This window comes from Vreelandella sp. EE27 (genome assembly GCF_968206495.1).
On record NZ_OZ309109.1, the window covers coordinates 2,368,044 to 2,425,714 of the forward strand.

At 55.9% G+C, this 57,671-nt stretch carries 39 protein-coding genes and 1 tRNA gene (1 of these 40 only partly in view); 12 read left to right on the plus strand and 28 right to left on the minus strand.

The window, feature by feature from the left end; all coding sequences use genetic code 11:
• Positions 1-229: 229 nt before the first annotated feature.
• The 4 genes from ACWHVV_RS11350 to ACWHVV_RS11365 form a co-directional block, all read right to left on the minus strand.
• On the minus strand, positions 230-439 hold the full coding sequence (locus tag ACWHVV_RS11350; RefSeq protein WP_447926335.1) for a hypothetical protein: 210 nt from the start codon (positions 437-439) through the stop codon (positions 230-232).
• A 56-nt stretch (positions 440-495) separates the two neighbouring features.
• A tRNA-Arg gene (locus ACWHVV_RS11355) sits at positions 496-572 on the minus strand.
• Positions 573-632: 60 nt separating this feature from the next.
• Positions 633-1,580 carry an AEC family transporter gene (locus ACWHVV_RS11360; protein ID WP_447926336.1) on the minus strand — a complete coding sequence of 316 codons (948 nt, stop codon included), beginning with the start codon at positions 1,578-1,580 and terminating at the stop codon, positions 633-635.
• A gap of 122 nt (positions 1,581-1,702) precedes the next feature.
• On the minus strand, positions 1,703-3,616 hold the full coding sequence (locus tag ACWHVV_RS11365; protein WP_447929142.1) for a sensor domain-containing diguanylate cyclase: 1,914 nt from the start codon (positions 3,614-3,616) through the stop codon (positions 1,703-1,705).
• A 462-nt stretch (positions 3,617-4,078) separates the two neighbouring features.
• Here ACWHVV_RS11365 and ACWHVV_RS11370 point away from each other — a divergent pair, with 462 nt between their 5' ends.
• From ACWHVV_RS11370 to ACWHVV_RS11415, 10 genes are all read left to right on the plus strand, one after another.
• The gene (locus ACWHVV_RS11370) at positions 4,079-6,157 is read left to right on the plus strand and encodes a capsular polysaccharide biosynthesis protein (protein WP_447926337.1); all 2,079 of its coding nucleotides are present in this window, start codon (positions 4,079-4,081) and stop codon (positions 6,155-6,157) included.
• 1 nt (position 6,158) lies between these two features.
• Positions 6,159-7,394: a capsule biosynthesis protein gene (locus tag ACWHVV_RS11375; protein ID WP_447926338.1), complete on the plus strand. Its 1,236-nt coding sequence runs from the start codon at positions 6,159-6,161 to the stop codon at positions 7,392-7,394.
• Entirely contained in the window at positions 7,391-8,218 is an 828-nt protein-coding gene (locus ACWHVV_RS11380; protein ID WP_447926339.1) for an SDR family NAD(P)-dependent oxidoreductase, read from the plus strand. The genes ACWHVV_RS11375 and ACWHVV_RS11380 overlap by 4 nt, the downstream gene beginning before the upstream one ends.
• Positions 8,215-9,822 carry an LTA synthase family protein gene (locus ACWHVV_RS11385; protein WP_447926340.1) on the plus strand — a complete coding sequence of 536 codons (1,608 nt, stop codon included), beginning with the start codon at positions 8,215-8,217 and terminating at the stop codon, positions 9,820-9,822. The genes ACWHVV_RS11380 and ACWHVV_RS11385 overlap by 4 nt, the downstream gene beginning before the upstream one ends.
• On the plus strand, positions 9,819-17,156 hold the full coding sequence (locus ACWHVV_RS11390; protein ID WP_447926341.1) for a type I polyketide synthase: 7,338 nt from the start codon (positions 9,819-9,821) through the stop codon (positions 17,154-17,156). The genes ACWHVV_RS11385 and ACWHVV_RS11390 overlap by 4 nt, the downstream gene beginning before the upstream one ends.
• Positions 17,153-18,481: an aminotransferase class I/II-fold pyridoxal phosphate-dependent enzyme gene (locus tag ACWHVV_RS11395; protein WP_447926342.1), complete on the plus strand. Its 1,329-nt coding sequence runs from the start codon at positions 17,153-17,155 to the stop codon at positions 18,479-18,481. Before ACWHVV_RS11390 ends, ACWHVV_RS11395 begins: the two co-directional genes overlap by 4 nt.
• Before the next feature lie 8 nt (positions 18,482-18,489).
• Positions 18,490-19,008: a transcription/translation regulatory transformer protein RfaH gene (rfaH, locus tag ACWHVV_RS11400; RefSeq protein WP_447926343.1), complete on the plus strand. Its 519-nt coding sequence runs from the start codon at positions 18,490-18,492 to the stop codon at positions 19,006-19,008.
• A 420-nt stretch (positions 19,009-19,428) separates the two neighbouring features.
• Entirely contained in the window at positions 19,429-20,379 is a 951-nt protein-coding gene (locus ACWHVV_RS11405; protein ID WP_447926344.1) for a Bug family tripartite tricarboxylate transporter substrate binding protein, read from the plus strand.
• Between the two features lie 28 nt (positions 20,380-20,407).
• Positions 20,408-20,905, plus strand: coding sequence for a tripartite tricarboxylate transporter TctB family protein (locus ACWHVV_RS11410; protein WP_447926345.1), 498 nt, complete (start codon positions 20,408-20,410; stop codon positions 20,903-20,905).
• Between the two features lie 12 nt (positions 20,906-20,917).
• On the plus strand, positions 20,918-22,453 hold the full coding sequence (locus tag ACWHVV_RS11415; RefSeq protein WP_447926346.1) for a tripartite tricarboxylate transporter permease: 1,536 nt from the start codon (positions 20,918-20,920) through the stop codon (positions 22,451-22,453).
• 142 nt (positions 22,454-22,595) lie between these two features.
• Here the strand turns inward: ACWHVV_RS11415 and ACWHVV_RS11420 are convergent, their stop codons facing one another.
• A complete protein-coding gene (locus tag ACWHVV_RS11420) occupies positions 22,596-23,636 on the minus strand; it encodes a phytanoyl-CoA dioxygenase family protein (protein WP_447926347.1) in 1,041 nt (346 codons plus the stop codon).
• Between the two features lie 195 nt (positions 23,637-23,831).
• Here ACWHVV_RS11420 and ACWHVV_RS11425 point away from each other — a divergent pair, with 195 nt between their 5' ends.
• Positions 23,832-25,439, plus strand: a complete 1,608-nt coding sequence (locus ACWHVV_RS11425) for a gamma-glutamyltransferase family protein (protein WP_447926348.1) — start codon at positions 23,832-23,834, stop codon at positions 25,437-25,439.
• Between the two features lie 442 nt (positions 25,440-25,881).
• Here the strand turns inward: ACWHVV_RS11425 and ACWHVV_RS11430 are convergent, their stop codons facing one another.
• The 8 genes from ACWHVV_RS11430 to ACWHVV_RS11465 all read right to left on the minus strand — a co-directional run bounded on the left by ACWHVV_RS11430 (position 25,882) and on the right by ACWHVV_RS11465 (position 36,500).
• On the minus strand, positions 25,882-26,736 hold the full coding sequence (locus tag ACWHVV_RS11430; RefSeq protein WP_447926349.1) for a UTP--glucose-1-phosphate uridylyltransferase: 855 nt from the start codon (positions 26,734-26,736) through the stop codon (positions 25,882-25,884).
• A gap of 44 nt (positions 26,737-26,780) precedes the next feature.
• The gene (gene pgi, locus ACWHVV_RS11435) at positions 26,781-28,454 is read right to left on the minus strand and encodes a glucose-6-phosphate isomerase (RefSeq protein ID WP_447926350.1); all 1,674 of its coding nucleotides are present in this window, start codon (positions 28,452-28,454) and stop codon (positions 26,781-26,783) included.
• A 327-nt stretch (positions 28,455-28,781) separates the two neighbouring features.
• Positions 28,782-30,407, minus strand: coding sequence for a phosphoglucomutase (alpha-D-glucose-1,6-bisphosphate-dependent) (pgm, locus tag ACWHVV_RS11440; RefSeq protein WP_447926351.1), 1,626 nt, complete (start codon positions 30,405-30,407; stop codon positions 28,782-28,784).
• A 438-nt stretch (positions 30,408-30,845) separates the two neighbouring features.
• Positions 30,846-31,886: a glycosyltransferase family 1 protein gene (locus tag ACWHVV_RS11445; protein WP_447926352.1), complete on the minus strand. Its 1,041-nt coding sequence runs from the start codon at positions 31,884-31,886 to the stop codon at positions 30,846-30,848.
• Positions 31,887-32,061: 175 nt separating this feature from the next.
• On the minus strand, positions 32,062-32,829 hold the full coding sequence (gene cysQ / locus ACWHVV_RS11450) for a 3'(2'),5'-bisphosphate nucleotidase CysQ (protein ID WP_447926353.1): 768 nt from the start codon (positions 32,827-32,829) through the stop codon (positions 32,062-32,064).
• Between the two features lie 84 nt (positions 32,830-32,913).
• Positions 32,914-34,818 carry a sulfate adenylyltransferase subunit CysN gene (gene cysN / locus ACWHVV_RS11455; RefSeq protein ID WP_447926354.1) on the minus strand — a complete coding sequence of 635 codons (1,905 nt, stop codon included), beginning with the start codon at positions 34,816-34,818 and terminating at the stop codon, positions 32,914-32,916.
• On the minus strand, positions 34,818-35,720 hold the full coding sequence (cysD, locus tag ACWHVV_RS11460) for a sulfate adenylyltransferase subunit CysD (protein ID WP_447929143.1): 903 nt from the start codon (positions 35,718-35,720) through the stop codon (positions 34,818-34,820). Before cysD ends, cysN begins: the two co-directional genes overlap by 1 nt.
• A gap of 39 nt (positions 35,721-35,759) precedes the next feature.
• On the minus strand, positions 35,760-36,500 hold the full coding sequence (locus ACWHVV_RS11465; RefSeq protein ID WP_447926355.1) for a helix-turn-helix domain-containing protein: 741 nt from the start codon (positions 36,498-36,500) through the stop codon (positions 35,760-35,762).
• A 167-nt stretch (positions 36,501-36,667) separates the two neighbouring features.
• On the opposite strand from ACWHVV_RS11465, the gene ACWHVV_RS11470 reads away from it, so the two are divergent.
• On the plus strand, positions 36,668-38,395 hold the full coding sequence (locus ACWHVV_RS11470) for an SLC13 family permease (protein WP_447926356.1): 1,728 nt from the start codon (positions 36,668-36,670) through the stop codon (positions 38,393-38,395).
• 104 nt (positions 38,396-38,499) lie between these two features.
• Here ACWHVV_RS11470 and ACWHVV_RS11475 read toward each other — a convergent pair whose 3' ends face one another.
• The 15 genes from ACWHVV_RS11475 to ACWHVV_RS11545 all read right to left on the minus strand — a co-directional run.
• Entirely contained in the window at positions 38,500-40,731 is a 2,232-nt protein-coding gene (locus ACWHVV_RS11475) for a glycosyltransferase family 2 protein (RefSeq protein ID WP_447926357.1), read from the minus strand.
• 87 nt (positions 40,732-40,818) lie between these two features.
• Positions 40,819-41,763 carry a sulfotransferase family 2 domain-containing protein gene (locus ACWHVV_RS11480; RefSeq protein ID WP_447926358.1) on the minus strand — a complete coding sequence of 315 codons (945 nt, stop codon included), beginning with the start codon at positions 41,761-41,763 and terminating at the stop codon, positions 40,819-40,821.
• Between the two features lie 71 nt (positions 41,764-41,834).
• On the minus strand, positions 41,835-42,491 hold the full coding sequence (locus ACWHVV_RS11485; protein WP_447926359.1) for an HAD family hydrolase: 657 nt from the start codon (positions 42,489-42,491) through the stop codon (positions 41,835-41,837).
• Positions 42,488-43,180 (minus strand): acylneuraminate cytidylyltransferase family protein, encoded by a 693-nt coding sequence (locus ACWHVV_RS11490; RefSeq protein WP_447926360.1) that lies wholly within the window; start codon positions 43,178-43,180, stop codon positions 42,488-42,490. The genes ACWHVV_RS11485 and ACWHVV_RS11490 overlap by 4 nt, the downstream gene beginning before the upstream one ends.
• On the minus strand, positions 43,177-44,781 hold the full coding sequence (locus ACWHVV_RS11495; protein ID WP_447926361.1) for an aldolase catalytic domain-containing protein: 1,605 nt from the start codon (positions 44,779-44,781) through the stop codon (positions 43,177-43,179). The genes ACWHVV_RS11490 and ACWHVV_RS11495 overlap by 4 nt, the downstream gene beginning before the upstream one ends.
• 21 nt (positions 44,782-44,802) lie before the next feature.
• A complete protein-coding gene (locus tag ACWHVV_RS11500; protein ID WP_447926362.1) occupies positions 44,803-46,104 on the minus strand; it encodes a hypothetical protein in 1,302 nt (433 codons plus the stop codon).
• Between the two features lie 59 nt (positions 46,105-46,163).
• Complete coding sequence (locus ACWHVV_RS11505; RefSeq protein WP_447926363.1) at positions 46,164-47,009, minus strand: sulfotransferase domain-containing protein; 846 nt, start codon at positions 47,007-47,009, stop codon at positions 46,164-46,166.
• A complete protein-coding gene (locus tag ACWHVV_RS11510) occupies positions 47,002-50,979 on the minus strand; it encodes a glycosyltransferase (protein WP_447926364.1) in 3,978 nt (1,325 codons plus the stop codon). Before ACWHVV_RS11510 ends, ACWHVV_RS11505 begins: the two co-directional genes overlap by 8 nt.
• A 74-nt stretch (positions 50,980-51,053) precedes the next feature.
• Positions 51,054-51,602 (minus strand): dTDP-4-dehydrorhamnose 3,5-epimerase, encoded by a 549-nt coding sequence (gene rfbC, locus ACWHVV_RS11515; RefSeq protein WP_447926365.1) that lies wholly within the window; start codon positions 51,600-51,602, stop codon positions 51,054-51,056.
• Positions 51,603-51,653: 51 nt separating this feature from the next.
• The gene (gene rfbA / locus ACWHVV_RS11520; protein ID WP_447926366.1) at positions 51,654-52,568 is read right to left on the minus strand and encodes a glucose-1-phosphate thymidylyltransferase RfbA; all 915 of its coding nucleotides are present in this window, start codon (positions 52,566-52,568) and stop codon (positions 51,654-51,656) included.
• 85 nt (positions 52,569-52,653) lie between these two features.
• Complete coding sequence (gene rfbD / locus ACWHVV_RS11525; protein WP_447926367.1) at positions 52,654-53,562, minus strand: dTDP-4-dehydrorhamnose reductase; 909 nt, start codon at positions 53,560-53,562, stop codon at positions 52,654-52,656.
• Positions 53,563-53,642: 80 nt separating this feature from the next.
• Positions 53,643-54,710, minus strand: coding sequence for a dTDP-glucose 4,6-dehydratase (rfbB, locus tag ACWHVV_RS11530; protein ID WP_447926368.1), 1,068 nt, complete (start codon positions 54,708-54,710; stop codon positions 53,643-53,645).
• Between the two features lie 16 nt (positions 54,711-54,726).
• A complete protein-coding gene (locus ACWHVV_RS11535) occupies positions 54,727-55,683 on the minus strand; it encodes an ABC transporter ATP-binding protein (RefSeq protein WP_447926369.1) in 957 nt (318 codons plus the stop codon).
• A 65-nt stretch (positions 55,684-55,748) separates the two neighbouring features.
• Entirely contained in the window at positions 55,749-56,918 is a 1,170-nt protein-coding gene (locus tag ACWHVV_RS11540) for a nucleotide sugar dehydrogenase (RefSeq protein ID WP_447926370.1), read from the minus strand.
• 92 nt (positions 56,919-57,010) lie between these two features.
• Positions 57,011-57,671, minus strand: partial view of an MBL fold metallo-hydrolase gene (locus ACWHVV_RS11545; RefSeq protein WP_447926371.1) — the 3' portion only. The gene runs 734 nt beyond the window's last position; the window shows 661 of its 1,395 coding nt (coding positions 735-1,395); its start codon lies off the right edge, out of view; the stop codon is at positions 57,011-57,013.

Below are 57,671 nucleotides of genomic sequence, written 5' to 3' on the forward strand. Positions count from 1 at the left end.
TGTGGCCGCGCTCAGTAGCTGCCCTTCTCTCACCAAGCTTTAACATACGAACGCCCCGCACAAAGGCGGGGCGTCGGTCACATACCAGCATCTTTCACCTATGCGGCTTTGAGATCGGGCACAGCTTCAAGCTCTTTCAAATGGCACTAAAAGCGAATGGATAATACGTACTCGGTTACTTCAGCTTGGCTGGCTAACGGCGTAGAACGCGCGTAATGGCCAAGCCTGCTTAACGCCGCATAAAAATCCGAATGCCCTTCACCACAGAAATAGCGACGCCTATGCCGCCAATAAGAAACGCGGTGTATGCAATAGCCTGGTTATCCAGGGCGGGATGGATTTCGCTGGGGTCAGAGGATGAAAGAATCATGATGCCCACGCCCACCAATAGAAACGACGGGCCGGCGAGGAGCTGTAATTTAAGGTCTTCTTTCGTCATGAGCGAACCCTTTTAGCGTCGGGGAAAGTACGACGGACGCCGTTGACGTAATGACGTGGCGTCCCTGGCAGGAGTCGAACCTGCGACCTGCCGCTTAGGAGGCGGCTGCTCTATCCTACTGAGCTACAGGGACTTTAAGGTATTGCGGGGCGCGTAGTATAGCGCGGCCGACCGTATAGGCCAACCGGTGGCATTAAATCCAGCCCAGCAGGCGCAGGGCGAAAATGCCCAGGGTAATCGTCAGGCTGGCCATTAACGTGGTCAGGGCGATGATGTTGGCAGCCAGGGTTACGTTGCCGTTCATGGCTTTGGCCATGACGAAGCTGGCTGCCGCCGTGGGGCTTGCGAAAAACAGGAACAAAAGGCCCAACTGCTCGCCGGTGAACCCGCAAAGCCAAGCGATGACGGTGGAGGCCGCAGGCAGCACCACCATTTTCATCACGCTGGAGCTAAGCGCCACCTGGCGGCCATCGCGCAGGCTGGCCGCAGAAAGCGTGGCGCCAATGCAAATCAGCGCCAACGGCAGCGTCAGCGAAGCAAAGTAGTTGCCGGAGGTCATCACCCAGTTGGGCAGCTCGACGGAAAGCGCGGTAAAGGGAATGGCCAGCACGACGCTCAGAATCAGCGGGTTGGTGGCGATGTTTTTGAGCATGGCCCGCCAGTTGGTGGTCGCGCCAGGCTGATACACCGACAGCACCCACACCGAGAGCACGTTATACAGCACGATGACCAGCCCCAGCAGCAGACTCCCTGCCGAAAGGCCGTAATTACCGTACATGCCGGCGGCCAGGGCCAGCCCCACGACCCCGCCGTTGCCCCGAAAGGCGCCCTGCACGTAAATGCCACGCTCGGCATGGGCCACCCGGTAGCGCGCCCACAGCCAGCTCACGAAGAACTGACCCACCGTGGCGAGTGCAAAAAACACCAGCAGGCGGATATCCAGCGCCACGCTTAGGTCCGCCTGGATCAGGCTAAGAAAAATCAGCGTTGGCAGGGTCGCACGAAAAACCAGCGCCGAGGCGGTCGAAACGAACGCCCGGTCGATCAACTTGAGCCGCTTCAAAACGATGCCAATAAACACCATGGCGAAGACCGGCAGGGTAATGTCTAACGTACGCGCGAAGAGCTCTAAAAGGTCCACAGGGCTGCTCTAATGAGTAAAGGATGTCTCATGGGTCTGGGTAACGGGTCATGAATAAAAAGTGACAGAAACAGTGAGAATAGTACCGCAACGCCCCGCCAACGGACACCGGCGTACCGGTGTCAGTCGAATAGCGCCATGGGGTCGAGCTGGTTAGGCAGTTTGACGACCACGGCGTTACGCCCCCGGCCCTTTGCCTCGTAGCTTGCGGCGTCCGAGCGCTCGAGCGAGCCCTCGACCGACGCGTCGTCCTCATCGAATTGGGTCACGCCCATGCTGAGCGTGACGTTATATATTTTGCCCCCGTGGGTCACCGAGACCTCGCTGACCGCCTGGCGCAACGACTCGGCAATGCGCCGCGCCTGGGTCAAGGTACAGCTGGGTAGCAGCACGGCGAATTCGTCGCCGCCCTGGCGCGCCACGTGGTCGCTGCGGCGCACTTCCCAAGCGATCACCTGGGCGACCCGGCGCAGCATTTCATCGCCCAGGGCGTGGCCGCCTTCGTCGTTGATCGGTTTGAAGTGATCGAGATCGAACAAGAGCAGCGCCGAGGGCGTGCTGGTTTTTTGGAAATCGGCGAACGCCTCTTCCAGGCGGCGTAGGAAACCGCGCCGGTTGAGCAGGCCCGTGAGGGGGTCGTGTTCGGCTTCCCAGCGCTGCAGGGCTTCCTGCTGGCGGCGCTCGGTAATGTCCTTGACCACCCCGACCAGGCCCAGCGAGTGCCCGCCCTGGGAAAGCATGACCACCCGGGCGTGAACATCCAGCCAGAGCATTTCATCATCGCTTTTGGTAAAGCGCAGCTGGCGCATGTAATCCTGGCCGGTTTTTAAGCTGTGCTGCCATAGATCGATCGCGCCCTGGCGGTCGTCCTGGTGAATCTGCTCGAGCCAGGTCTCCATGAGCATATCCGGGGGTATTCCCAGCATCGTCAAAAGCGCGGGGTTCATGTAGGTGATACGCCCATCGAAGTTGGCCACGAACATGCCCTGGGGGCTCGAGTTCAGTACCGAATCCAAAAACGCTTCGCGCTCGTGAAGATTGGTCATCAACTGCTGGCGCTCGTCTTCTACGCGATTGAAGGTCTGCGCGACCTGTTGAAGCTCCTGCATGCTGGTGGCAAGCGTCACGTGGGAGCGCCCACCCTGGCCGACTTCGTCGATTTGCGACTCGAGCTGGTTGAGCGGCGAGAGTATGCGCGCCAGCAGCCACCAAAGAAGGGGAAGCAGCAACAGCGCCAGCGCCACCCAAATCCACCATAGCCGGTAGATGAAATCCGACAAGGGGGTTTGTGCCTGGTCGACCGGCAAATAAAGCGCCACGATCCAATTGGCCGGCCACACCTGGGAGTAGGCCTGGTAAAGGTTGCGCCCGCTGAAAAGCGCGCCGGTCCCCTCGCCCCACCAACCATCCAGCGCCATATCGAGCCAGGGGTAGGCCTTGGGTGTATCGATGGCGGTATTCACCCGCTGCGCGTCGGGGTGATAAAGAACCTTGCCGGACGCCGTAAAAATGGCCGAGAAGCCGTCATCCCCAAGGCGGATTTTCGCCAGGCGGCCAAAAAGCCCACCGGCGTCCAGACTCACCACGCCGCCAATGAAGCCTTGAAACTGGCCATCGCGGTCTATTCGAGGCACCCCGATCAGCACCAGCGGCGTGTTGCTGGCGCGCCCCACGAAGGGCTCACTGACGTAGGGGCTTCGCGTGCCGCGCAGCATCCGAAAATGCTCCTGCTCGGCGGTTTCCAATCCCACTCGCCCCACGATACTGGGCCGGTCCGCAATCAGGGTGCCGGAGGCGTTACTGACGACGACCCCCTCGAACCAGGCGAGAAGCGAGTCGTTTTTACTGAGCTCGTACTGCACCCATTCGGCGTCGTTGGCGGTGCCGATCGCCTCGCTCAAACGCTGCAAGGCGTCGATGCGGTTTTCGACCTGCTGGGTGAGTTCATCGGATAGCATGTTGGCCTCGTAACGCAGGTGCGTCACGTTGGCGTCTTGCAACATGTTTTTACCCACCTGCCACGTTAGCCCCAGCATGATCGCGGCCACTATCAGTAGCGTAACGGAGAGCCCCAGCAGCAGCCGGCTTTTGAGAGAGCGAAATTGGGTCAGTCTTTTATGTAGGTGGGCTGGCAGCACCGATTGTACCTATTCGTCAATTTTTCTTTGAACGACAGTTGGCAGTAGAATGCTAGCCGCCACGAAGCCGCCGGGTACCGAAGAGTCTCGATCAGCAGCCGGATGCAGGTGATTTTGCAAATGGGTTGGCCTATCTTGCCAAGCCAGGCGGCGAGGCTAGTTTTAATTAATGGGTAAAGGCTCACATACTCTAGCCGCCATTTCCACCTTAATTAATTCTTGCTAACAAGTCATTCAAAATACGCCCTTATTCACGCGAGTGAAGAGGATTATTTTCGTACACTTTATGGCATTTGAAAGGTCGAACTGCGTAACATTCCGACCCGATGACGGCTTTCACCCCAGAACCTATGGCGTTACATGGCAAAACACACGGCAGGCTACACCTCGCAAGGGATTGGTAAAATCCCCCATCTTCACGCACTGCTGCCTGAATTTGATGCGCTGAGACGCCTTGGGCCGCTTTCCTGCCCGCCCAGCGCCGTCATCGGCTGGGGGCTCAAACCCACCAGCCTGCGCGCCCGGCGTTTTGCTGCCCGCCACGCGCTTCCCTACGTGTCACTGGAAGATGGTTTTATCCGGTCCCTGGGGCTGGGGGCGCATGGCTACCAGCCGCAAAGCCTGGTAGCCGACTATACCGGCATCTATTACGACGCCACGCGCCCAAGCGATCTCGAAAACCAGCTAAATGACGCCGTCTTCGAACACGCTGAGCTGGCACGCGCCAAACGCTGTATGGCCTTGCTCGAGCGCGGGCGGCTATCGAAGTACAACCACGCCCCGGATACGCCGCTTGAAGCCACGTTGGAAAGCACGGCGGGAGCCAACGTGCTGGTGGTGGACCAAACCGCCAACGACGCCTCCATTCATTACGGCCAGGCCTCGTCGACAAGCTTTACCCGAATGCTGGAGCACGCGCTAGAAGCGCACCCGCAAAGCACTATCTGGGTCAAGATTCATCCGGATGTCGTCGCCGGCACCAAACAGGGCCACCTGCTGGGCGCCGCCGACCACCCTCGTTGTCGGGTGATCAGCCAGGACCTCAACCCCTGGGCGCTTTTTGACCAGGTCGACACCGTGTACGTCGTCACCAGCCAGCTTGGTTTCGAAGCGCTGATCGCCGGCAAGACCGTCCACTGCTTCGGCCTGCCCTTCTACGCTGGCTGGGGGCTCACCCAGGACCAGCTCGCCTGCCCGCGCCGGGTAGCCAGGCGCACGCTTGCCGAGGTGTTCGCCGCCGCCTACCTGCGCTATAGCCGGTACGCCAACCCCTACACCGGCGAGCCCAGCAGCCTGGAAGCCACCATTGCGCTAATCCAGGATCAAAAACGCCAAAAGGAGCGCCTGCAAGGGCACTGGCAGGCCTTTGGCTTCTCGGTTTGGAAGCGCGGCTTTATCGGTGACTTTTTGGGCCCCGCCGCCACGGTCGATTTTCAAAAAACGCTGCCCGATGACCCACCGGCCCAAACACCAGGGCAAACAGCGCCGGCGCCAGCCACTCAAGCCCCAGAGGGTAGCGAGAAAACCCCACACCTGCTGGTATGGTCGAGCCGTATCGATGCAGCGTTCAAGGCGCGCCACCCGGCAAAGCTTGAGCGGCTATGGCGAATAGAAGACGGCTTCATACGCTCGGTGGGGCTGGGGGTGGATCTGGCCCGGCCGCTTTCGCTGGTCATCGACCGCCAGGGCATCTATTACGACCCCAGCCAGCCAAGCGATCTGGAAACGCTGCTCAACGACAGCGTATTTTCTGACGATGAGCTTAAACGCGCGGCCGCGCTTTGCACCCGGCTGGTCACGCTCAAACTCTCGAAATACAACGTTCAAGGGCAAACGGCGCTCGCGCTACCCGGTAACGTGCCCACGATTTTGGTACCGGGCCAGGTGGAAAGCGATGCCTCGATCGCCACAGGCTCGCCCCAGGTGAGCACCAACAGCGCGCTTTTAAAAGCGGTGCGCAGCGCGCATCCGGACGCGTTCATCCTCTACAAGGCGCACCCGGATGTATTGAGCGGTGCGCGAGTGGGGAAACTCGATAACCAGGCCGCAACCCTGTATGATCTCGACGCCAGCCATCTGGACATCTCGGCGCTGCTGGAGCGGGTAGAGGCGGTTCACACCATGAGTTCGCTCACCGGTTTCGAGGCGCTGCTCCGCGGTTGCCAGGTCAGCACCTACGGGCTGCCTTTCTATGCGGGCTGGGGGTTAACGTTGGACGCCATGCAGTGTACCCGGCGCACCCGCCACTTGAGCATGGATGAGCTCGTGGCCGGTACGCTGATACGCTACCCCACCTACGTCGACCCACGCACGCGCCAGCTGTGTAACGCGGAAACCGCCGTTACGCTGTTGGAACAGGCCCGCGCCAAAGCCCCCGCACTGAGTACCCGGCAGCGCCTTTACCGCTACTACCGTCATTTCTTTATTGGAAGCCATTGAGTTGATACAAAAGCGCGCATTCTTATTTCTGCAAGGCGTTTGCTCGCCCTTTTATCAGCGCTTGGCAAGCCAGCTAATCCGCGATGGGCACCGAGTGGTGAAGGTACACTTCAACGCCGGCGATATCGCCTACTGGAGCCGGTCGCTGGGCGAAACCCACCTTTTCCGCGGCAAGCTCGATGAACTGCCGGGCTTTCTGCAAATGCTTTGGCAGCGCTACGCGATCACCGACCAGTTGCTGTTCGGCGACCGCCGCCCCGTTCACCGTGCCGCCATCGACAACGCCCCGGCCGCGGGTATTCGCACCCACGTGCTGGAAGAGGGTTACTTTCGCCCTTTCTGGATCACCCTGGAGCGCGAAGGCGTCAACGGCCACTCGCTGCTGCCCCGGGACCCGAACTGGTTCTTTGAAACCGGCAAGGCGCTGCCAACGCCGCCAAAACCGGTGCGCTTTAGGTCCTCGTTCAAGATGCGCGCCCGCCACGATGTCGCCTACCACCTGGCCGGGCTTGCCAACCCGCTGGTGGCGCCGCACTACCGTAACCACGCAAGCATTACCGCGCCGAAAGAGTACGCCGGCTATATCAAGCGCTTTACGCTTTTAAAGCAGTGGAAAAAACGCGATAACGCACGCATCAAAGCGCTGATCGAAGGCAGCGAGCCGTTCTTTTTGCTGCCGCTACAGCTCGACACCGACGCCCAGATCCGCGACCACTCGCCCTACGCCAACATGGCCGAGGTAATGGATCACGTGCTGGGCTCGTTTGCCCAGCACGCCCCGGCCAACGCGCGTTTATGCATCAAAAACCACCCGCTGGATATGCGCCTGATTAGCCACGCCAAAACCGTCGAGCGTCTGGCGCGGTTTTACGGTTTACAGGGGCGCATCGTCTACCTGGAGTCCGGCGATTTGGAGGCGCTGCTCAAGCACGCCGCGGGTACGGTCACGGTCAACAGCACCGTGGGGATCGTGGCGCTTGAAAACGCCTGCCCCACCTTCGCGCTGAGCGACCCGATCTACAACCTGACCGGGCTTACCAGCGGCGGGCCGTTGGATGAGTTCTGGCAGGCGCCGGCAGCGCCCAATAGCGCGCTGTTCGGCTATTTTCGTGCCACCGTGATGCACACTACCCAGGTCAACGGCGGCTTTTACTGCCCCACCGGGATCGATTTAGCGGTCGGCAATACCGCCCGTATACTAGAGGCCAGCCCCTCGCCTTTGGAGAAGCTGCTTTGAGCGACACGCTACCGCCCACCCCCCCCGGCGATGACCAAAGCGCCGCGCCAGGCACGCAGTGCGTACTAATCACCGGCGCCACCGGTGCCATTGGCGGCGCACTGGCAAGGCTTTACGCCCGTGCAGGCTGTCACCTGGTGCTTCACGGCCGCAATAGCCAGGCGCTCGATGCACTGGCCCAGGAATGTGAGGCCGCCGGGGCTCGGGTGACGTGCTCGAGCGCCGATATCACCGACGAAAGCGCCCTGGCCGAGTGGCTACACGGCGTGTGCGCCGAGCAGGTACCCGATGTCATGATCGCCTGCGCGGGTAAAAACACCCACCCCCAGGGGCCGGGTGAGCTCGAAGCCTGGCAAGACGTTCAGGCGCTTTTGGATGTGAACCTGAAAACGCCGATCAGCATGACCCAGCACCTGGTGCCCGCCATGAAGGCGCGCCGCAAGGGCCAACTGGTGCTGATCAGCTCACTGGCCGGCTGGCACGGCCTACCGTCAACGCCCAGTTACAGCGCCAGCAAAGCGGGTGTCAAGGCCTACGGCGAGGGGCTTCGGGGCCTGCTCGCGCCGTTCAATATCGGGGTTACCGTGGTCATGCCAGGCTACGTTACCTCGCCCATGTGCAACGCCATGCCGGGGCCCAAGCCTTTTGAGTGGCCGCCGGAGCGCGCCGCGCGGGTCATCAAGCGCGGCATCGACGCCAACCGCGCCCGGGTCAGCTTTCCGTTTCCGCTCAATTTCGGCACCTGGTGGCTGGCCGTGCTGCCTGCCAGCGTTTCCCAGTGGCTCATCAAGCGCCTGGGGTTCGACCACCTGGAGGCGCCATGATGCAAAGCCTTAGCCAGGCACTCTGGGTGCCCTTCTTACTGGGCCTGGTCGCCAGCTACGTGATGGAAGCCTGCCTGCGCCCGCGCCCCGCGCCGTTTACCCGGCGTGGCCTTGGCGTTAACGCCGTGCATATCGGTAGCTGGTGCGTGCTCTTTGGGCTTTTCAGCCTGGTGTTTCAGCGCCCCTGGTTTGCGGTGGTGCTGGCGCTGTCGCTAACGCTGGTCGTGGTGCAGTCCAGCAACACCAAATCGCACACCCTGAAAGAGCCGTTCATCTGCCACGATTTCGAGTACTTCTGGGATGCAATCTTGCACCCGCGCCTCTACGTACCGTTTTTCGGCATTGGGCTGGCCATTGCGGCAAGCACGGCCGGGGCGCTGGCCATCGGCGCCTTTTTGTATTTCGAGCCAACGCTTTTAAGCCGCTGGAGCGCCGGCCCGGTACTCGTTCAGTTAGCGGCATTTTTGCTGGCCGGGGCCGCGCTGGTCGTAACGGGTTTGAGAACGTGCCCGCCGGTCACGTTTCAGCCCGCCGCGGATATGTGTCGCTTAGGGCTTTTCGCAAGCCTTTGGGCATACGGCGTGGCGCTTTTTCGCTCGAAAGCGCCGACCGCTGACGACGCCCCTTTCAATGCCAATGCGTATAAAGCCGCGCCAACGGCAAAGCCGGACGAGCCACACCCTCACGTAGTGCTGGTGCAAAGCGAATCGTTTTTCGACCCTCGGCCCTGGTGCGCCGATGTCGCCCCCCAGGCGCTAAGCCGCTTCGATGCCACCTGGGCCCAGTCGCTACAAAAAGGCACGTTGAGTGTGCCAGCCTGGGGGGCCAATACCGTGCGCACCGAGTGCGGCGTGCTGACCGGCCTGCCAGCCAGCGCCTGGGGGGCGCGCCAGTTCAACCCCTACCATACGCTGGCCCGCCAGGGGCTTCCAAGCCTTGCGTCGGCGTTCAAGGCCAGGGGCTACCGCACGGTGTGCGTTCATCCTTATCTTGGCTCTTTCTATAAGCGCGACCAGGTTTTTCCCAAATTTGGCTTCGACTCGTTCATCGATATCAACGATTTTGCCACTGAAGATAAATTCGGCCAGTACATGAGCGACCGCGCCGTTGCACGAAAGGTTGGACGTCTGCTTGAAGATGACGATAATAGGCCGCTCTTTGTATTCGTCATTACCATGGAAAATCATGGCCCGTTGCATTTGGAAGCGCCGGAGCAAACACGGATGAGCACGGTGCTGCCGGGTGCCAGCTGGCCCCCTGCCAGGCATTTGAGAGACCTGGCCGTCTACCTCAAGCATTTGGGTGAGGCAGACGCAATGCTCGAGCAGATAAAAGCAGCGCTGAGCGTGACCCAGCGCCCAGGGCTTTTGGGTTTTTACGGCGACCACGTGCCCATTTTGCCCGAGGCCTACGCACACTACGGCGCCCCTACGGGAGAGACGCCTTACATGATATGGTCAACGAAACGCCAGGACCACGTGGCCACCGACACCACCCACTTGAAAGCGCACGAATTGGGTGTCGCCTTGTATGAGCGGGCGTTTGGGCACGATAGACATAGCGAACAGATCAAGGCAGATCCAGAACCGCAGGAGCAAGAATGACTAAACGCGTTGCCATTATCGGCGCCGCCCATCGTTTCCCCGGCACCACCCCTGAAACGTTCTGGCAAAATCTGCAAGCCGAGAAAGACCTCGTCACCCAAGTGGCACCGGACCGGTGGAGCCACGATGCTTTCTGGCATCCGGACAAACGCCACCCCGGCACCAGCGTGTCTTTTGCCGCCGGTAGCCTTGGCGACATCAGCGGCTTCGACGCAGAGTTTTTTGGCATTTCCCCGCGGGAAGCCGCCAACATGGACCCGCAACAGCGCATGCTGTTAGAGCTTGCCTGGGAGACCATAGAAAACGCCGGCATGAAGCCTGCTGATCTGCGCGGCAGCGAATGCGGCGTGTTTCTGGGCGTGGCGAGTCTCGACTACTCCTACCGCTTGGCCGACGACATGGCGGCGATCGACGCCTCCACGGCGACCGGTAACACCTCGAGCATCGCCTCGAACCGGCTCTCCTACGTGTTCGATTTCCACGGCCCGAGCATGTCGCTGGACACCGCCTGCTCATCGTCCATGGTGGCCTTTCACCAGGCCTGCCAGTCGATTAGAAGCGGCGAGACCACCATGGCGCTGGCCGGCGGCATTAGCCTGCACCTGCACCCCTATGGGTTCATCATTTTCTCCAAGGCGAGCATGCTCTCGCCGACCGGCCGCTGCCAGGTGTTCGACGAAGCCGGCAACGGCTACGTGCGCTCGGAAGGCGCCGGGCTGTTTTTCCTAAAAGATTACGATTTGGCCGTCGCCGATGGCGACAATATTTTGGCCGTGGTCGCGGGTTCAGCGGTCAATACCGATGGCTATAAATCGGGCATTACGGTCCCCAACCCGGACGCGCAAGTTGCGCTCATGCGCCGCGCCTACGAACAGGCCGGCATTACGCCCGACGAAATCGACTACCTCGAAGCGCACGGCACCGGCACCTCGGTGGGCGATCCCATCGAAACCCGCGCCATTGGCGAGGCGCTGGGCCAGCACCGCCAAACGCCGCTGCCCATCGGCTCGGTAAAAAGCAACCTGGGCCACCTGGAAACCGCCTCGGGTGTGGCCGGGCTTGCCAAAGCGCTTTATAGCCTCAAATACCGGGAAGTGCCCGCGACGATCGGCATTCGCAAGCTCAACCCCAATATCAAATTCGACGAGTGGAATATCAGCGTCGTCACCAAGGCGCAGCCGCTCAAGGCCGAAGGCCGCCTGGTGATCGGCATCAACTCCTTCGGCTTTGGTGGCGCCAACGCCCACGTGATTTTGGAGAGCGCGCCGGAAAAGCAGGCGCCGCCCGCCCATACCGCAAACGTGGCCCTGCCCCTTCGCGTTAGCGGGCGCAGCGAAGACGCCCTGGCCGCCAACGCCGCGAATCTCGTCACCCATTTGGAGCAAAGCGAGCAAGGCTTTTACGATATTGCCCATACGCTTTTCCACCACCGCGAGCACCACCGCGTGGGCGCGCTATGCTTTGCCCAAACCACGGCTGAAGCCATCAGCGCGCTCAAGGAGCTGGCAGGCGGTGACACCAAACACGTCGTCAAACTCGATAAACTCGACGCCCCCCAGGGCCCGGTATTCGTGTATGACGGTAACGGCTGCCAATGGGAAACCATGGGCAAGAACCTGCTGGACGAACCCACGTTCAGTGCAGCCATTGACGAGGTCGATGCGCTGTTCGTAAAGCTGGGTGGCTTCTCCCTACGCAATGAACTGGCAGGCCTTAACGGTGAGGGCGAAAACGCCGGGGAAAACCGCCTGGATCGCACGGAAATCGCTCAGCCTGCGCTGTTCGCGCTGCAGGTAGCGCTCACCCAGTGGCTCAAGGCCCAGGGTGTGACGCCGGTGGCGGTGTTTGGCCACAGCGTGGGCGAAGTCGCCGCGGCCTGGGCGGCGGGCGCCTTGAGTCTGGAAGACGCGGTCAAAGTGATCTACTACCGCAGCCACTACCAGGGCATGACCCGGGGCCTGGGCGAAATGACCGCCGTGGCCACCAGCGCCGAGGACATTGCCGCCTGGCTTGAAATGCCGGCGTTCGACCGCGTCAGCCTGGCCGGGGTAAATAGCCCCAAGGGGATCACCCTGGCCGGCGATGCCGACCAGCTACAAGCGCTCGAAGCGCAGTTGGCGGGCCTGGATATCTTCGCCAAGCGCCTGCCGCTCGACTACGCCTTCCACAGCCCCGCCATGGACAGCATCCAGGCGGGGGTGATCGATGCGCTCAGCGACATCACGCCAAGCGAAACGTCGATCCCCTACTACTCGACCGTAACCGGCGCCCTCAGTGAGGGCAGTGCGCTTAACGCCCACTACTGGTGGCTCAATATTCGTGAGCCGGTGCTTTTCGAGCGCGCCGCAGCGTCGCTTATCGAACAAGGCTACAACGTCTTCGTCGAGGTCGGGGCGCACCCTATCCTGCGCCGCTACCTAAGCGAGACGCTTCGCCATCTCGACACCCAGGGGCTGGTGGCCGGTACCCTCGAGCGCCATAAAAATGGCTTCGAGGTTCTTACCAAAAGCCTGGGTCAGCTACTGCTGAGCGGCCTCGCCTTCGATACCCAGGGCTTTTTCCCGGTCGAAGGCCAGCGCGTCGACCTGCCCCGCTACGCCTGGCAGCGCACCCGTTACTGGGTGCCCGGCACCGGCGACGGCCAGGGGTTGCTGGCGCGTTACTACGAGCACCCGCTGCTGGGCTACCGGCTGGCCCAACAGGCCAACACCTGGGAGAGCCAGCTGGATACCCAGCGCACGCCCTGGCTTGCTGGCCACGTGGTCGGCGAAGGCGCGGTTTTCCCGGGCGCGGGCTTTATCGAACTGGCGCTGGCGGCCAACGCCTCGCAAAAAGAGACCGCGCTGCTGGATGTCGAAGAGCTCGAGATCCGCGCGCCGCTGCTGCTGGATGGCGCTAACGGGCGCACCGCGCGCCTGCATTTGGACCCGGACAGCGGCCAGATCGCCATTCACTCCCGCGAACCCGCCGCCGAGAGCGAATGGCAGCTCAACGCCGTGGCGCGCACCATGCGCGAAAGCCGCGGCTTTTTGCTGGACCGCACCGCCCCCGCGCTTCCCAAGCGCGCGCCGGACTACACGCTAGACGAACACCTCGCACTGGCCGACGCCATCGGGCTGCACTACGGCGAGGCGTTTCAGGCCATCAAGCGCGGCTGGCTGGATGACGATACAGTCATCGGCGAGATCGAGCTGGACGCCGACACCGACGCCCAGCGCGCCTCGCTACACCTGCACCCGGGCATTCTGGACAGCGCCTTCCAGATGTTCATCCCGCTGCTGGCAAGCCATCAAGGCTTTGCCGAAGGGCTCGCCTTCGTACCGGTGCGGGTCGGCCGTATTCAGGTCGACCTGGAAGCCGGTGCGCCGGTGCTCGCCCGGGCGGTCATGGGCAAGCGTGCGCCCCACTCGTTCACGGCGGATTTCGAGCTGTACGATGCCCGCGGCCGCGCGGTCGCCGTACTTAGCGAAACCCGCTTCAAGGCGATCCGCCTGAACCGCGCCCGCCATCACGAGCTAAGCTATATCGATGTCGCGCTCACCCCGGCCCCGCTGAACGCCTCGGCGCAGGCGCTTCCCGAGCAAGCACTGGCCACCCTGGCCGCGCTTGGCGAGCGTTACGGTGAGGCCACCGGCCAGCGCTACGCCGCCGAGATCGCCCCGCTGCTGGACAGCCTGAGCGAGGCGTTTGCCCAAACGCCAGAAGAGAGCAGCGATACCCCGCCGCCCGAGGCGATTTGGCAGCTACTGGTTCAGGACTACCCGGATTACTTCGCCCCGATTCATCTGGTCGGCCGGCGAGGCCTTCACCGCGAAGCACTGGCCAGCGGCCGGGAAGATGCGGCCTCGCTCAATATCACCCAGGAACAGCTTAGCGAGCTCAACCGGGTGCTGATCGGCGAAAGCGGCTGGAACGTTCTGGCCGAGAGCCTCGAGGCACTGGTGAGCGAAGCGCTGTCGAATCTACCCAATGGCCAGCGCCTGAACCTGCTGGAAGCGGGCCCCTGCGCGCCGGCACTTGGCCAGCGCCTGCTCGAGCCGCTGCTGTTAAACACGGCGGACAACGGCCGCTACGCCTACCGCGCGCTGACCACCACGGACACCGCCAAACACCAGGCGCTGCAGCTCCAGGAACGTTTCCCGCTGATCGACGTTGAGGCGCTTAGCGACAACGGCGCCGCCCTTACGCCAGCCCAGAAAGCCCAGTTCGCTTTCATCAGCGTGGATGTGACCAGCGCCGAGCGCACCCGCGCGCTGATCGAAGCGCTGCCCGAGCGGCTCGCCCCCGACGCCCAGCTGTTGGTCGTTGGCGTCAACCCCAGCCGCTGGCTGGATGACGTGCTGGCAACGCCTGGTTTGAACGCCGCGCCGGTCGAGCAAGCGCACCTGGTCGAGTGGCTGAGCACCCAGGGCTTCGAGCTCTCGCCGGCCATTGCCCTGGAAGAGGACGACGGCGGCGCCTACATGCTTCACGGCCGGGCGAGCGGCACGCCGGCGGCGGCAAGCCCCGTGGTCACGCGCCATATCATCGTGACGGACGCCGCCACTCGCCCCTTGGGCGAGCGCCTGCAGGAAACGCTACCGCCGGGCCAAACCTGGCTGGTCGAAAGCGGCGACGAACCTGCGCGCATTTTGCAAAGCGCAGGCGAAGGCCTGCTCGAACACGCCGCGAGTGCCCCGGGCCCGGTCAATATCGTCGACCTTCACGGCCTGGGCGCCACCACCACGCCCGGCCAAACCGCGCGCTGCACCCGCGCGCAGCAGTGGTCGCTGGCGCTGGAAGGCAGCGGCCTGGAAAGCCAGGGCTGCCCGCCCACGCTGTGGCTAGCAACTCACGGTTTCAACGCCCAGGGGCCGGCGGGCTCTTTCGACGCCGCGCTTTGGGGCTTTGGCCGCTCGCTTGCCAACGAAGCCGTGGGCCATGGGGTCACGCTGGTCGAACTACCCGACCCGCTAAGCGACGCAGCCCTGGCCACGCTTGCCCAGACGCTTGCCACGCCGGACGGCGAAAACGAGCTGGTGCTGCACGCCGACGGCGCGCGCTTCGCAACGCGCCTGCGCACCCAGCCCGCCCCCCACGCGCCAGGACCGGATACCGGCGCGCCGCACCAGGCAATGACGCTTGGCTTTGCGTTACCCGGCCAGTTGCGCCAGCTTCAGTGGCGCCCCCGGGCGCTACCGGCGCTGGGCGCCGATGACGTCGAAGTGCGCGTCAAGGCCACCGGGCTCAACTTCCGCGATGTGATGTACACCCTCGGCCTTTTATCCGATGAAGCGATCGAGAACGGCTTTGCCGGGCCAACGCTTGGCCTCGAGTTCTCTGGCGAGGTCATCGCGGTGGGCGACAACGTGCAAAACGTCGTCCCCGGCCAGGCCGTGGTCGGCTTTGGCCCGGCAAGCTTCAGCGACAAGCTGATTGCGGGCCAGCACGCCATCGCCCCGCTGCCCGAGGGGGTAAGCTTCGCCGCGGCGGCGACGATCCCCACCACCTTCTTTACCGTGTACTACGCGCTCAAGCATCTGGCGCGGTTGGAACCCGGTGAAAAAGTGCTGATTCACGGCGCCGCGGGCGGCGTGGGCATCGCCGCGCTGCAAATCGCCCAGTGGATGGGGGCAGAGATCTACGCCACCGTCGGCTCGGAAGAGAAGCGCGACTTCCTGCGTCTGATGAACGTCGAGCACCTTTACGATTCGCGCTCGCTCACCTTCGCCGAAGAGATTCTGCGCGACACCCAGGGGGAAGGCGTGGATATCGTGCTGAACTCGCTGGCCGGCGAAGCGATCAACCAGAACCTGCGCGCGCTGCGCCCGTTCGGCCGCTTTTTGGAACTGGGCAAGCGCGATTTCTACGAAAACACCCAGATCGGCCTGCGTCCGTTTCGTAACAACCTGAGCTACTTCGGCATCGACTCGGACCAGCTCATGAAGGTGCAGCCTGCTCTGACCCAGCGCTTGTTCACCGAGATGATGGCGCTATTCAACGATGGCACCCTGAGCCCGCTGCCGTTTACCGCCTTCACCCACAGCCAGGTGGTCGACGCCTTCCGCTACATGCAGCAGGCCCGCCAGATCGGTAAAGTGGTCGTCACCTATGACGCGCCCATCGCCGCCCCCGAGCGCAACACTCTGGGCCAGGACACGCTCAGCCTGCCCGCCGATGCCAGCTACCTGGTGACCGGTGGGCTTGGCGGCTTTGGCCTTAAAACCGCCCAGTGGCTGGTGAGTAAGGGCGCGCGCCAGTTGATTCTATTAAACCGCAGCGGCACCCGTACCGAGGCCGCTCGACAGGCGGTCGAGGAACTCGAGGCGCAAGGCGTCAAGGTGCTGGCCGCCGCCTGCGATATTACCGACCGCGCTGCGCTTGAAAACGTGCTCGAACGCGCCCGGGGCGAGCTTGCCCCGCTGCGCGGTATCGTTCACGCCGCCACGGTGATCGACGACGGCCTGATCCGCAACCTGGACGCCGCGCGCATCCAGAGCGTGCTGGCACCCAAGATCGAGGGCGCCCGCCACCTTGACGCGCTCACTCAAAACGACACGCTGGATTTCTTCATCCTCTATTCGTCGGCCACGACCCTGTTCGGCAACCCCGGCCAGGCCAACTACGTGGCGGCCAACCACTGGATGGAGGCGTTCGCCGAACACCGCCGCCAAAAAGGCCTGGCGGCGACCTGCGTACGCTGGGGCGCCATCGAAGACGTCGGCTTCCTTGCCCGCAATACCCGCACCCGCGACGCCCTACAAGAGCGCCTGGGCGGTTCGGCCCTGCGCTCGGCGGATGCACTCAACGTGCTGGAGCAGATGCTGATCACCCCCGGCGCAAGCCTGGGCGTGCTGGAGCTCGAGTGGGGGGCGCTAGCGCGCTTTCTGCCCACCGCCGCCGCGCCGCGCTTTGACGAGCTTGCCCGCCAAAGCGACGACGACACCAGCGCGGACAGCGACGACGATATCAGTGCGCTACTGGCGGATCTTTCCCCGGAAGAGCTTCAGCAAACGGTCACCGAGCTTTTACGCGCGGAACTTGCCAGCATTTTGCTGATCGAGGAGGAGAAGATCGACGTCGACCGCTCGGTGTACGACATGGGCTTCGACTCGCTGATGGGCGTGGAGCTGATGACCGCCATCGAGAACCGCCTGGGCGTGCAGGTGCCGGTGATGGTGCTTAGTGAAGCCTCGACGCTCAACAAGCTCGCGGGGGTGCTGATCAAAAAGCTCCACCACGGGGATGAGGATGTTGAAGAGTCGCCACAGGATGCGATAGCCTCTCTGGCCGCTCGCCACGGCGCCGACGATCTCAAGGCACCCGCGACACCCTCTGCTACCGAGACACCATGACCGCCAAGCGTTCCGATTTAAAACGACAGCTGCTGGAAAAGGCGCGCAGCCGCCCCAGCACCCGCGAGCCGGCTGCCAGCAGCGAGCCCGTGGCGCAAACGAAAGGCCAACCCGTGCCCGAGCGCTTTACGCGCTTCGAGGACCACCCGGGCGCCCAGCAGCTCACCATGATGCGCGACGCCGCCAGGCAGCTGGGCCTGGTGGACCCGTTCTTCAAGGTGCACGAAGGCCAGGCCGGCGCCACCAGCGTGATCGACGGGCGCGAGTGCATCAACTTCGCAAGTTATAACTACCTGGGCTATTCCGGCGATGCGCGGGTGATTCAAGCCGCCGCGGATGCCGCCGCTCATTACGGCACCTCGGTGTCGGCCAGCCGCGTGGTGTCCGGCGAGCGGCCCATCCATGGCGAGCTCGAAGCCGCCATTGCGCGCACCTACGCCGTGGAAGACGCGGTCGCCTTCGTTAGCGGCCACGCCACCAACGTCTCCACCCTCGGCTACCTGCTGGGGCCCAAGGATTTGGTGCTCCACGACGAGTACATCCACAATAGCTCGCTGGTGGGCGCCCAGCTCTCCGGCGCCAAGCGGATGTGGTTCAACCACAACGACCCGGAGGCTCTGGAAGCGCTGCTCGAACGCCAACGCGGGCAGTTCGAGCGTGTGATCGTGGTGATCGAAGGCCTTTACAGCATGGATGGCGACATCCCGGACCTGCCGCGCTTTATCGAGCTGAAAAAGCGTTATCAGGTCTGGCTGATGGTGGACGAAGCCCACTCGTTCGGCGTGATGGGCGACACCGGCCTTGGGCTTCGCGAGCACTTCGCGATCGACCCCACCGAGGTCGATATCTGGATGGGCACCATGAGCAAGACCCTTTCCGGGTGCGGCGGCTATATCGCAGGCTCCAAGGCACTGGTCGAAATGCTGCGCTACTTCGCGCCGGGCTTTCTTTACAGCGTGGGCATGCCTGCCCAGGTGGCCGCGCCGTCGATCAAGGTACTCGAGCTAATGGCCCAGGAGCCAGAGCGCGTCGCCAGGCTTCAGGAGAACGCCCGCTACTTCCTGACCCGCGCCCAGGCGCTGGGTATGGATACCGGCCACAGTATCGGCTCGGCGGTCGTGCCGATCATCGTAGGAAGCTCGCCCAAGGCGGCGATGCTTTCCCACGCGCTGTTCGAGCAGGCGATCAACGTTCAGCCGATTCTTTACCCGGCGGTACCGGAAAAAAGCGCCCGACTGCGGTTTTTCCTCTCCTGCGAGCACACCCAGGCGCAGATCGACCAAACCCTCGATGCGTTAGCTGCGCTGCTTGCGCAAAACGTTTGAACGACACCATGCAAAGCGAATCCAGAAGCGCCGAGAGCGCCCAGTGGTACGTGATTCAATGCAAGGGCGGCGAGTCGTTTCGCGCCGCCGAGCACCTGGCCAACCAAGCGTTCGAGGTGTTTCACCCGGTTTTGGAAATCAAGCGCAAGCGCCAGGGCAAGCTCGTCACGGTGACCGAGCCGCTCTTCCCTTACTACCTGTTCATCCGCCTGGATCAGATCGCCAGCAACTGGCGGCCGATCCGCTCGACCCGCGGCGTGCTCAAGCTCTTGACCTTCGGCAATACGCCGGTGGCCGTGCCGGACGCCCTGGTGCAAAGCCTGTATGCCCAGCCCCATCGCCTAGAAGGCAGCCACGTGACCTTTACGGCGGGTGAGAAAGTCACTATCTGCGACGGCCCGTTCAAACACCTGGAGGCGGTCTTCGAACACGCCAAGGGCGAAGAACGCGCCATCGTGCTGCTCAACGTGCTTCACCGCCCCCAGCATCTCGAGCTCGATGTCGCCAGCCTCGAGAAGTCTCGCTAACCCCCCTGCCAGCGCCCCCCGCCCGCCTGGCAGCCGTTATAGCCAAATCCTCTAACCCCCTAGCCATCTCGACTAGCCCCACTATTGACGCTCGTCAATGGATTCGCCTATAGTCAAAACCCATGGAAAATCGATTTTTCCATTGATAAACGATCAATAACTATCGAGCGGCTTACAGCGCAACCGGACCTTTCACCGTTACGATCTGGCGTAAAGCGCTCGTTCTCGGCTGTTTGACGCACCGGCGCTACACCCCTTTCGCGGTGGGCTTTTTTGCGCCCCGTAGATGGGGTTCGGGCCGGTACGATTCGTTTTCGACAGGTGAAGCTAGGCATTAGACACCCCGTTCGGCCACCGAGCGCAAGGGTATGTGCGTAGCGCCTTTCAAAGCTCCAACCGCTTTTTTGAAGGACGATCAACATGACGTTTAAAACGCTGCTCACCATGTCGGCTCTTTCCGCCGCGATGGTGCTTCCGAGCGCGGCCATGGCCGCGGATGACTACCCCGACCGCCCTGTCGAATTCATCGTGCCCTGGGGCCCGGGGGGCGCCAGCGACATGCTGATGCGCCTGGTCGGCCGCTACCTGGAGCAGGAACTCGAAACGCCGGTGCCCATCATCAACATGCCCGGCGCTAGCGGTACCGTGGGCCTGCGCGAGGCATCGCGCCGCGACCCGGACGGCTACACCATCAGCCAAATCCACGAAGGGCTATTGATCGCGCACCACTCCGGCGTGACCGACCAGAACTGGGACTCTTTCGAGCCCGTGGCCATGATGACCGCGGATAACTCGGTCATTTTGGTCAATGCGGACACCGGCTGGGAAACCCTGGACGACATGCTCGAAGACGTACAGCCCAACCCCGGCGAGTACCGCATGGGCGTGACGCTGGGTGGTATTCCACACCTGTGGGCGGTGCAGTTCGAAAACGCCACGGATACCCAGTTTGGCTATGTGGGCTACGAAGGCACCGGTGAGCGCCTGCGCGCGCTAGCGGGCGGCCATATCACCATGGCGATCGAGGATTATCAGTCGGCGGAGGCCTTCATCGAAAACGGCGATATGAACGCGCTGGCCGCGGCCACCGAGGATCGCCTGGACGAGCTTCCCGACACGCCCACGCTCAAAGAGCTCGGCCATGATCTCGAATTTTTGGTCACCCGGGGCGTAGTCGTACCCAAGGGCACGCCCGAGTCGATCATCGAAACGCTCGAAAACGCCCTCGAAGCCGTTGCCGAAAACGATGACTTCGTCTCGGAGCTTGCCAACGCCGGTGGCAGCGTGCGTTTCATGAACCGCGCCGACTATATCGACTACCTCGAGCGCAACGACCAGTTCATCGAAGAGAATGCGTCGCTGCTCGATTAAGCGCCGCCCCATTTGATAGGAAGCCATCATGGAGCGTAAGAACCCGGACGCCGCGCTGCTGCCCACGCTGCAGTTGGTGTCCTACGTAGTGCTCGCGGTGGCCGCACTTCTCATGGCCCTGAAGGCCGGCTCGCTGCCGGCCTCTCGTTGGGAGCCCATGAGTGCCGGCACCTTTCCGCAGCTTATTTTCGCCTCGATCGCCGCGCTTTGCACCGTCGCCTTCCTGGTCGAGATCATCAAACGCGGCGTTCCAAGGACCACGTTCAACGTGGCCTGGCAGCATCTGGTGGCGCTCAAGCGCGTGCTGGTCAATTTGGCGCTATTCATCGCCTACATGATCGCCATGCCGTTCGCGGGCTTTATGCTGGCCACGTTTGGCTACCTGCTGGCCGCCCAGCTTTACCTGGCGCCCAAACGCCCGCGCACCCTGGTGATCGTGGTGGGCGTGGCGCTGCTGTTTTCGCTGGGGCCTTATTACCTTTTCGCTGACGTATTCAGCATCTACCTCCCACGTGCGCGCTGGTAAACAGGTGACTTCATGACAGATGCGTTTCTCATTGCCTTGGGCGGCGTCACCGAGCCCTACACGCTGATGCTGATGGCGGTGGCCACCTTTGCGGGCATCATCGCCGCCGCGATACCGGGCTTTACTATCACCATGGCGATCGTCCTCACATTGCCGCTGACCTTTGCCATGCCGCCCATGCAGGGTATCGCGGTGATGCTCTCGGTTTACGTGGGCGGACTGAGTGGCGGGCTTTTTAGCGCGGCGCTGCTGGGCATTCCCGGTACGCCTTCGGCGGTGGCTACCACCTTCGATGCCTTCCCCATGGCCCGGCGCGGCCAGCCAGGCCGAGCGCTTTCGCTGGGGCTTTTCGCCTCGTTCATCGGCTCGCTGATTTCGATCGCAGTGCTCATGGTGGCCGCCCCGCCCCTGGCGCTGCTGGCCGTCAAACTCGGCCCCTGGGAGTACTTCGCGCTGATCGTCTTCGCGCTGACGATCATCGCAAGCCTGGTGGGCGAGTCGCTTCTGCGCGGGCTCATCGCAGGGCTGATCGGTATTGCCATCGCCACCGCCGGCCCGGACCCGATCATGTCGCGGGAGCGCTTTACCTTCGGGTACGAGCTGCTTACTGCGGGCATTCCGTTTTTGGTGGTCCTGATCGGCATGTACGCCATGAGCCAGCTGCTTTCCGAGCTCGAGCCCTCGCCCTCACACCAGGAAGGCGCCTCGGCCTCGCTGATCGGCGGCGACATGCGCCCCCACCTCTGGGAGGTGATGACCTCGACGCTGAAAAAGCCGGTCAACGTCATTCGCTCGTCGCTTCTGGGCGTGTTCATCGGCGCGGTGCCCGGGGCCGGCAGCTCGATCTCCAACCTGGTGGCCTACGACCAGGCCAAGCGCGCCTCCAAACACCCGGAGCGCTTCGGCCAGGGCGAACCCGAAGGCGTGGTGGCATCGGAATCCGGCAACTCCTCTACGGTAGGCGGCAGCCTCATTCCGCTGATCTCGCTGGGTATTCCCGGCTCCCCCGCGGATGCGGTGCTGATGGCGGCAATCATGGTGCACGGCATCAGCGTGGGCCCGCGCCTGATTCTCGATCACCCGGACCTGGTTTACAGCATGTTTTTGGCCATGGCGGTGGCCTCCGTTTTCATGCTGGTGATCGGCGTGGTGATGATGCGCGCCTTCATGCGCCTTCTCAACGTGCCCAAGTACATCGTGGTGCCGGTGGTGCTGGCCTGCTGCGCGATCGGTACTTACACGCTGAACAACCGGCTGTCGGATTTGTACCTGCTGGCCGCGATCGGCTCGATCGGTTACCTGCTGAAAAAGCTTCACTACCCGCTGGCGCCGCTGGTGCTGGGTGTGGTGCTGGGGCCGATTGCGGAAACCAACCTGCGCCGGGCCTTTCAAACCAGCGGCGACTGGACCCTGTTCTTCACCCGGCCCATCTCGGCGCTGTTGCTGGCGTTGGCGGTGGTATCGGTGATCTACAGTATCTATGGTTATATGCGCCAGCGCCGGCTGGCCGCGCAGCGCAGCCAACGCGAGGAAAGCGCCTCTCGGTAGTAGCCTCTGGTACACCTCGCTTTGTTGCAAAGCCTATCGAAAAAGGGCCTCGAAAAAGTCCATCGAATAAGCCCATCAAAAATGCCCGCTCTCGAGCGGGCATTTTCGGTTGGATGCTATGGCGGCGACGCTTGGCCGAATTCTACGGCGCCTTCGGGCGCTCCTCGATGATGCGGGTCTGCTCGATGCGGTGCCAGGAGGAAGGAACGCCGCGGGCGGCGGCTTTCTCGTCGTCGCGCACTCGCATACGCTGCAACACGCGGTACTGCAAACGGTTGATCGCGCCGATGCCGATGCCGGGTAGCGGTACAAAAGGGTTGGTACGGCTCATGCCCCAAAGCGCCAGGCGCGAGCTGCCCGGCGCGGCGTCACCCCGGGCGTGGATGCCGAAGGTGTTGGCGATCAGCAGCGTATTGGCTTTCACGCAGAAAGCCCGGGGCCCCTCTTTGCCCAGGCGAGCGGCATCTTCGGCACTGACCCGAAACGAGCCGCTGGCGGTGTAGTGATCCGCGTGGCGGCTGGCCTTCAAGCTCATGTCGTGCTCCCACTTCAAGCGGTCACGGTGCGGGCGGTTGGAGCCAGGTACGTAGATGAAGGGGCCGTTCGCCTCGCTGACCTCTTCCAGATAAAGCCAGAACTTCATGGTCGGCTGGAAGGTGTCGATATGCAGGTTTTTCTGCGGATCGCGGCTCACATCGGGGGCCGCCGGGTCGTTGAGCACGTTCTCGATGTGGCAGATCGGCAGGCGGGCGTGGCCGCTGCAGTAGCGAAACAGCCGCTTGAGCGACGCGTCGTCCAGCACCGCTTTCACTTCCGGTACCGCGTCGAGTACTTCCGGCGTGAGCAGGATACGGTGGGTGCGCGCATCGCCCTGGCAGCATTCGCGAATTTCGCCGTCGAAGCGGGCAATGGCCGCCACCAGCGCCTGGAAGTGCGCATCCGACAGATAGTTCTCCTTGAGCACGTAGCCGAACTCGTTGAACTGCTTGCGGTCCGCCTTGGGCACCCCGGGGGCGAACATGGCCATGCGTAGCCGCGAGATCCAATAGGCCAGCCGAACACGGCTCTTGTGGAGCCCCCAACGGTTGAGCCGATGGCTACCCAGTAACGGGTTGGCCTTGAAGGACTTGGCCCCGGTGAAGACCTCACCACCCCATACCAGATATCGCCCTAATGCTTTCATCGCCGCTTCCTCTGCACGCTTTCAGAGCCGGTATTAAGACACACCCCGCGGCCAGGGGTAAACCTCGGCGGGGCCTGGCGGCTATTGACGCCGCTTTTGCGCTTCGCCTATAGTCAAATGCTTTAAAAATAATCGATTTTTTATCTCACAAACGATCATTGAGCCCGCACCTTTCCCCAAGCGCAAGGAATCCCCATGAAGCTCGACCCTCACTACTACCCCGCCGCCTCACGTCGAACGGTCACCTTTGGCAAACGCGGCATGGTGGCCACCTCGCAAACATTGGCCGCGCAGGTGGGCGCTAATATTCTGCGCGACGGCGGTAACGCGATCGACGCCGCCATCGCCACCGCCGCCGCACTCACCGTGGTCGAGCCGACCTCCAACGGTATCGGTAGCGACGCCTTTGCGCTGGTGTGGGTCGATGGCGAGCTGCACGGTTTGAACGCCAGCGGCCGCGCCCCGGAGGGCATTTCGTGTGAAGCCGTCAAGGCGCTGGGCCATGACACCATGCCCGCCCATGGGCTGGTGCCGGTCACCGTACCCGGCGCGCCCGGTGCCTGGGCGGCGCTTTCCGAGCGCTTTGGCAAGCTCGATTTCGCCGCGCTCATCGCGCCGGCCATCGAGCTTGCCGAGAATGGCTACGCGGTGCTGCCTACCGCCAGCCAGCTCTGGGAGCAAGCGTTCAAGCGCTATCGCCAGTACGAAGGCCAGGAATTCGCCCCCTGGTTCGATCACTTCGCCCCCGAGGGCCACGCCCCACGCCCAGGCGAGGTATGGCGCTCACCGGAGATGGCCAAAACCCTGCGCGCCATCGGCGAGACCCGGGCCGAGGCATTCTACAAAGGCGAGTTGGCCGAGGCCATGGATGCTTTCTCGCGCCAGCACGGCGGGTTCTTGCGCAAAGAAGACCTGGCCGCGTTCACACCCGAGTGGGTCGACCCCATTAGCGTGCGCTATCGCGGCCACGATATTTGGGAGATTCCGCCCAACGGCAGCGGCCTGATCGCCCTACAGGCGCTGGGTATTCTCGAAGCGCTGGGCGACGAGCCGCGTGATCTGGTCGAATCCATTCATCGGCGCATCGAGGCCACCAAGCTTGGCTACGTGGACGGGCTTCGCTACATCACCGAGCCCGCCGACATGACGCCCAGCGTCGAACAAATGCTCTCGCCGGCGTATCTCGAGCAGCGCGGTGCACTGATCGGCACCGAGGCGTTGGACCCCACCCACGGCAACCCACTGCTGGGCGGCACCGTTTATCTGTCCACGGCGGATGACGAAGGCAACATGGTGTCGTTCATTCAAAGCAACTTCGAGGGCTTTGGCTCGGGTATCGTGGTGCCGGGCACCGGCATTAGCCTGCAAAACCGCGGCTGGCAGTTCTCGTTGGAGGAAGACCACGCCAACGTCCTGCGCCCGGGCAAACGTACCTACCACACCATCATCCCGGGTTTCATCACCAAGGATGACCAGGCCGTGGGGCCCTTTGGGGTAATGGGCGGCTACATGCAGCCCCAGGGCCACGTTCAGGTCGTTGCCAGCCTGCTGGAGGATCACCTGAACCCCCAGGCCGCGCTGGACCTGCCCCGCTGGAAATGGGTAGAAGGCAAAACCGTCGAGGTCGAACCCGGCTTTCCGGACCACCTCATTCAAGCCCTTGAGCGTCGCGGCCACCACATCGTCAAGAGCACCAGCGGCATCACCTTCGGCCGCGGCCAGGTGATTGTGCGTGACGCGGAAACTGGCGTGCTGCAAGGCGGCACCGAACCCCGCGCGGATGGCGCGGTATTGCCGGTTTAATGTCGATGGTTAGGTAGGGTTTAAAGAAAGGCGCCTTAGGCGAAAGAGGAGGTTTTGCCGGGGCGCCTGTCGGCGCCATCGCCCAATGAATTGGGCTCCTACAATAGGAACGAGCCCGAATCGAGATAGGGGAATCGAGACAGGCCAGTGCCCTTGTAGGAGCAGGCTTTAGCCAGCGATCTCTTTAAGGTGGCACCGTGGCCCAAGGAAGGCTGGCGCCTTCCATCGCCCAATGAATTGGGCTCCTACAGTAGGAACGAGCCCGAATCGAGATAGGCGAATCGAGTCAGGTCAGTGCCCTTGTAGGAGCAGGCTTTAGCCAGCGATCTGTTTGGGGCGCCACGACTGTCTGGAAAACCTGTCATCTTTCTGACAACGCTAAACCAGACAAAAAAGGCTCCCAGGGGAGCCTTTTTTATGAGCGAACACTGGCCAGCGGCGATTAAATATCGAACCCGGCTTCGCGGGCCAGGGTGTTGTTGGCTTGTAGCCAGCCTTCGATGTGGCCGCAGTCGAAGGTGCGCCCGTGCATGCGGAACGCCTGTACGGTTTGGCCTTCCTTCATGAGACGGTCGATGGCATCGGTGAGCTGGATTTCGTCGCCGGCGCCCGGCGCCTGGTCTTCGAGAAGCTCCATGATGCGATACGGCAGCACATACCGGCCAATGACCGACAGCCGCGACGGGGCCTCTTCCGGCTTGGGCTTTTCGACTACGCCGCGCATATCGGCGCTTTCCCCGGCGTTTGGCTCGTCGCAGTCGACGATACCGTAGCGGTACACCTCTTCCTGAGGCACTGCTTCCACCATGATTTGCGACGCCTGGTGGGCATTCCAACGCTCTACCATGCGGCCCAGGTCGCAGGTATCACTACCGACCTGGGGCTTGACCAGTACATCCGGCAAAATCACGGCGAAGGGCTCGTTGTCGTCCAGCAAGTGGGCCGCGCAGTGAATGGCGTGGCCCAAGCCCTTGGCATTGGCCTGGCGCACGCTGGTAACTTTCAATTTGGGCGGCGCGATCGCCGAAAGCGTTTCCAGCAGCGCATCCTTGCCTTTTTTGGCCAGCGAGTCTTCGAGCTCATAGTGCGCATCGAAGTGGTCTTCAATGGCGGACTTCCCCGTACGGGTGACCAGGATAATTTCATTGATGCCCGCGGCCAGCGCCTCTTCGACCACGTGCTGGATCAACGGGCGGTCGACCACCGGCACCATCTCCTTGGGAATCGCCTTGCTGATCGGCAGAAGGCGCGTCCCAAATCCCGCGACAGGAATAATGGCTTTACGGACCTGAGTCATCTAATCATCCTTTTCGTTACAGCGTTTCGTAGGTTCAAGCGCGATCACTGCCGCCACGCCTGTATTTTTTCAAGTAATGCCCGCGTACTGGGGTCAAACACGGTGGGCGTATCGACCGGCTGCTCTTCAAGGGCCTGATAAAAGCTTTCGGCCAGCTTCTTGCCAAGCTCCACACCGGGCTGGTCGAACGGGTTGACGTTCCACAGTACCGACTGGACATATACCTTGTGTTCGTAAAGCGCGATCAAGGCGCCGATGCTCCAGGCGTTCAAAGACTGCATTAAAATAACGCTATTGGGCTGATTACCGCGATACCCCATGGCCATTTGCCCGCGAGAAACCACCGGAATGGCGTCATCCCCCAGCGCAAACAGTTGAGACTGCGCCAAACAGTTGGCGAGCGTCAGATGTTCCTGAGCTCGCAGGGCATCGGCCAGTGCCCCCGTGGCGTTACATTCACGGGTCGCGACAGCGATAAAATCGGCGCTCACCGTATGGCTTCCCTGGTGCAGCAACTGGTAAAACGCGTGCTGCGCATTGGGCCCTACATCGCCCCAAATGATCGGACACGTGGGGTGCGCCACCAGCTTTCGGTCAAGCCCGACGCTTTTACCGTTGGACTCCATCTCCAACTGCTGCAGGTAAGCGGGCACGCTGGCCATACGGGCATCGTAGGGGAGCACGGCGTGGGTCGGAATATCGAGAAACTGCGAGTTCCACGCACCTATCGCGGCCATTACAACCGGCACGTTCTCCTCCAATGGCGTGGCGAGGAAATGCTGATCCACCGCATGGGCCCCTTCCAGCAACCGGTCGAAAGACGCCATTCCCAGCTGCATGGCCACGCTAACCCCGATGGGGGACCAGAGCGAAAAACGCCCGCCGATCCACTCCTTGAAGTGAAGCTGATGCGCCTCGGGAATACCAAACTCGCTCATTTTATCCGCGCGGGTCGACACACCCACCAGCTGAAAGCGGCAAAGCGTTGCCACGTCGATCTCGAGCGCCTCGCTAAGCCAGCTCAAAGCGGTATTCACATTGAAGCGGGTATCGGCGGTGGTGAAGGATTTGGAAGCCAACACCAGCAGCGTGGTTTCCGGGTTAAGGCGCTCCATTAACGGCAGAAGCTGGCTACCATCCATGCTGGAAACGTAGTGTACACCGATGTGCTGCTCGCTGGGGCAGGCCCCCAGGGTCTCGCTAATGAGCTTTGGCCCCAAATCGGAGCCGCCCACACCAATATGCACCACATCGGTCACCGACTGCCCCGTGGCGCCAAACCATTGACGCGCGTGCAACCGCTCGACCATATCCGAGAGCTTTTGCCGCTGGGCCTGACAAAACGCGACCGCCTCCTCCATGCCCTCCGGGGCGTCCTCATTACCTGGCCAGCGCGCCGCCATGTGCAGCGCCGGGCGCCCCTCAGAAACGTTGACATGACTGCCCGCAAACAGGGCCTGGCGCTTTTCTTCCAGTCGGCAGCTGCGCACCCAGTCCATCAACAGGGCAAGCGTTTGTTCGCTAACACGCTGCTTGCTGAAATCGACATGGAGCGACCCCAGCGAAAACTGCAGGGCTTTGCTACGACGCAGGGCAACATCGCTGTCGCCGGCGAGTAAATCGGTGAGGGATTTCGTCTGAATCTGCTCGGCATGCGTTTTCAAGGCATTGAGCGGCGTGTAGACACGCGGAGCCGTCGAGAGCGTGGATACATTCATTGTGTCGTCCTTGAGTCTTTCGAAGATGATTCATTCATCTTGTTACCAGCAACTTTCAAGCCACTTTGTTTGATCGAGCTGCCAGCGCTATATATTACAAAGCCCTAAGCGTACTAGAGCGTCGAGGCAGCTCGAAATTTTTCCGTACCCGCCCACGTTAAAACGCGTTATGTGTCGATAAGCCCCTAAACGCGCTTTATAAGCGCCATTCTGGCACACAACGCCACAGTCAATGATACAGCGTGTAAGTTGCCAACAGCGTAAGCCATATTGGCAATTTTACAACGTTGGAGAGACTATTTACCGCCTGGGCTGACCGCTAACGGCTCATTGCGCCAGCACCCCGGCCAGAAGCTGCTGGGCGCTACGAATCAGCTCATCCAGATGTTCGGGGCCCTTGAAGCTTTCGGCGTAGACCTTGTAAAGCGACTCGGTACCGCTGGGCCGGGCGGCGAACCAGCCGTTTTCGGTCACGACCTTGATGCCGCCAATACTGGCACCGTTGCCCGGCGCGTTAACGAGTACCGCCGTAATGGCGTCACCGGCCAGGGTATCCACGGTAACGCTGTCGGCGCTCAGCTTTTTAAATGCGGCTTTTTCCTCCGGGCGACAGGCGGTATCGACCCGCTTGTAGCTGGGCGTGCCCAAACGCTCGGTGAGTTCCTGGTAGTACGCGCTGGGTGTTTTGCCGGTGACCGCCATGATCTCGGCCGCCAGCAGGCACAGCGCAATGCCGTCCTTGTCCGTGGACCAGGCGTTGCCATCGCGGGTGAGCAAGCTTGCCCCGGCGCTCTCTTCACCGCCAAAGCCCAAATACCCCTCGTGCAGCCCTTCTACGAACCACTTAAAGCCCACCGGCACTTCATAAAGCTCACGCCCGTGGGAGGCCACGACGCGGTCGATCATCGAGGACGATACCAGGGTCTTGCCGATCTTGAGTGCGCCCGCCCCGCTGCTTGGCCACTGGGGGCGGTAGCTCAGCAGATAATCCACGCACACCGCCAAAAAGTGGTTGGGGTTCATCAACCCGCCCGCATCCACGATACCGTGGCGGTCGGCGTCCGGGTCGTTGCCGAAGGCGATATCGAAGCGGTCTTTGATGTCCAGCAGGTTGGCCATGGCCGCGGGGCTGGAACAATCCATGCGGGTTTTGCCGTCGTGGTCCGGCGGCATGAAGCCGAAGGCGGGGTCGACGGTGGTGTTGACCACTTCGACATTGACCGCGTAGCGCATCAAAATAGCCTGCCATACCGGCAAGGCGGTACCACCCATGGGGTCGGCGCCCAGGGTCAGCCCCGCCCTTTCGATCGCCTCGATATCCACGACCTGGGGCAGGTTTTCGACATAAAGGCTAGTGAAGTCGAACTCCGTGGCATGTTCCAGCGCCTGCTCGAGCGCAACCCTGGGGACATCATCGATACGGGTGAGGTAGTCGTTGGCGCGCGCTTCGATCCAGCCGGTCGCCTCGGTATCCGCCGGGCCACCGTGGTAGGGGTTGTACTTGATGCCGCCATCTTCCGGCGGGTTGTGGGACGGCGTGATGATCAGGCCATCTGCCCGGAGCGCATTTTTGTTGGCGTTGTGTTGAAGAATGGCGTGGCTGACCAGGGGCGTGGCGGTATAGCCGCGGTCCTTTTCGATATTCACCGTCACGTTATTCGCCGCCAACACCTGAAGCACGCACTCCCAGGCCGGGCGCGAAAGCGCGTGGGTATCCAACCCTAAAAACAGCGGCCCCTGGTAGCCCGCGTCCACCCGGTAGTCCACGACGGCCTGGGTAATCGCCCAAATATGCGCAGCGTTGAAGGTGCGATCCGTGGCGCGGCCACGGTGGCCCGAGGTACCAAACGCCACGCGCTCGGCGGCTGACTCGGCGTTGGGGGTTTGTTCATAAAACGCGTTTAAAAGGGCTTCCACATGCACCTCCTTTGCAAAAAATAGTGACGATCCCATGGAGAAGATACTACTACAAACCTCCCGCAAAACTCTAAGCGCTTACGCGTAGGTCCTCGTCAGCGATCTGTTTATGGGTGCACCGTGGCCCAAGGAAGGCTGGCGCCTTCCATCGCCCAATGAATTGGGCTCCTACAAAAGCCGGCGGCAGTCTGAGTGCGCCACCTAACTCGTAGGAGCAGGCTTTAGCCAGCGATCTCTTTAAGGTGGCACCGCGGCCAGAGGAAGGCTGGCGCCTTCCATCGCCCAATGGAATTGGGCTCCTACGAAACCCGCCGGTGATCCGGGTTCGCCACCCGCACCGTAGGAGCAGGCTTTAGCCAGCGATCTCTTTATGCGGGCACCGTGGCCCAGGGAAGGCTGGCGCCTTCCATCGCCGAGGTGTCGGACCACCAATGAATCGGGCTCCTACAAAAGCCGGTGGCAATCCGGGGTTGGCTATACATTCATCCAAAAATCGGCGGTATGTTCCGGGTTGCCGATGCGTTGGGCGTCCTGGGCGGCCTGGGCGGCCATTTGGGCGGTGGCTTGGGGGTTTTCCAGCAGTTGGGTGATGGCGGCTTGCCACTGCTTGGGGTCGTCGTTTGCCAACAGGCCGTTTTCGCCGTGGCGTACGACCTCGGTGTAGGGGTAGCGGTTGGAGTACACGCCTACTGCGCCCATGGCGGCGATATCCAGAAACTTGATGAAGGATTTACCCCCGTTGAAGGGGGTATCCCATAGCGGCGCCAGCCCGATGTGTATGCGCTGGCGGCGCTGGTAGGCCTGAAATGCCTGCCAGCCAAGCGGTGTGGGTGTGTCTACCCGGGGAAGCGTTGCCAGTGCGGGGGGCGTGTATTCGCCCAGCATGATTTCCAGGCGGGTGTCATCGCGATGGGTTTGTATAGCGCTGAGCGCCGGGGTGATATGTTCAAGATCCGGCAGGTGGGCGCGGGTGCCGTGAAAGCCCAACTGCCACGGGCTTTCACTACTCGGGCCGGCCTCGAAATGATGGCGAGAAGGCAGCGGCGCCAGCAAAGCCGGTGTGAGTACCCGAACGTTTGCGTGAAAAGCGCGTAGCCGCTGGGCCAGCTGTTCGCTGCAGGCCACAACGGTATCGGACAGCGCAAACAGTCGGGGCTGAAGCGCGGCAATGCGCGCCATGCGTTCGCGGTATGCGCTGGGCAGCGCCGTGTCGCGTGCAGCAGCTGGCAGGTCGTCGTCAATAAGGTAAATGATCGAGCCGAACCGATCACGGTGGCGCTCCAGCCACGCAAGCCAGCTCGGTGATAGTGAGCGGCAAATCACCAGGTGGTGGTCACGCAAATGCTCACGAAAGCGCCATTGCCGCCACCAGGCCGATACGGAGGTACGCGAAGCGAGCACCCGCTGAACGCGATGCCCCTGCGCTTCAAGCAGCACCGCCGCCGAGGCGAGTAAATAAATATCCTCCGTCGGCCGCGCTCCATCGCTCAATACCGTCCAATGCTGGCCGCTCACAAAGGCTCCTTTAGATGGGTGTTCAGCAAATGGTCAGCGCTACGAACGCCATTCGCCCAGTAGAGAAAGGTAAAGAGCTTGCGAGGTGCCTGCAATGGTGGTGCCATCGAATCAATCAGCAGCGCTTGGCGCTGTCTTTCGCGGGTCGATGCTAAAGTCCTCTTGTTGCCCGAACTTAATTTCCCCATACAACAAAATATGGGTTGAGCTTCTCGCTGGGGTTAGCGTAACTAAGCGGCACACCCTCCAGTGTCTCCACGCGGCCACCCGCTTGGCGAACGATAGCGTCAGCCGCGCCGGTATCCCACAGGCACGTTGGTCCTAAACGGGGGTAAACATCGGCCTTGCCTTCAGCGATAGCACAAAGCTTTAGCGAACTTCCCATCGGCACCATATCGTGGGCCCCCAATTTTTCCAGCCAAGCCGCCAGGTCCGGGCTTGGATGAGAGCGACTGCCGACAACACGCCAGGCTTCTTGAGGCTCGGGCATACCGGCCACACTGAGCGTATGGCGCTCGCCATTCGCTTCGATTTTAAACGCCCCCAGGCCTTTCGCGGCCACGTAGGCCACATCCAGCGCAGGCGCTGTGACTACGCCAAGGATGGGTGTGCCCTGTTCGATCAAAGCGATATTGACGGTAAATTCGTCGTTACGCTTGATAAACTCTTTGGTGCCATCCAAGGGGTCCACCAGCCAATACCGGCCGTGTTCGTCCAGGCCCGAAAAACCTTCGGCATCCTCTTCCGAAAGAATCGGTAACTGAATAGGCAACGCTTGAAGGCCCTTCATAATAACCAGATGAGCCGCTTGATCGGCCTCTGTCAGGGGGCTTTTATCTGCTTTTTCCTCCACACTGAACTCGCGACTATATACTTGCATAATAGCCTTGTTAGCCTCGCGAGCAATCTGCTCTACCGCGTCCAGCAACGCTTGATCGATCATGTAGCAAGTCCTGTATCAAAAAAAGCCACCCTGCAATGAAACATCACCCCAGGGTGGTTTGAATCAGCTCGTTAAAATCCGGGCTTAATTAATAAACCCACGAGAGCGCAACGCCTCGATCACCGCATCGGCGGCTTCTGCGGCGCTCATTTCGGAAGTTGCCAAGTGAATGTCCGGCGATTCGGGGGCTTCATAAGCCGAATCAATGCCGGTAAAGTTCTTGAGCTCTCCACGACGGGCCTTTTTATAGAGCCCTTTTGGATCCCTAGCTTCAACAACGTCCAGCGGTGCATCGACAAAGATTTCGACGAACTCGTTCTCTTCCAGCAAGTCACGGGCCAGTTGGCGCTCGCTACGAAACGGCGAGATAAAAGCAGACATCACGATCAGGCCAGCATCGACCATGAGCTTAGCGGTTTCGGCCACGCGGCGTACGTTCTCCACCCGGTCGGCGTCGGTGAAGCCGAGGTCACGGTTCAAACCGTGACGAACGTTATCGCCATCCAGCAGGTAGGTATGCTGGCCATTGGCAAACAGTTTTTTCTCGACCAGGTTGGCAATCGTCGATTTACCTGCGCCAGAGAGACCGGTAAACCAAAGTACCGCAGGTTTTTGCGCTTTGGCCAAGGCGCGCGCCTTCTTGTCGATATCCACATGCTGCATGTGAATATTCTGACTACGCCGTAGCGCAAAATGGAGCATGCCCGCGCCAACCGTATTGTTGGTCATACGGTCGATAAGAATAAAACCACCGGTATCCTGGTTATCCTTATACGCATCGAAGGCGACGGCCCGGTTCAAACTAATCGTACAAACACCAATACCGTTCAGATCCAGCTGTTTGCCCGCTGTGTGCTCAAGCGTGTTGACGTTGACCTGGTACTTGATGCTGGTCACGGTTGCCGAAACCGTTTGCGTTCCCAGCTTCATCAAATACGGACGCCCCGACAGAAGCTGCGACTCATCCATCCATACCAGCGTCGTTTCGAACTGGTCGGCGGTATGCGCCGGGTTGTCAACGCCGGATATGATATCGCCCCTTGAGATATCGATTTCATCGTCGAGCAGCAGCGTGATGGATTGGCCTGCTACCGCTTCGTCCAGGTCACCATCGAAGGTGTAAATACGCGCGACAGTACTGCTCTTACCAGAGGGCTGAACACGGATTTCGTCCCCCGGACGAACCTTCCCGCTGGAAATCATCCCGGCAAAACCGCGGAAATCCAGATTGGGACGATTCACCCACTGAACAGGCATCCGAAACGGAGAGCGCTGCAGGCGCTCATCATCCACTTCGACGGTTTCCAGATAGCCCATCAGGGTCGTACCGTGGTACCAAGGCATTTTAGCGCTGTGCTCGGTAACGTTGTCACCCTTTAGCGCCGACATGGGAATGAAGGTTATGTTCTCCAACCCCAACTGCTTGGCGAACGCACGGTACTCTTCCACGATTTCGTCAAAGCGTTCTTGAGAGTAGTCCACCAGGTCCATCTTGTTGATGGCGACGATCACATGGCGCATCCCCATGATCGACATCAAAAAGCTGTGCCGGCGGGTCTGGGTGAGAATACCGTGGCGGGCATCGACCATCAAAATGGCGGCGTCCGCGTTAGAGGCACCCGTCACCATGTTACGCGTGTACTGCTCGTGCCCCGGCGTGTCCGCCACGATGAACTTACGCTTATTGGTAGAGAAGAACCGATAAGCCACATCGATCGTAATGCCCTGTTCGCGCTCGGCGGCTAGGCCATCTACCAGTAGCGCAAAGTCGATATCGCCACCTTGAGTGCCATACTTTTTCGAGTCGGCTTCGATGGATGCGAGCTGATCTTCAAAAAGCAGCTTGGATTCGAACAGCAAACGGCCAATCAGCGTGCTTTTCCCGTCATCGACGCTGCCGCAAGTGATAAACCGCAGCAGGCCCTTGTGCTCATGCGCTTTTAAGTAGCCCTCAATATCTTCGGCTATCAGGTCTGATGAGTGCGACATTAGAAGTACCCCTCTTGCTTTTTCTTCTCCATGGATGCCGCACTATCGTGATCGATTACACGCCCCTGGCGCTCAGACGTATTGGTGAGCAGCATCTCTTGAATAATCGCGGGCAGCGTATCGGCCTCGGACTCCACAGCACCGGTAAGCGGATAACAACCCAGCGTACGAAAGCGAACCTTACGCATCATGGGCACTTCGCCGGGCTCCAATGGCATACGCTCGTCATCTACCATAATCAAAGCGCCGTCGCGCTCTACTACTGGCCGCTCAGCCGAGTAGTAGAGGGGAACGATGGGAATATTTTGTAAATGGATATATTGCCAGATATCTAGCTCTGTCCAGTTGGAAAGCGGGAATACACGAATCGACTCTTTAGTGTGTTTACGCGTATTGAACAGCTTCCAGAGCTCTGGGCGCTGGTTTTTGGGGTCCCATCGGTGCTGGGCTGTACGGAAAGAGAATATCCGCTCCTTAGCACGTGACTTCTCTTCATCACGACGAGCACCACCAAACGCCGCATCGAACCCGTGCTTATCCATGGCTTGCTTGAGGCCTTCGGTCTTCATCACATCGGTATGAATCGCCGAACCATGGGTAAAAGGGTTGATATCTTTTTCTACCCCTTCCGGGTTGATATGCACGATGAGCTCCATGCCGGTTTCTTCCGCCATTTTATTGCGAAAGTCGTACATCGCGCGGAACTTCCAACGGGTATCGACATGAAGGAGTGGAAACGGCGGCGGCGCTGGGGCAAACGCCTTGCGCGCCAGGTGAAGCATAACGGCGGAATCCTTGCCTATGGAGTAGAGCATCACCGGGTTTTCGGTTTCGGCGACGACTTCTCGCATAATTTGTATGCTTTCAGCTTCCAGCCGCTGTAAATGGGTGAGTGACGTCATCATCTGTCCCAACGTTAGGTTAAAAAACTGTTCATGGTGCTAGGCTGTCAAGCTCATATCGACAGGGACTGGCACTAACCAGAACTGCGTTTGTTGCGCCAACCAAGTCATCACTTCCGGACTGGCCGAAAGCCAGGCACCGTGAAATACCAAAACGGTTGGTGCTCTAAAGGCAAGTGACCGCATTACCGCTAGGTAATCCTCGGCCGTGGGAGGACGTGTAAAGCATCGCATCCACAAACGGCCACGCACCCCATGTAAATAAACCTGATAGATAGACATATTTGGGTGATCGACCCTGCGTACTCCGCCTTGCCAGCGCGACTCTTTAGCGTCGAGCTGTGCCAAAGCGGGCGCTACCGACTGACGATACCAACGGCCTTGCTGGGTCCGCTTTTTCGCAAAACGCTCCAGCCCCCAAGGCTCATGTTTAAGACCTTGAGCCTCCCACCAGTGTTCTATCGTCCGCTGAGAAATGTCTAAATCAACCCGCTCACAAAGCTCATTAGACAAACTCATGCTATTCCAGCCAAGGGCATTTAAAGAGGGAGGTGAATAGAGAAGTTCCCACAACACTTGCTGAGCGGTGTTACCAAGTACATTCGCCTGGCCTTTCGAACGACCGCGAGGCTTTACCGACACTGCAGGCCAACCGCCTTCGCGAAACGCTTTCCATGCAGCCGAGACTGTCGGCCCGGAAAGCCCCGTACGCTGGCTAGCCACCGCCACCGTAAAGCCATCCAAACGCAGCTTTACAGCCTGTTTGCGTCGCTCATTCAAAACTTCAGGCGAAAAATGTTTAATGGCCAGAATCCCTTATAAGCCGTTGTTTTATAAAGATAAAAATAAATTTAAAATTCCCAATATAACAAGCATTAGACACCATCATAAAAGGCCGCGTAAAATCCAGCAAGTAGGCAAGTATTCAATGTTCAAAGGAACCCAGTATGGCACCATGGGCAGTTCTCTTATCCGTCGTGGCTTTGCTAGCCTTGCTCGTCAGTGGCAAAGTCAGACCGGCTATCGCCTTTGTCGTTTTAGCGTGCCTTTATTTATTGGCTGGCTTCATAGACACCAGCACTCTTCTTGCCCAGTACACCAACCCGGCGCTGGCTACGCTACTTTTGCTCCTGCTGGTATCTCTGGCGCTCGAGCGCTCCCCGCTGCTCGATTGGCTGTCTCGCTATTTATTGAAAGGCAACCCCCGCTTTGCAACCGCCAAACTCATGGCAAGTACGGCCACCCTTTCGGCTTTTTTGAACAACACCGCAATCGTGGCCGCTTTTTTAGGAGCTATCTCGCGGCAACAGGCCATTGCGCCCTCACGCCTACTCATCCCTCTCTCTTACGCCTCGATACTGGGTGGTATCACAACGCTGGTGGGCACCTCCACCAATCTGGTGGTCAACTCCTTCAATTTGAGCGCCAGTGGTAGTGAGCTGGGCATGTTCCAATTCAGCCTGGTGGGTGTACCGGTGGCGTTGCTGACCTTTGGGGTGCTGCTGTGGCGCGCCAATTCGCTGCCCCACCACCACTTGGAGGACACCAAGGAGAAGCTTTCCTACTTTTTGGCTGCCGATGTCGAAGCCAGTTCATCGATGATCGGCAAAAGTATCGAAGAGAACGGCCTACGCAGCCTGGATGGGCTCTACCTGCTAGAGATAGAGCGACAGGGCCGACTGCTTAGCCCGGTAGCCCCGGATGAGTACCTACAAGCCGGGGATACGCTGGTATTCACGGGAGAGGTAAGCAAAGTGCAGGCGCTTCAGCGCTTTCAGGGGCTCAAGCTATTTGGTCATCAAGCGGACAGCTTACTGGCTACCAATTTGGTCGAAGTGGTCATTACGCATGAATCCGAGCTTTCCGGCAAGACACTTCAGGATGTCGATTTCCGTAGCATGTTTAGTGCCGGCGTGGTGGGTATTCGCCGTGGTGACAAACGCCTTGAAGGCCAGCTTGGCAAGATAATACTGCGCACGGGCGATTGCCTGCTACTGGCAGTAAGCGCAGACTTTCGTCAACGGCGTAACCTGGACCGCAATTTTCATCTGCTCAGCGGCAGTTTCAAGCGCCCACAGCTTAGCCACCGGGAAAGCATCATTACCCTGGGCGGGTTTGCCAGCGTTATTGCCCTGGCCACGGCAAATATTTTGAGTCTATTCGAGGGTCTACTCGTTTTACTGGGCGGGCTGTTAATTCTAAAGGTGGTTAGCCTGGCAGAACTGCGCCGACGCTTTCCTTTCGAGCTATGGCTCATCATAGGGTCGGCGCTGGCACTCGCCCAGGCCATGGAACGCACGGGTGCTGCCGCCATGCTGGCCAGTGGCATGCAGTTTCTTTCCAGTGGTCATGGCGTTTATGCCGCCTTTATAGGGTGCTATATATTAACGCTGTTGTTGACCGAAACAGTCACCAATAATGCGGCCGCGGCGCTGGCCTTTCCCATTGCCTGGAGCACGGCCCAGGCATTTGGTGTCGACCCCATGCCCTTCGTACTCGCGGTGGCCTATGGTGCCAGCGCCTGTTTTCTGATTCCGTTCGGCTACCAAACCCACTTGATGGTTTATTCACCCGGGCGCTATCAAATTGCGGATTTTCTCAGGATAGGCTTGCCCGTTAGCCTGACCTATTCAGCCGCAGTGCTGACTCTTACTCCACTCGTTTTTCCCTTCTAAATACGCAGTAGCCTCCGCCCAAAGGGGGTTGAGCCTTTAACCGGGGATAACCCGACAAAGCGAATATTTAGATACAAAAAAGGCCCTCTAAAGGGCCTTTTTGATTACCTCAATGAAAAGTCTTCATGAATCAGCGTGAGGTTAGGATTATAGGCGGGGTCATTGTCGAGCTGCTCGCCCCATCGCTCGCGCATATAGGCAACCTCTTTAGACGCACGCGAGCGCTTTTTAGCGTTGTTTTCCGCCCCGCGAGAGATGGACTCATGGTGGTAAAGCTCGGCATGAGGCGTCCAAAGATTACGATAGCCCGCCTCGCGCACCTTAAGACAAAAATCGACATCGTTGAAAGCGACGGTAAGCTCTTGCTCATTCAAACCCTCGACCTGTTCATAAACCGATCTGCGAACGAGCAGGCAGGCCGCCGTTACTGCCGAGAGTCTCTGCGCCAAATGTAACCGAGTAAAATAACCAATTGCATTACGCGTAAAGTATTTATGCGCGTGCCCGGCGACACCGCCAATACCCAAAATAACGCCCGCATGCTGTACCGTGTCGTTGGGATAGTAAAGTTTAGCGCCTACACAACCTATTTCAGTCCGGCATACCTGAACAACCATCTCGGTTAGCCAGTCATCGTTAATAGGCTCAATATCGTTATTGACCAGCCCAATAATCTCACCCTTGGCATGCGCCGCACCAAAGTTATTGATCGCCGAATAGTTAAAAGGCTCGGGCCAGTGAAGTACGCGCACACGGGCATCGCGGCTTTCTACCTCACGCATATAGCGCAAGGTTTCTTCACACGTGCTTCCATTATCGAGAATCAGCAACTCAAAATGGCGGTAATCCGTACGCTCCAAAATGGCATCAACACAGGGCTTTAATATTTCGACACGGTCTTTGGTAGGAATCAATAAGCTAACGAGGGGCTCAGAAGCCGGTAAAGGCCAACGCACGCGATAGGTATTGGCAAACTGACCATGCTCGGCCACAGCGCCCGTATTCATCTCGGTTAAGTAAGCATTAACGGCCCTTAACCCCGCCTCTGAGGTATAATCCTTTTCGCCGCTATTCATCGCGGTCGAGCCCAGCGCTGCCCGCCAGTGATACAACACCTTAGGAATGTGAATAATCTGCTTATGAGAAAGCCTGGCCGTGACGCGCAACACCAGGTCGTGATCCTGGCTACCTTCGAAGCCTTCACGAAAGCACCCTACTTCGCGCAACAGGCTGGTACGATACACACCAAGATGAGAAATGTAGTTCTGTGCTAGCAGTAGATCTGGATTCCAACGAGGTTTGAAATGCGGGTCAAAGCGCTCGCCACTGTCTCCCAGTTTGTCTTCATCACTATAAAGCAGCCCAGCACCGGGGTTAGCCTGTAACGCTTTGGCTATTTCCAGTAATGCTTCAGGTGCCAGCAAGTCATCATGATCCAGTAGCGCTACAAATTCGCCTTCTGCCAGCGCCAATGCCGAGTTGCTGGCCGCACAAATATGGCCGTTGGATTCTCGGATCACGACCTTGATGCGGCTATCTTTCTCTATGTAGTCATCCAACGTTGCGGCAATAGCGGGGTCAGTCGAGGCATCATCCGCAATACAAAGCTGCCAGTGCGGATAAGCTTGACCGATAACGGAATCAATACAGCTTTTGAAGTGCTCGAGATTCGGGTTATAGACCGGCATAACCACGGAGATTAGCGGCGTAGAGGTAAGCGATGCCGCTTCAGCCGCCATATCACCTGTACTCGGGGTGGGTTGGTCGGCTAACCAATCCGAGTAACTACGCGTCACACAGACACGCTCAAACGTGGCGTTATACTCCGCCAGCGCCAGCTCGCGCCAGTGGCGTTTTTTTACTTGCGCTTTATTTTTAAGTGTAGGTAAAACAGATGCCTTACTCACCCCGCGCCACTCATGATGCATGGAAACAAGCCGATGCGCCAACCGATCGTGGGCAAACCAAGGCGTTAACCATACGCAGCGCAAATGTCGAATGGTGAACTGCCCCTCTGACTCGAGTGGGTCGAAGCGTATCGCATTAACGCCTGTTGGCATCCAGAACAACCGCTTGGTTACACGGCTCAGCTTCAAGGGCAGGTAAATGCTGGAGTCCTCATCAAACCCGTTGCCGAAGTCAAAATAGAGTTTAACGGCGGCAATAGCTTGGCTGTAGTCGATCGCCACTTCGAGCATTTGCCAACCCGGCAAAGGGAGGCCGCTGGTAATTAGAAATTGAGGATCGGCATCCGTTGCCAACCACTCAAAGTGGCTACCCTCTTCCTCGAGCAGTGGGCGTAAGCCGCTTTGCGGTGTTACGCGAAGATTTTTCACTAACAAAGTTACTTACCCTTTATCCATAAAGCACAAATCGAAAAAAAGTGTATCACCACTTTTCTGGAACGGCGATGCATCCTGCATTTACGCCGTATAGTGGCCGATCACTTGGCCCGTTTCGGATACCGAACACTCCACATAATCACCGGTCGCCAGAGGTTTCGAAAATGCGTGATGAAAACCTATATACCCCAGTCGAGGCGGGGCGAGCCGTAAAAGCCCAGGTCGCATATCTTTTGCAAGAACTTGACCATCCTGATTTCCGTTGATCCATACGTCAATATCGACAGGTTTTCGGTCTTTGGCAAACCACGCCCAGCCTCTTATCATTTGCTTATTGGCATCCTGAACAGCACCATGAACGTAGGGCAACCCTTTTTTGAATAGCGACAAGCGGGTTTCAAAAAGCTCTTTAGCCGAATTATAAAGAATAAAATCAGTCTTATTGAGCTCCATTAATTCTTTAACCACACCGTCGCTAAAATCGTAAGAAACCTTCTTTTTCGAGCGACCTCGGTTAAGTTCCACTGGGCGAATATCGATATTGTAATTATCGTTTAACTGTTCAAGGCTATTTGCATAATCTTCCGTAAGCCCTATAAAGCCCAGTGCTTCTATCGGCGCGCCTTGTAGAAGCCTGGACTGACGATCGATATAGCGTGGCTGGGTATAAAAGGACCTAAAGTCGCCTTGGTAATCATTGTGACGAACGAAGTGCTGATACTCTGAATAGACCCGCTGAATGGGGTCGCGCAAAAAAACGACCGTATTGTTAACGCCGAAAAGATGCAAATACTTATCCGCATGGACATGGCCGCTAAAAAACTTCGTCTCGTTATTTTGAATATGTGCAAAAAAATCGAGTCGATCTCCATTACCATAAATAATATCGGTTACGAATGAAGATGTTTCATCCGAGTCATCAGCATAGTCGTAAGCAACATGGCGTAGGCCAAAAAAAGCTTCACATGCTTTGCGAAAACTGGTACCCGCCGTCTTGGGTATATGTACAAAATATATTGGCTGCATTAATCCACCATAAAAAACAAAAAATCACCCAATGGCGAAATGCCAACTACATTAAAAATACGTTCACTGAATCAGTAAAGCTCGTTCATTGATGAGCAAACATGTAAATTCAAAGACTCACACCACCCTTTCCACCCCTCGACCTCGCTCCAGCTAGACATAAAAACGAAGTCAAGGCCTGCTGCGTTGGCTGCCTGATAATCGTATTTACTATCGCCGAGAAATAACGCGGGGGTCGTAATGTTTCCGGAAGCCAGCTCTCTTTCTAGTATAGTATCTTTTGTATCCGGACTACCAAAAATACCACCTTCAAACAGTATATCCAGCCCTCGAGCAGCAAACACTTCGCGAAGCTCAGACTGATCACCACCGGAAACGATTAACCAGCGAGCATTACGTGCCTTCTGCTTTAAAACTTCAAGCCCAGGTGCTATTTCACACTGCATTAAACCGTCACGCACCCTTGAGGCATAGCTATCCAAAAGTTCATCAAGACCGGGCCCAGATTGCCCCACTGCGATGCCCTCTAAAAAATAGGCAAACTTCTTGTAACGGGATATTCCACCATTATTAACGTGGTAATCTACGAGCCGTGACGCGGCAATTTCACCATAGGGTAAAGCAGTTTTATAGAATGCGTCTGTTTTTACGCGATTGGAATTTAATATTACTCCATCGCAGTCAAACAGCATACACTCATATTTAGACAAGTTATATTTCATGCTCATAAATCTGCCAAGCCCTTTTCAGCCATACACTCAGCTATTTGAAAATCTTCTGGCCAGTCAATATCATAACTTGTAAACTTATCCAAACTATATAGATAAGGTTTTTCCCCGATACGATCATTAATTCGATCATATATTTCTGTGGATGCTAGAAAGACACCGCTATTAACTTCATGAACTGGTTTTATTGTTTGTGTACGAGGCCATTTCTCTACCGTTCTATCATAATTCATTGGATGACTGTCCTGCCAAAGAAAAGCGTGTATCTCAGTGGTAGACATTAGAGAGTCGTAACCAGAGCCAAGCTGATCACGATACACACGAATAATTTGATCGTAATGTTGCTCTGTAATGAAAGGGGAAGTTACGTGTGTCCAAAGTATATGTCCATTCGGAATCAACTCAAGTGCATGGGCAACGAGTTGATCGGTACTCGTTGCACTTGATGAAAGATCCTCAACACGATGGTGTAAACGAATACTTGGCTCATTTAAAGATTTAGCAAACGCAATTATATCATCATCGTTAGTGGTAAGTACTATTTCGTCAATCAATTTCGATGACAAAAGCTGTTTAAGCTTTACTTCAATCAAGCCAAATTCAAAACCGGCAAAAGGCTTAATATTTTTTCTTAATACTCTTTGACTACCGGCTCGGCAAGGCAAAAAACACGTTACTTTATCGCTCATTGAACCATACCATAAATGCTTTTTTTAGTTACATCGTAGCGAGAAGGTGTAATTGCAATTAATGGCATTTCCACGTCAGTAGCCAAAAACTGCTTCACTATTTGGTTCATTTCATCGTTCCGGGGGTCCTCACCTTCATAGCCATCGAAACCAGCAAGGAGTATCTCACGGGCTTCACCACTCGTTGCCACCGCAAAAGCATAGGCCATTACTAATGAAGAAGGTAATGTACAATGAACTTGGCCAAACCCTAACTCTCCTGATGAAACGTTGAGTCCAAAATCCAAGACCTCTTTCCCTTCAAGAGATTCTCGAACATCCTCGGGTAGCATTGAGTAAGGAGTTATCAAAGGCTGGGGCAATTTCGAGTGCGTTTCACAGTCAGCCAATAGACGAACCGGATGGCACGCTAAACGCATATCTATCAACTCAGCTGAAATCGCCGTTTGCGTATTAAGAGCTAAAACAACCGGCTTATAGTTTTTAATGTAACTTTCCAATGCCTTACGATGTTTCGCCACACCAGGGCCCGTTCCTAGTATCAACACACTTTTTTCTTTAAGTTTTTCTTTAGGTGACCAGCTTCCTGAGGCTTCCACACCGAAAAAATGCCGAGCGGAGTCTAGTGTGTTAAAGCTGAACTTCTTGCCCCCTTCCAAGCGTAAATGTTCAATCACTGCCAATATATCTTCTTCATCGTACCTGGAATCACTTAGCATCTCTTGAATATAAGTAGGATGAATCCCGTATTTACCTGCCAGATAGTAATAAGGGTTAGTACCCCAACCATAGTGCTGCTGCATGGGTTTGAAATGCTTACGCAATAGTGTCATGAGGGGCACCATACTGATTTTCTGGCCCCGCCGTTCTGCTAGTTCAATTGCAAGCTCTTCAGTACGCGCATTACCCGGACCACGGCCCATCCCCGTCACAGTCGAATCTACCCAAGTAACGCCTTCATCTAAAGCACGGAGTGTGTTGGATAACGCAAGGCCAAGATTGTCGTGAGTATGGATTCCCATCGGCCCTGTCCACTCAGAACGCATCCACTGGATGATTTGAGCGGTCTGATCAGGGGTCATACTACCCATGCTGTCAGCAAAATAGAGAGCATCCAACGGGTAAGCACTAGCCTTACGTGCCAACGCCTTGACTTCTTCTTCAGTCCGGTCGGCTACCTGCATTAAGTTAAAACCGACTTTAAAGCCGCGCTCTTTTAGCCAGGTAACCGCAGGAAGCGCGTCTTGAAACTCATGAACATGACTAGCAATGCGCACAAGGTCTACGGGAGAGTTAGCGGCATTATTAGGAAATAAGCATTTTAATGCTTCCAGCTGGCGTACGCTACCTACTAACTCGCTGGCGTTAACCATAACGCCAACCATTATACCTGATGGAATTGTGAGACTTTTAATAAAATTATCAGTAGTAAATGCGCATGGACCTTGAAAACCATTATTTTTTAATGATCGAAGACCTAGCTCTATCACATCTACTCCTGCAGCTTGCATCGATTCCAGATAATCATTAATAACATTCTCTGAAAAATCCCAAGCGTTGTAATAACCACCATCGCGAAGCGTACAATCTAAAAAAACCATAAATACTCCATGATTAAAAATTTATATTTTTTTGCAACCTAAGATATCTGCCAAAGCATTATAGACAACCTCCCAATCAATACTATAACTAATATGCATTGGATGACCAGAGCCTATGTCTTTAACATATTTTTTATCAATGAAGCTTATATTTTTCCCATAAGAATCTGGATGACTAATCAGCTTAGTATTAGAGTGAACGACACCATCTTTTTTAGAAAATCTTAATGGAACTAAACAACCACTACCTGCATTAGCAATAAAACAACTAACATTATTGCAAATTGCACTTTTTTCAATGTAATCGAGCCCAACTAAAATTTCAAAAAAAATATTACTATAATTATTACAGCAGCGTATTATTTCATTGGCCACATCTAAGTCTTCTGGATAGCTTTCTTTTTCTCCATATTTCGATGTCATACCATCAATGTTTACCTCAACTCTGGAATACTGTAAGGCAAGCATTTTTATTATTTTACTATAACCTTCAACCTGTTCTACCCACGCACGCTTTTGACCTGTAATTCCAATCCAAATAGATACTGATTTGACGGGTGTAATTTTTCTCGAGACTTCAGGATGCTCACTTATAGAATATGACTTTATAAAATCTTCCATTTCGTGCGTACACTCTTTAACATAATCATCTCTAACTGTTAGCAGTTGATTATGAGACAGGCATGCCACTGACCAAAATACGGCTTCTTTTTCTTTTTTGTGAACAACTTCATTGTTGGGATGTGCAGCCTTACCACTTAAAAAAGTACTTTTATTTTCTAAAATCTTTTTATCTAACGGTAATTTTAGTGATAAAAAATTTCGATACTTGTCGTAAAAAAAGTGATGTGGCCTTGGACTATTTATCATTACACCTTTTAGTTTATTACATCTATCAAAATACGATCCCAAATCTTTCTCATTATTAAAGAACTTAAGTGCTTCATTATATGCTTCTTTAGAATGCACATAATCAAATATATCAAATGGTGAAAAAGCCCCATAGCCATTTGTTATAATTAAATTAACACAATCAGAATGCTGAACTATTACCCATTCAGAACCAGCATCATCCCCTTTAAAGAAAACAAAATTACACAAACCAATTTGCTTGCTGGTCGTACTGTATGTTTCATTCTTTAACACCGGATGTAAGAACAACAAGGAATCTTTTTTTAGTAGATCATTAACTAAAAAATGAAGTTTTTTAAGCTCCCTGTAATGCAAACAACTTAATATGTCACCGAAGACACCTTTAGTATCTTTTATGAAATTATCGCTTATAGTCTCAACCTTGCTCAAAGAACTTATGAAAGAATACATTTTATCTCCTTACAAAAATCTTTCATTAATCTTTTAGCTAAAATACGCATAAATAATAATCAATTAAGCCAGCTTTCAGGAAGATTAGAAAAATTAGCTCGCATATATGAATAGGTCTCCTTTAGCTTACTCAATAAAAAATCCTCAACGCCATCAGGGAAATCTACTTTTTTTGAGGAATTCACCCTTTCCTCCGCTTTCTCTTCAACTAATGGCACATGATCAATATTTAAAAAATCATATATCTCGTTTGCTGCACTTTGTTTATCAATCATAACATCTTCAAAAAACATAAGTTTTAATTGATTTTCCGCAAAACTCTCCTTTAGCGAAGATATAGTTTTATCATAAAGACTCATTTTAATAATAAAATCTTTACTTGCCACATCCCAAACCATACTATCAGTCACAGATTCAGGCTGAATATCATTCATTTGAAAATAATACTGAATTGCTGACTTGGAACGGGATAATGGATCACGCATCATAAATATAATTTTTTGATTTTTTGATACTTTTTTAATATTATCGAAACCAGCTTTTGGCAATAACGCATATTCTGGAGAGAAATCTGCTGCATATTTTTTTGTATTTCTTTTAAAAATATCTATATACCATTGATCGTCTACAGGTGATAAAAGTCTTTTAATACCTTCATCTACGCTTTTACCCTGTGATAAATTTGTAAAATATTTTTCTAAAGCACTTCGATTATTTTTTACAAGCCTTTCCAAATGATCAATCTTACGACGAGTTAACAGAACACTACCATTATGAATCGTATTGAAGTAATGTACTTCTTTGACGTCTGAGAAGCCAACGTCAGGATGGTTTTCTAACTGACTGTGCAACCAAGTTGTACCAGATTTTTGAGCACCAACGCATAAAAAAAGATTTTCAATCATTATATTCACTCACTAATAAAGTTGTTTGTTCAAGTGCTCTGGCACCATTTTCATTTTCTACACATTCTTTATATAAGAAGTGGTTCGAATCGACATTCTTTATTACTTTGAGTAAGTCGCTGTAGTCTGGGGTAATGACATGCCCTGTCTTTCCTTCAATAATATCTTCACCGATGCCACCTAAATTACTGGCGATTACCCAACAACCACAAGCCGCCGCTTCACGTGTAACTAAACCAAAGCTTTCCGGCCATAGTGAAGGTGCAAATAGCACATCCATTTGACGATAGAGATCCACAATACGCTGCTGACCAACCCGTCCTATAAATGTCACTGGTACTTTACCCCAGTACCGCTTCGCCAAGTAACCCTCTTCCTTGGCGTGATCCACCACGATGAACTCCAGGTTTTCGGGCTGAGCTTCCATCACTGCTTCCTTGAGCAGGTAGTAGCCCTTGTGGGCGGCCATGCCCCCTACGTGGGCACATACTACACGGGAAGTATGAGAGGTATCCTTGGGCGCCCACGGCATGTCATCGGAGATACCGTTCGGAATGACCTTGATGTGGGGTACCCCGTTTTTACGGTAGATATCCGCAAAGGCGTGGGAAACGGTCAGCACCTTTTGAGCGCCTTGTAGTAGATCCTTGAGATCTCGCCGCCGAGCGACCGAGGCCGTTAGAGAAATGCTGGGTGGCAGGGTAATTGGTGCAAAGGGGTCAGGGTGGCCTTCCGGGTACACCGTATCATTGTGGTCCACCAAAAACTGGAAGTCCGAAATCCACCAGGCATCGTGCGCCGTTACTATATAGGGTACGCCGGCATCTCTCGCCGCCGCCACTACGGAAGCGGTCAACCGCTGTACACAGTGAAAGTGCACCACATCGGGCTTTTCCAGCGCCAAAAACTCGCTAAACAGCCAGTACATTTCATCATCCCAGGGGTGCCAGTCCATATCAACACGCCAAAGCGTAGTCGCTCTGTAAACACGAACCCCTTGGTAGTGATGAACGGATAACCTGTGCGGCGTACGGCACTCAGCATCCCCGGTGAATACGCATAGTTCGATATCATCGGCGTGGTGCTTTTGTAGTGCTGTAAAGTTATCGGCTACGACCCGCGTAGCCCCACCTACGGCTTGCGGTGGGAAAAATACGTTGACCAGCGCCACTTTTTTACGCTTGGGTTTAACCTGTGAACCAACCCCCTCGCTCTGTCCTGATACCAGCTTACTCAACTGCTCGGCTAGTTGGCCGCCTAGCGCCTCGAGCGTGTACTCTTTTTGTACGCGCCGCATGGCTGCTTGGCCGACCTGATGGCGGTGGTCGGTGCTGCTGATCAACATATTTAACGCACTATACCACTCGTCGCTATTACGGGCGATATAGGCGTCTTCGCCATGTTGAATGACATCACGATAGTTAGCGGTATCACTAACGATCGATGGAACACCAAAACAGGCAGCCTCGAACCACTTGAGTTCGCTTTTGCAGTCGTTTATCTCATCGCTATGCAATACCGCCAGATTGATATCTGCTTGCTCCAGTAGCGACCAATAGCCCTGAACGTTTTCCATTGGCGGGATTTGAACTAGCTGGCTGGCAAAGCGCTTACAGAACAGGTCGGGTAAGCTCAAGTATCCTACTACTACGAGCCGAGTATTGGGCTGTTCTGTTAGTATTTGCTCCAGTGCCGGCAGCGCTAAGTCGGTAAAGTCAGAGTTATGCGCTTGGGTTCCGCTGCCGTAAAAAATATCGATCGTTGACTTGTTATTGCGTACTGATTGTTTGATCTGATTCAGGTGATCCAGTCCATTACGATGAAGCAGGCACTTTTTCGACTGGACCAAGTCAGCCAGCCTTGTACACAAAGGCTCCGTCGATGCGATGCCATGGCGACAAAGACGGGCTGCGCTGTTGAACAGTGCCATGCCATGGGCTAGACCTCGGTAAGTTTCAAGCGATACAAATCCACCGTAGGATTCGATAGGCGGCGGGTAAATCGGCTCGAATAATAAATCGTCTATTTCATAAAGGCTCAGCTTGCCTACCGCATTCACTTGAGCAATGGCTTTGATCACTCGGGGGACCGCGGGTACGCGGTAAAAAATGACAATGTCGTGTAGCGCTACGGTATTATGATGAGTCTCAAGATCCAGCCAGTCCAGGGTGGTAACGGTTTTGCTCGCGGCTTCTAGCTGTTCTACTTTTTGGTTAATGCGGTAACGAATGCACTGGGGGACATGAAAATCACCGACAATCAATATTTTTTGCTGATCTATGTCACCTAACGCTGGCAGAGAGGCAAGTGCATTCTCGACCTCTTCGAGCTCTAAGTGGCTATCGCTGTAAGTACTAAAATAGGCGTTATATAGTTTATATGCATAAGTGTTATTTAATTGGATAAGACGCTGGCGCTCATCGGCGTCCACACTCGCAAAAAGCTGGCTTTGCAGAGTATTCCAGTAGCTTTCGGCGAGATCATCTAACTTCTCATTAAGACGTGGCTCGTGTTGAATGACTTGTTGAAGCAGGCTGATGGCTTCTTCATCGCGCTGAAGTGCCGCTAGACAGGTCAGCTCGCCAACGTAAAGCCGTTGGCTGTCATCGCTATAACTCGAGGCTTGGCGGAAGTAGGCAAGCGCTGTGCTATAGTGCGATTGCTGGAGGTAGCTATCGCCTAGCAACCGGAATGCCATGCTTCCCTTCTTAAAGGCAAGGGCTGACAGCAACAACTTATGCGCGGCATCATTTTGGTTGTTACCTAAACGGCTTTCAGCCAGCAGGCAATAAGTCTGATAGGTTTCCTCCTCCGTTTCACACAACATCGCCGCCGAAGCCGCCTTGCCTGCTATAGCGTTTAAAATCTCTGCGTAGGTCAGCTCAACTCCGCGTTCATGGCTCTGATTCTGAATGCCAACGAGCGTCATGGCCTCGGGTAAAGCGCTTACTGGCAGCTCCTGCTTGGCGGCCCACTGCTCTAGATTAGCCGAGCGTTCTTCAGCTTTACCGTGTCGCTGGAAGTGATCCTCTGCCTGATCCAGCGTCTCTATGCCATGGCTTTCCAGGTCCGGGTATAAGTGTAAGTAGAGCGGCAAGTCTACTTCGTAAACTCTTAATTCTTCTTCCTGAGCCTCGTTTTCCATCTCGTAATGAGCGTTGGAAACAAAACGGCCTTCTAAAAAGCCTTGGCTAAACCAGTGCTGACGCGCCCGGAGATCACTTAGCGACGCTGCATCTTCGTAGGTGGCTCGGTAAAAATCAGGATCAAAGTCGAGCTCCTTGGTGATTAGTTCGGCATGTGCTTTAGAGGCACTGCGACCTTCCAGATAGCCATGACGGTACCAGTGCCTTGAAACCGCTACATCTTCCAGCAAGGCCATGTCCGAGTAAGCCTGTTTGTAGTACTCGATATCCAGCTCAATTCCTGAATGGAGCTCTGCTTCATGGGCTCGAGATCCACTTCGTCCTTCCGTGTAACCATGTAAATACCAGTGCCTGAGTGCCTCTTTATCACTCATTTTCGCTATATCGGCATAAGCGTGTCTATAATAGTCCACATCCAGCACCAAGCCATTTTCGTGCTCCGCACGGTGTGCTGCGTTCGCGTAACGGCCTTCTAAATAGCCCTGCGTATACCAATGGTTATAAAGCTGCGCTTCATCCAGCTCTGCAAGGTCTACGTAGTGCTCTCGGTAGAACGCAGCATCCAGCTTTAACCCTCTTTCGAACTCGGCCTTATAAGCTTCACTACCAAAACGTCCCTCAGAATAACCATGATCGAGCCAATGCTGGACGAGCGACTCCTCACTCAACGAGGCAAGGTCCGGGTAAGTTTTTTGGTAAAAATCTTTATCAAGGGCCGCCTCGCTAGGCTCGGGTGATGCCGAAATCGTATCCCTGGAGTGCTCTTCTACGTCAGTGACTTCCTTCTGCTCACTCTGCTGAGAAGGCTGCGAGGTTTGTGTCATTTCGTATTTCCTTTCCGGCACTCAATAGGTACGGCTGATTCAGTTACAAGGGTAATACTTGATATGATCATTGCTCAGCTGAAGGTGGGTGCCTGCGCAAGTGAGACTCCGTTAGCATCTTTTTCAGAAAGCGATGGCGCTTCGCTAGCCACCAGGGGCCATTCGATCGCGAGCGAAGGGTCATTCCAGGCAATGGAGACCTCGTCACCAGGCGCGTAGTAATCCGTACATTTATACTGAAACTCTGCCTCGGCACTAATTACGTAAAAGCCGTGGGCAAATCCTGGTGGGACCCAAAGCATTTGCTTGTTTTCAGCGCTTAATTTTGCACCTACCCATTGACCAAACGTTGCGGAGCCTTTGCGCATATCCACGGCTACATCGAATACCTCGCCTTGGGTGACACGAACCAACTTCCCCTGAGGTTGCTGATGTTGGTAGTGTAAACCTCGCAGTATGCCCTGTTTGGATTTACTATGATTGTCTTGTACGAACTGATAGTTACCACAGTATCGTTCGAACTCGCTTTGACGGAATGTTTCCATAAAGAAACCACGTTCATCACCAAACACCTTGGGTGTAAGGAGTACTACTTCAGGTATGGTAAGCTGTTCATATTGCATAATTAAGCCATAAAAAAATTATCGAATGCAGCGTCAAATTACTATTTAAACTTATTTATTGGTTTTTGCTTTTAAAAGTCGCTGCAAATATTGACCATACTGGGTTTTGGACAAGGGTTTTGCCAGCTCGGCCAGACGCTGATCGCTAATCCAACCATTTTGCCATGCGATCTCTTCCAGACAGGCAATTTTCAGTCCTTGGCGATGCTCGATGGTTTGAACGTACTGACTGGCCTCCAATAGGCTATCGTGCGTCCCCGTATCCAACCAGGCAAACCCGCGACCCAAACGCTCGACCCGCAAATCTCCACGCTCCAGGTAGGCATTATTGACACTGGTGATTTCAAGCTCTCCTCGCTCCGAGGGCTCAACATCTTTGGCAATTTGAACGACATCGTTGTCGAAGAAGTATAGACCGGTTACGGCATGGCTGGATTTAGGCTTTTTGGGCTTTTCTTCGATGCTCAACGCTTTCCCGTTTTCATCAAAATCGACCACCCCGAATCGCTCGGGATCTTTTACCAAATAGCCAAATACCGTTGCTCCGCCTGGTTGCTCACTTGCCCGCTTTAGCTGCTCAGAGAAGTGCTGGCCATGAAATATGTTGTCACCCAATACCAGACATACGGGGCTGGACCCAATGAATTCCTCGCCAATTATAAAAGCCTGGGCCAACCCATCCGGACTAGGCTGCTCAGCATACTCGAACTGAACACCAAAGTTCTCACCATCGCCCAGCAGGCTTTTATATTGCGGTAGGTCTTCGGGGGTAGAAATAATTAAAATCTCGCGGATGCCGGCAAGCATTAATACCGAGATCGGATAATAGATCATTGGCTTATCGTAAACGGGCAATAACTGCTTGGAAACACCGCGAGTAATAGGATGCAAACGCGTCCCCGAGCCTCCGGCAAGAATAATTCCTTTACGCTGCGAAGGGTTGGACATGGGATACAAAGTGTTCATGAGTGGTGATCATCCATCAAAATTCTGTGTGCAGTGTCAAGTGATAGGCTGGCTCAAAAATGAGCCCTCGATTTTGCCTACACGCTTACTTCTCGCAAAACTCTTGCAGAGTGAGTGTTAGCTGTTCTTGCCAGCCAGGTAGTGTGACACCTAATGCCGACTCAAGTTTAGTCAGACTCATTCGCGAGTTGAGCGGGCGCTGCGCCGGAGTTGGGTAGTCCGTGGTGGGGATCCCTTCGACTTTCTCCATTTGAATCTTGAGCTGTTCCCCCTCGGCGGCCGCCTGTTCAAAAATCTCACACGCAAAACCGTACCAGCTCGTGTCACCACGAGGAGCCAGGTGATAGATGCCGTTGGGTATACGAAAAAACGCGCCCGAGGAATCAGGCCAAAGGAAAGGGGAGTTGTACGCCAGGGTGGTCACTTGAGCAATCAGGCGGGCGGGCGTAGGAGCGCCAACTTGGTCATCGACGATATTGAGCGCCTCACGTTCGCGAGCCAAGCGCAGCATGGTCTTCATGAAATTGTTGCCGCGCGCCGCGTAAACCCAACTGGTACGGAAAATCAGGTAGTGAGCCCCACTTCGTTCGACGGCTTTATCACCTTCCAGCTTGGTATGGCCATATATACCCAAGGGCGCAGTCGCGCTACTTTCCTGCCAAGACTCTTTGCCATTACCCGGGTACACATAGTCAGTAGAATAATGTACGAGGGGGATAGAGTGGCTAGCCGCATAGGCGGCTAATTGAGCAGGCAGCTCGGCATTTAATCGTTTCGCCAGTTCTGGCTCGCTTTCGGCTTTATCTACCGCCGTGTATGCTGCAGCGTTGAGTATTAATTTAGGCTGATATTTTTCCAGGTAAGCCTCGACCGACTCGGCATCGCTCAAATCGAGCTCTTGCCGATCAGGTGCAAGCACATTACCGAAAATGGCAAATTGACGTTGAAGCTCGAAACCTACCTGGCCATTGCCGCCAGTGATTAAAATATCCATGCAAATATCCTTCTATGCATTCACGTTTTCGCACTTCCATGGTGGCTAAACAGGATGTGCTTCGGACGACGATCTCGGTTTTATTCACCCCACCCCTTACCGAGACGTTCCCCCTTGTAGCTACCGTCTTGTACACGCTTCCACCAAGTTTCGTTTGCAAGGTACCACTTTACTGTCTTGCGTAGCCCCGATTCAAAAGTCTCCTCGGGTACCCAGCCTAACTCACGCTCGATTTTGCTGGCGTCGATTGCATAGCGAACATCATGGCCGGGGCGGTCGGTAACGAAAGTAACAAGATCACGATAAGACGTTTGTTGAGGCACGAGCTCCTGTAGCAAATCACAAAGTGTTTCTACTACGGTAAGGTTGGCTTTTTCATTATGCCCGCCTATGTTGTAGGTTTCGCCAATTTGACCCTCTGTTGCCACCTTGATCAGCGCGCGGGCATGATCCTCGACATAGAGCCAATCGCGAACTTGCTGTCCGTCTCCGTAAACCGGTAGGGGTTTTCCGGCCAATGCGTTCAAAATCATTAGCGGTATGAGCTTTTCGGGAAAATGGTACGGCCCATAGTTATTGGAGCAGTTGGTGACTAACGTGGGGAGCGCGTAAGTACGCTGCCACGCGCGTACAAGGTGATCCGAGCTGGCTTTGCTAGCCGAGTAGGGCGAACTGGGAGCATAAGAGGTCTCTTCCGTGAAGAGGTCATCCGTGCCCTCGAGATCACCGTACACTTCGTCGGTACTGATATGGTGAAAGCGAAAAGTCTTGCGGCGTTCGTCGTCCAGGCCGTTCCAGTAGCTACGTGCCGCTTCAAGCAGCACGGCAGTACCCACTACGTTTGTCTGGATAAATTCCGCAGGACCATCGATAGAACGATCGACATGGCTCTCGGCCGCCAAATGCATCACTACATCCGGCTTGTGAGTATCGAATAGCTGCTGCATTGCACCGGCATCGCAAATATCGGCACGCACGAACGTGTAACGTTCGCTGCTTTCAACGCTGGCTAAAGATTCCAGGTTGCCAGCGTAGGTCAATTTATCGACATTCACCACTTGGTGCGAGGTGCTTTGTATCAGTTCACGAACAACGGCTGAGCCTATAAAGCCCGCGCCACCGGTCACTAAAAAATTCAGTTGTTTCATCGTATTGCCTGGTTAATTACTGGGTTTTACCCGTTTCGTTCATTTCTTGAGATTTAAGCGTGTTCAAGTGTTTCATCGCCTGAGCTAGCTGCTGTTCACGCTGTGGAATATCTTTTTCGATTTGACGCTGGTAAAGCGGCAACAATTTTTCACTTTTAGCTACTTCCAACGACCTTTTAGCTTCTAGCAATTTAACCCGGGACTGCTTAACGAGAAGCTGCGCTCCGTCAATATCTTGTGGCAGCGTCTCATCTCTTGTAGCGGTATTACCACTTTGCGCGCTGTTTTCAGTAGACATGTTGACTTTATGCTGATCAGAATCCTTATGGTAAGCTGCAATTGCATCTTCTACTTTATCATACCAAACTGCCCCACCCTCTTTTAAGTATATACCTGCTGTACACAAGTCTTTTAGAATACCTTCAGAGTGAGAGACCATGATCAGCGAAGCCTGCCCTACTTTCGATTGAAATAGCGCTTTGGCTTTTTCCTTGAACGCCCTGTCGCCTACGGCGGTCGCCTCATCAGAAATGTATATATCAAAATCGAAAGCCAGAGATAATCCAAAAGAGATGCGCGAACGCATGCCAGAAGAGTACGTTCGAACTGGCTCATCGAAAGCTTCGCCTATTTCAGCAAACTCTTCGACGAACTCTATAACGTTTTGAACTTCCCAAGGCGAGGAACCTTGAACGCGAGCTACAAATTTTGCATTTTGACGCCCCGTCATGTTGTTTTGCATTCCTCCTGCCAAGCCAACTGGCCAAGAAACACGGCTATGACGAATTACTTCCCCTCGTTCAGGTTTGTCCATGCCGGAGATCAAGCGCAAAAGTGTTGACTTTCCGGCGCCGTTGGCGCCGATTAAGCCAACGCTTACTCCCGCGGGAATCGTAACGTTAATGTTTTTTAGCACCCAATCACTGCCGTGATGATTATGGTACCGCTTGAAAAGATTTCGGATTTCGATCATGATTTTCGATCTTAAAAGCAGGTTGACTTGACGGTCGACAAAGTTCTATCAACATCTCTCTTTATTCAATCAACACCAAACAAGTCCCGGGTGTATACTTTGTGAGTAACGTCATCTAACTCGTCAACCATACGATTACTTAGTATGAGATCGGCTTTCTGCTTAAACGCAAAAAGGTCTTTGTAAACTCTGGAATTAAAGTAATAACCTTCTTCCAGAGCGGGTTCGTAAACGATGACCTCAACCCCCTTGGCCTTTAGCCGCTTCATGACACCTTGCATGGCACTAGCCCTGAAGTTGTCAGAACCAAACTTCATGATGAGACGATAAATACCCACTACTTTAGGGTTATGCTTTAGCACTGATTCGGCTATAAAGTCTTTACGAGTACGGTTAGAATCTACAATGGCCTTGATCAAATTATTAGGCACACTTTGATAGTTGGCCAATAACTGCTTTGTATCCTTGGGAAGGCAGTACCCACCGTAGCCAAAACTTGGGTTGTTATAATGCTTGCCTATTCGAGGGTCTAACCCCACCCCCTCGATTATTTGCAGAGCATTCAAACCATGAGCTTCTGCGTAAGTATCCAGTTCATTGAAATAGGCTACACGCATAGCCAAATAAGTATTAGCAAAAAGCTTGATCGCTTCGGCTTCTGTACTGTTAGTTAACAATACAGGTATGTCTTTTTTATTAGCACCTTTTTGAAGCAGCTCGGCAAACATCTCTGCCCTTCTTGAACGTTCGCCTACGATAATACGTGATGGATAGAGGTTATCGTAAAGCGCTTTACCTTCACGCAGAAACTCAGGAGAAAAAATCAAATTTTCGGTCTGAAAGCGTTTGCATGTCTCAGCAGTATAACCAACGGGTACGGTCGACTTGATAATCATCAGTGCACTTGGGTTATACTCCATAACCTGATGAATAACGGCTTCTACACTTTGCGTATTAAATGTATTGGTATAAGGATCATAATCAGTAGGTGTTGCAATTATAACGATATCAGCTTCGCTGTAGGCGCTTTCAGCATCACAGGTAGCCGTAAAATTGAGGTCGCTACGTTTTAAAAATTCGCTGACTTCTGCATCTAAAATGCTCGATTTCCTTGCATTGAGCTGGTCGACTTTAGTTTTTATGATGTCAACTGCCACTACCTGATTATGCTGTGAGAGCAGCATTGCATTCGAAAGACCTACGTAGCCCGTCCCTGCCACCGCAATTTTTTTCATGTAAACCTCGGACATAATTATTAGGCTAGTACAGTGTCAGGTATTACGTTAGGTCTTTTCATTTACTTCTTGATGTCAGCTTGACGGGCTGACTATGACGCATTGCGAACTTCCACCTGCTTACCTTTGCGCTCGTATAGCGCTTCAAGCTTTTGTTTCATCACTGCACGGGCGTTTTGTTCACCGTGTACCAGGTGAATGGTGTGGGGCCAGCGGCGCATGCGTTTTACAAAATCGAGTAGGTTCTTTTGGTCCGCGTGGGCGGAGTAGCCGCTAATGGTGGTAACGCCTGCGTGTATGTCGATACGCTGGCCATCTATTTCCACCCAGCCGCCCTTGGGGCCGTACTCCTGAATGGCGCGGCCAGGGGTGCCGGCGCCTTGGTAACCTACGAACAGTACCTGATGGCGGGCATCGCCCAGCATGGCTTTTAGGTAGTTCATAATGCGCCCGCCTGCGCACATTCCGCTGGCGGCGATGACCACGGCGGGCCTGCCGCTTTTGGCCAGGTACTCTACGGTTTGCAGGTGTTCTTCGTGTGAATCGACCGTGTAGAGGTTGGCGAAGTTTAGCGGGTGGCGCCCGCTTTTTAGGCGCTTTTGGGCTTCATCGTCCCAGTAGGGTTTGAGCTCGCGGTACACCTTCGTGAAACGGGCGGCGAGAGGGGAATCGACGATGATTCCCAGCTCTTTCCACTGATCTTTTTTCGCCTCGAAAATGATGCTTTCGAGCTCGTACAAAAGCTCTTGGGTA

Coding starts and splice junctions, on each gene's coding strand:
- ACWHVV_RS11535 (WP_447926369.1), bottom strand. CDS start 55,683: ATGATCGAAATCCGAAATCTTTTCAAGCGGTACCATAATCATCACGGC.
- ACWHVV_RS11505 (WP_447926363.1), bottom strand. CDS start 47,009: ATGATTGAAAATCTTTTTTTATGCGTTGGTGCTCAAAAATCTGGTACA.
- cysN (WP_447926354.1), bottom strand. CDS start 34,818: ATGTCGCACTCATCAGACCTGATAGCCGAAGATATTGAGGGCTACTTA.
- pgi (WP_447926350.1), bottom strand. CDS start 28,454: ATGAATGTATCCACGCTCTCGACGGCTCCGCGTGTCTACACGCCGCTC.
- rfbC (WP_447926365.1), bottom strand. CDS start 51,602: ATGCAATATGAACAGCTTACCATACCTGAAGTAGTACTCCTTACACCC.
- ACWHVV_RS11500 (WP_447926362.1), bottom strand. CDS start 46,104: ATGTATTCTTTCATAAGTTCTTTGAGCAAGGTTGAGACTATAAGCGAT.
- rfaH (WP_447926343.1), top strand. CDS start 18,490: ATGCAAAGCGAATCCAGAAGCGCCGAGAGCGCCCAGTGGTACGTGATT.
- ACWHVV_RS11350 (WP_447926335.1), bottom strand. CDS start 439: ATGACGAAAGAAGACCTTAAATTACAGCTCCTCGCCGGCCCGTCGTTT.
- cysD (WP_447929143.1), bottom strand. CDS start 35,720: ATGACGTCACTCACCCATTTACAGCGGCTGGAAGCTGAAAGCATACAA.
- ACWHVV_RS11480 (WP_447926358.1), bottom strand. CDS start 41,763: ATGCAGCCAATATATTTTGTACATATACCCAAGACGGCGGGTACCAGT.
- cysQ (WP_447926353.1), bottom strand. CDS start 32,829: ATGATCGATCAAGCGTTGCTGGACGCGGTAGAGCAGATTGCTCGCGAG.
- ACWHVV_RS11430 (WP_447926349.1), bottom strand. CDS start 26,736: ATGACTCAGGTCCGTAAAGCCATTATTCCTGTCGCGGGATTTGGGACG.
- ACWHVV_RS11495 (WP_447926361.1), bottom strand. CDS start 44,781: ATGGTTTTTTTAGATTGTACGCTTCGCGATGGTGGTTATTACAACGCT.
- ACWHVV_RS11540 (WP_447926370.1), bottom strand. CDS start 56,918: ATGAAAAAAATTGCGGTGGCAGGGACGGGCTACGTAGGTCTTTCGAAT.
- ACWHVV_RS11365 (WP_447929142.1), bottom strand. CDS start 3,616: ATGCTGGGGCTAACGTGGCAGGTGGGTAAAAACATGTTGCAAGACGCC.
- ACWHVV_RS11420 (WP_447926347.1), bottom strand. CDS start 23,636: ATGAAAGCATTAGGGCGATATCTGGTATGGGGTGGTGAGGTCTTCACC.
- ACWHVV_RS11370 (WP_447926337.1), top strand. CDS start 4,079: ATGGCAAAACACACGGCAGGCTACACCTCGCAAGGGATTGGTAAAATC.
- ACWHVV_RS11470 (WP_447926356.1), top strand. CDS start 36,668: ATGGCACCATGGGCAGTTCTCTTATCCGTCGTGGCTTTGCTAGCCTTG.
- rfbA (WP_447926366.1), bottom strand. CDS start 52,568: ATGAACACTTTGTATCCCATGTCCAACCCTTCGCAGCGTAAAGGAATT.
- ACWHVV_RS11385 (WP_447926340.1), top strand. CDS start 8,215: ATGATGCAAAGCCTTAGCCAGGCACTCTGGGTGCCCTTCTTACTGGGC.
- ACWHVV_RS11390 (WP_447926341.1), top strand. CDS start 9,819: ATGACTAAACGCGTTGCCATTATCGGCGCCGCCCATCGTTTCCCCGGC.
- ACWHVV_RS11510 (WP_447926364.1), bottom strand. CDS start 50,979: ATGACACAAACCTCGCAGCCTTCTCAGCAGAGTGAGCAGAAGGAAGTC.
- pgm (WP_447926351.1), bottom strand. CDS start 30,407: ATGGGATCGTCACTATTTTTTGCAAAGGAGGTGCATGTGGAAGCCCTT.
- ACWHVV_RS11425 (WP_447926348.1), top strand. CDS start 23,832: ATGAAGCTCGACCCTCACTACTACCCCGCCGCCTCACGTCGAACGGTC.
- ACWHVV_RS11485 (WP_447926359.1), bottom strand. CDS start 42,491: ATGAGCATGAAATATAACTTGTCTAAATATGAGTGTATGCTGTTTGAC.
- ACWHVV_RS11405 (WP_447926344.1), top strand. CDS start 19,429: ATGACGTTTAAAACGCTGCTCACCATGTCGGCTCTTTCCGCCGCGATG.
- rfbB (WP_447926368.1), bottom strand. CDS start 54,710: ATGAAACAACTGAATTTTTTAGTGACCGGTGGCGCGGGCTTTATAGGC.
- rfbD (WP_447926367.1), bottom strand. CDS start 53,562: ATGGATATTTTAATCACTGGCGGCAATGGCCAGGTAGGTTTCGAGCTT.
- ACWHVV_RS11490 (WP_447926360.1), bottom strand. CDS start 43,180: ATGAGCGATAAAGTAACGTGTTTTTTGCCTTGCCGAGCCGGTAGTCAA.
- ACWHVV_RS11395 (WP_447926342.1), top strand. CDS start 17,153: ATGACCGCCAAGCGTTCCGATTTAAAACGACAGCTGCTGGAAAAGGCG.
- ACWHVV_RS11410 (WP_447926345.1), top strand. CDS start 20,408: ATGGAGCGTAAGAACCCGGACGCCGCGCTGCTGCCCACGCTGCAGTTG.
- ACWHVV_RS11415 (WP_447926346.1), top strand. CDS start 20,918: ATGACAGATGCGTTTCTCATTGCCTTGGGCGGCGTCACCGAGCCCTAC.